This window comes from Roseburia sp. OF03-24 (genome assembly GCF_003463035.1).
GTDB lineage: Bacteria > Bacillota > Clostridia > Lachnospirales > Lachnospiraceae > Roseburia > Roseburia rectibacter.
Map to the genome: position 1 here is coordinate 17,769 of NZ_QSCK01000018.1, position 57,671 is coordinate 75,439.

Annotated in this window: 44 protein-coding genes and 1 riboswitch (1 of these 45 only partly in view); of the genes, 35 read left to right on the forward strand and 9 right to left on the reverse strand. The window is 43.3% G+C overall.

What is annotated here, in order from left to right; genetic code table 11:
- Positions 1-640: fibronectin type III domain-containing protein (locus DXA60_RS19255; protein WP_243006852.1), on the forward strand; the 640-nt coding region annotated here is incomplete at its 5' end.
- A 135-nt stretch (positions 641-775) separates the two neighbouring features.
- Here the strand turns inward: DXA60_RS19255 and DXA60_RS10575 are convergent.
- The 4 genes from DXA60_RS10575 to DXA60_RS10590 all read right to left on the reverse strand — a co-directional run bounded on the left by DXA60_RS10575 (position 776) and on the right by DXA60_RS10590 (position 5,247).
- Positions 776-1,519 carry an amino acid ABC transporter ATP-binding protein gene (locus tag DXA60_RS10575; RefSeq protein WP_117921170.1) on the reverse strand — a complete coding sequence of 248 codons (744 nt, stop codon included), beginning with the start codon at positions 1,517-1,519 and terminating at the stop codon, positions 776-778.
- 9 nt (positions 1,520-1,528) lie between these two features.
- On the reverse strand, positions 1,529-2,221 hold the full coding sequence (locus DXA60_RS10580) for an amino acid ABC transporter permease (protein WP_015559376.1): 693 nt from the start codon (positions 2,219-2,221) through the stop codon (positions 1,529-1,531).
- A gap of 80 nt (positions 2,222-2,301) precedes the next feature.
- Positions 2,302-3,138, reverse strand: a complete 837-nt coding sequence (locus DXA60_RS10585; protein WP_117921171.1) for an amino acid ABC transporter substrate-binding protein — start codon at positions 3,136-3,138, stop codon at positions 2,302-2,304.
- A gap of 177 nt (positions 3,139-3,315) precedes the next feature.
- Positions 3,316-5,247 (reverse strand): EAL domain-containing protein, encoded by a 1,932-nt coding sequence (locus tag DXA60_RS10590; protein ID WP_243006853.1) that lies wholly within the window; start codon positions 5,245-5,247, stop codon positions 3,316-3,318.
- Positions 5,248-5,586: 339 nt separating this feature from the next.
- On the opposite strand from DXA60_RS10590, the gene DXA60_RS10595 reads away from it, so the two are divergent.
- The 8 genes from DXA60_RS10595 (at position 5,587) to DXA60_RS10630 (ending at position 18,163) form a co-directional block, all read left to right on the forward strand.
- Positions 5,587-7,641, forward strand: coding sequence for a glycosyl hydrolase 53 family protein (locus tag DXA60_RS10595; RefSeq protein WP_117921212.1), 2,055 nt, complete (start codon positions 5,587-5,589; stop codon positions 7,639-7,641).
- Positions 7,642-7,925: 284 nt separating this feature from the next.
- A complete protein-coding gene (locus DXA60_RS10600; protein ID WP_117921172.1) occupies positions 7,926-10,043 on the forward strand; it encodes a methyl-accepting chemotaxis protein in 2,118 nt (705 codons plus the stop codon).
- Positions 10,044-10,073: 30 nt separating this feature from the next.
- Positions 10,074-11,195 carry a lysozyme inhibitor LprI family protein gene (locus DXA60_RS10605; protein WP_117921173.1) on the forward strand — a complete coding sequence of 374 codons (1,122 nt, stop codon included), beginning with the start codon at positions 10,074-10,076 and terminating at the stop codon, positions 11,193-11,195.
- A gap of 39 nt (positions 11,196-11,234) precedes the next feature.
- Positions 11,235-11,609 carry an MmcQ/YjbR family DNA-binding protein gene (locus DXA60_RS10610; protein ID WP_006856791.1) on the forward strand — a complete coding sequence of 125 codons (375 nt, stop codon included), beginning with the start codon at positions 11,235-11,237 and terminating at the stop codon, positions 11,607-11,609.
- 222 nt (positions 11,610-11,831) lie between these two features.
- The gene (locus tag DXA60_RS10615) at positions 11,832-12,776 is read left to right on the forward strand and encodes an ROK family protein (protein ID WP_117921174.1); all 945 of its coding nucleotides are present in this window, start codon (positions 11,832-11,834) and stop codon (positions 12,774-12,776) included.
- A 185-nt stretch (positions 12,777-12,961) separates the two neighbouring features.
- Complete coding sequence (locus DXA60_RS10620) at positions 12,962-14,047, forward strand: GntR family transcriptional regulator (protein WP_044998942.1); 1,086 nt, start codon at positions 12,962-12,964, stop codon at positions 14,045-14,047.
- Positions 14,048-14,093: 46 nt separating this feature from the next.
- Positions 14,094-15,383 carry a glycoside hydrolase family 125 protein gene (locus DXA60_RS10625; RefSeq protein ID WP_022112290.1) on the forward strand — a complete coding sequence of 430 codons (1,290 nt, stop codon included), beginning with the start codon at positions 14,094-14,096 and terminating at the stop codon, positions 15,381-15,383.
- A 104-nt stretch (positions 15,384-15,487) separates the two neighbouring features.
- Positions 15,488-18,163 (forward strand): alpha-mannosidase, encoded by a 2,676-nt coding sequence (locus DXA60_RS10630; RefSeq protein ID WP_117921175.1) that lies wholly within the window; start codon positions 15,488-15,490, stop codon positions 18,161-18,163.
- A gap of 226 nt (positions 18,164-18,389) precedes the next feature.
- Here the strand turns inward: DXA60_RS10630 and DXA60_RS10635 are convergent, their stop codons facing one another.
- On the reverse strand, positions 18,390-19,424 hold the full coding sequence (locus tag DXA60_RS10635; RefSeq protein ID WP_117921176.1) for a LacI family DNA-binding transcriptional regulator: 1,035 nt from the start codon (positions 19,422-19,424) through the stop codon (positions 18,390-18,392).
- A gap of 318 nt (positions 19,425-19,742) precedes the next feature.
- Here DXA60_RS10635 and DXA60_RS10640 point away from each other — a divergent pair, with 318 nt between their 5' ends.
- The 18 genes from DXA60_RS10640 (at position 19,743) to DXA60_RS10725 (ending at position 45,851) form a co-directional block, all read left to right on the forward strand.
- A complete protein-coding gene (locus DXA60_RS10640) occupies positions 19,743-20,699 on the forward strand; it encodes an ABC transporter permease (RefSeq protein WP_117921177.1) in 957 nt (318 codons plus the stop codon).
- 11 nt (positions 20,700-20,710) lie between these two features.
- On the forward strand, positions 20,711-21,628 hold the full coding sequence (locus tag DXA60_RS10645; protein ID WP_117921178.1) for a carbohydrate ABC transporter permease: 918 nt from the start codon (positions 20,711-20,713) through the stop codon (positions 21,626-21,628).
- A gap of 79 nt (positions 21,629-21,707) precedes the next feature.
- Positions 21,708-23,195 carry an ABC transporter substrate-binding protein gene (locus DXA60_RS10650; protein ID WP_117921179.1) on the forward strand — a complete coding sequence of 496 codons (1,488 nt, stop codon included), beginning with the start codon at positions 21,708-21,710 and terminating at the stop codon, positions 23,193-23,195.
- 116 nt (positions 23,196-23,311) lie between these two features.
- Positions 23,312-24,292, forward strand: a complete 981-nt coding sequence (locus DXA60_RS10655) for a glycoside hydrolase family 130 protein (protein ID WP_117921180.1) — start codon at positions 23,312-23,314, stop codon at positions 24,290-24,292.
- Positions 24,293-24,313: 21 nt separating this feature from the next.
- Positions 24,314-27,403, forward strand: a complete 3,090-nt coding sequence (locus DXA60_RS10660) for an alpha-mannosidase (RefSeq protein ID WP_117921181.1) — start codon at positions 24,314-24,316, stop codon at positions 27,401-27,403.
- A 73-nt stretch (positions 27,404-27,476) separates the two neighbouring features.
- The gene (locus DXA60_RS10665) at positions 27,477-28,769 is read left to right on the forward strand and encodes an MFS transporter (protein WP_117921182.1); all 1,293 of its coding nucleotides are present in this window, start codon (positions 27,477-27,479) and stop codon (positions 28,767-28,769) included.
- 10 nt (positions 28,770-28,779) lie between these two features.
- A complete protein-coding gene (locus DXA60_RS10670) occupies positions 28,780-30,975 on the forward strand; it encodes a glycoside hydrolase family 3 protein (protein WP_117921183.1) in 2,196 nt (731 codons plus the stop codon).
- 31 nt (positions 30,976-31,006) lie between these two features.
- Positions 31,007-32,848, forward strand: coding sequence for a glycoside hydrolase family 20 zincin-like fold domain-containing protein (locus DXA60_RS10675; protein ID WP_117921184.1), 1,842 nt, complete (start codon positions 31,007-31,009; stop codon positions 32,846-32,848).
- 209 nt (positions 32,849-33,057) lie between these two features.
- Positions 33,058-33,606, forward strand: coding sequence for a stage V sporulation protein T (gene spoVT, locus DXA60_RS10680; protein ID WP_117921185.1), 549 nt, complete (start codon positions 33,058-33,060; stop codon positions 33,604-33,606).
- A 133-nt stretch (positions 33,607-33,739) separates the two neighbouring features.
- Positions 33,740-34,798: a metallophosphoesterase family protein gene (locus DXA60_RS10685; protein ID WP_148399334.1), complete on the forward strand. Its 1,059-nt coding sequence runs from the start codon at positions 33,740-33,742 to the stop codon at positions 34,796-34,798.
- Entirely contained in the window at positions 34,789-36,468 is a 1,680-nt protein-coding gene (locus DXA60_RS10690) for an ATP-binding protein (RefSeq protein WP_117921187.1), read from the forward strand. Before DXA60_RS10685 ends, DXA60_RS10690 begins: the two co-directional genes overlap by 10 nt.
- Before the next feature lie 13 nt (positions 36,469-36,481).
- Positions 36,482-38,803: a transglycosylase domain-containing protein gene (locus tag DXA60_RS10695; RefSeq protein WP_117921188.1), complete on the forward strand. Its 2,322-nt coding sequence runs from the start codon at positions 36,482-36,484 to the stop codon at positions 38,801-38,803.
- Positions 38,804-39,029: 226 nt separating this feature from the next.
- Complete coding sequence (locus DXA60_RS10700) at positions 39,030-40,409, forward strand: ABC transporter substrate-binding protein (RefSeq protein WP_117921189.1); 1,380 nt, start codon at positions 39,030-39,032, stop codon at positions 40,407-40,409.
- A gap of 75 nt (positions 40,410-40,484) precedes the next feature.
- The gene (locus DXA60_RS10705) at positions 40,485-41,360 is read left to right on the forward strand and encodes a carbohydrate ABC transporter permease (protein ID WP_117921190.1); all 876 of its coding nucleotides are present in this window, start codon (positions 40,485-40,487) and stop codon (positions 41,358-41,360) included.
- 10 nt (positions 41,361-41,370) lie between these two features.
- Positions 41,371-42,204: a carbohydrate ABC transporter permease gene (locus tag DXA60_RS10710; protein WP_330414646.1), complete on the forward strand. Its 834-nt coding sequence runs from the start codon at positions 41,371-41,373 to the stop codon at positions 42,202-42,204.
- 47 nt (positions 42,205-42,251) lie between these two features.
- Positions 42,252-44,018 (forward strand): sensor histidine kinase, encoded by a 1,767-nt coding sequence (locus DXA60_RS10715; protein ID WP_117921192.1) that lies wholly within the window; start codon positions 42,252-42,254, stop codon positions 44,016-44,018.
- Between the two features lie 40 nt (positions 44,019-44,058).
- A complete protein-coding gene (locus tag DXA60_RS10720; protein ID WP_117921193.1) occupies positions 44,059-44,820 on the forward strand; it encodes a response regulator transcription factor in 762 nt (253 codons plus the stop codon).
- A 92-nt stretch (positions 44,821-44,912) separates the two neighbouring features.
- Complete coding sequence (locus DXA60_RS10725; protein ID WP_117921194.1) at positions 44,913-45,851, forward strand: ROK family glucokinase; 939 nt, start codon at positions 44,913-44,915, stop codon at positions 45,849-45,851.
- Here DXA60_RS10725 and DXA60_RS10730 read toward each other — a convergent pair.
- Positions 45,848-46,720 (reverse strand): AraC family transcriptional regulator, encoded by an 873-nt coding sequence (locus DXA60_RS10730; RefSeq protein WP_117921195.1) that lies wholly within the window; start codon positions 46,718-46,720, stop codon positions 45,848-45,850. The two genes, DXA60_RS10725 and DXA60_RS10730, sit on opposite strands and share 4 nt — an antisense overlap.
- A 189-nt stretch (positions 46,721-46,909) precedes the next feature.
- Between DXA60_RS10730 and DXA60_RS10735 the strand changes: the two genes are divergently transcribed.
- Genes DXA60_RS10735 through DXA60_RS10750 form a run of 4 tightly spaced genes read left to right on the forward strand, consistent with a single transcriptional unit; the run spans position 46,910 to position 51,767 of the window.
- Positions 46,910-47,866, forward strand: a complete 957-nt coding sequence (locus DXA60_RS10735) for an ABC transporter permease (protein ID WP_117921196.1) — start codon at positions 46,910-46,912, stop codon at positions 47,864-47,866.
- Between the two features lie 12 nt (positions 47,867-47,878).
- Positions 47,879-48,757 carry a carbohydrate ABC transporter permease gene (locus DXA60_RS10740; protein ID WP_117921213.1) on the forward strand — a complete coding sequence of 293 codons (879 nt, stop codon included), beginning with the start codon at positions 47,879-47,881 and terminating at the stop codon, positions 48,755-48,757.
- Between the two features lie 25 nt (positions 48,758-48,782).
- On the forward strand, positions 48,783-50,435 hold the full coding sequence (locus DXA60_RS10745) for a sugar ABC transporter substrate-binding protein (protein ID WP_117921197.1): 1,653 nt from the start codon (positions 48,783-48,785) through the stop codon (positions 50,433-50,435).
- 12 nt (positions 50,436-50,447) lie between these two features.
- Positions 50,448-51,767, forward strand: a complete 1,320-nt coding sequence (locus DXA60_RS10750) for a glycoside hydrolase family 30 protein (RefSeq protein ID WP_117921198.1) — start codon at positions 50,448-50,450, stop codon at positions 51,765-51,767.
- Positions 51,768-51,827: 60 nt separating this feature from the next.
- Here the strand turns inward: DXA60_RS10750 and DXA60_RS19920 are convergent, their stop codons facing one another.
- Positions 51,828-52,118: a helix-turn-helix transcriptional regulator gene (locus tag DXA60_RS19920; protein WP_117921199.1), complete on the reverse strand. Its 291-nt coding sequence runs from the start codon at positions 52,116-52,118 to the stop codon at positions 51,828-51,830.
- On the reverse strand, positions 52,051-52,629 hold the full coding sequence (locus DXA60_RS10760) for a cupin domain-containing protein (RefSeq protein WP_117921200.1): 579 nt from the start codon (positions 52,627-52,629) through the stop codon (positions 52,051-52,053). Before DXA60_RS10760 ends, DXA60_RS19920 begins: the two co-directional genes overlap by 68 nt.
- 123 nt (positions 52,630-52,752) lie before the next feature.
- On the opposite strand from DXA60_RS10760, the gene DXA60_RS10765 reads away from it, so the two are divergent.
- Positions 52,753-53,382 (forward strand): sugar O-acetyltransferase, encoded by a 630-nt coding sequence (locus tag DXA60_RS10765; RefSeq protein WP_117921214.1) that lies wholly within the window; start codon positions 52,753-52,755, stop codon positions 53,380-53,382.
- A 125-nt stretch (positions 53,383-53,507) separates the two neighbouring features.
- Here the strand turns inward: DXA60_RS10765 and thiT are convergent, their stop codons facing one another.
- Entirely contained in the window at positions 53,508-54,191 is a 684-nt protein-coding gene (gene thiT / locus DXA60_RS10770) for an energy-coupled thiamine transporter ThiT (protein ID WP_117921201.1), read from the reverse strand.
- 406 nt (positions 54,192-54,597) lie between these two features.
- Positions 54,598-54,718, reverse strand: a riboswitch (TPP riboswitch).
- Between the two features lie 112 nt (positions 54,719-54,830).
- Between thiT and DXA60_RS10775 the strand changes: the two genes are divergently transcribed.
- From DXA60_RS10775 to DXA60_RS10785, 3 genes are all read left to right on the forward strand, one after another.
- The gene (locus DXA60_RS10775) at positions 54,831-55,904 is read left to right on the forward strand and encodes an ABC transporter substrate-binding protein (RefSeq protein WP_186899265.1); all 1,074 of its coding nucleotides are present in this window, start codon (positions 54,831-54,833) and stop codon (positions 55,902-55,904) included.
- 18 nt (positions 55,905-55,922) lie between these two features.
- The gene (cysG, locus tag DXA60_RS10780; RefSeq protein WP_117921203.1) at positions 55,923-57,293 is read left to right on the forward strand and encodes a siroheme synthase CysG; all 1,371 of its coding nucleotides are present in this window, start codon (positions 55,923-55,925) and stop codon (positions 57,291-57,293) included.
- 272 nt (positions 57,294-57,565) lie between these two features.
- Positions 57,566-57,671, forward strand: the 5' portion of a protein-coding gene (locus DXA60_RS10785) for a nucleotidyltransferase family protein (protein WP_243006854.1). The gene runs 188 nt beyond the window's last position; only the first 106 of its 294 coding nucleotides appear in the window; its start codon is at positions 57,566-57,568; its stop codon lies off the right edge, out of view.

Consider the following 57,671-nt stretch of genomic DNA (forward strand, 5'->3'; position numbering starts at 1 on the left):
AAAACCGGGAGATACGGAGAAACCGGGAGATACAGAAAAACCGGGAGATACAGAGAAACCGGGTAATACAGATAAAACGACAGTTGCACAGGTTTCCGGCTTCAAACAGTCCGGGGCAACGAAGACTTCCATCCGCTTAACATGGAAAAAAGTAAAGAAAGCAGATGGTTATCAGGTATACCGTTATAACAAATCAACGAAAAAATATCAGAAGGTTGCAACGGTAAAAACTAATACCTATACGGATAAAAAGCTCAAAACAGCAACGGTTTATCAGTATAAAGTGCGTGCATACAGGAAAAGCGGTAAAAAGACGGTAACCGGAAAGTACTCCAATGTGATTAAGGCTGCGACCAGTCCGCAGAAGGTGACTGCGGTTAAGGCAAAACGTGTGAAGTCCAAGGTAAAATTAACCTGGAAGAAGGTAAAAGGTGCAGATGGATACGAGATCTACCGTGCAACATCCAAAAAAGGAAAATATCAAAAGATAAAGACGCTGAAAAAGGGCACTATTGTTTCTTACACAGACGGCAAAGCGAAGAAAGGAAAAACATATTACTATAAAGTAAGAGCCGTAAAAAATGCCGGAAAAACATCGGTGAAAGGAACTGCTTCAAATGCAGTGCGCTGTGGAAAATAAAAAGATTTATCATAATAATGATTATCTGGAGCGTAGATAAGGCTGACAGTAAAAAATCCGTGCGGATCAAAACTGATCCTGCACGGATTTTTTACTTATTCATGACAACAGGTTTCCTGTGAGGCGGTCTATTGTTTAGTTCAACATATTTAAGAACTGTGTAATTCTTGGAATATTACTCTGTTCAAGCTCAGCGTAAGTTCCTTCTTTTAAGATTTTTCCCTCATCAAAAAAGACGACTTTATCTGCGACTTCTCTGGCGAAAGACATCTTGTGTGTGATGATCACGATGGTCTGCTTTTCGTCGACTAATCTGCGGATGATATTTAAAACCTCCACTTCAAGTTCCGGGTCTAACGCACTGGTAGGTTCATCAAAAAGCAGAAGTTCCGGTTTCATCGCGAGTGCCCTTGCAATGGCAATACGCTGCTGCTGACCGCCGGAGAGCTGCCCCGGATAAGCATCGCGCTTATCGGAGAGTCCGACTTTCTCTAAAAGGGAAAGTGCTTCTTTTTCACATTCTGCGCGGGCTTTTTTTAAGACAGTGATAGGACCTTCCATAATATTTTCCAGCACAGTTTTGTGAGGAAAAAGCTGAAAATTCTGAAATACCATACCGGTCTTCATACGGATATTGCGAATCTCGTTACTGCTGTATTTTACTTTCTGTCCTTCATGAAAGGTCATAGAGGAACCGTTTACATTCACGGTTCCGCTGTCCGGGATCTCAAGCAGATTGATACAGCGTAACAGTGTTGTCTTACCGGAACCGGATGGCCCGATCAGGACGGTGGTTTTATTTTTCGGAATCTCTAAGGAGACGCCTTTTAAGACCTGATTATTGTCAAATGATTTATAAATGTTATCTAAAGAATACATATGATACCTCTACTTTCCGACACGCAGTTTTTTCTCAATCCATTTCTGCAGTCCGGTCAACAGCGTACAGAAAAGAAGGTAAATGAGTGCAACTTCGATATAGATCCAAAGGTATTCGAGTGAGCTTGCTGCGGCTTCCTGTGCTTTACGGAACATCTCACCGATCATGATCGTAGATGCAAGGGAAGTATCCTTGACAAGACCGATAAAGGTGTTAAAAAGCGGTGGTATGGATACGGTAGCAGCCTGCGGAATGATGATACGGCGGAATGTCTGCTGATAACTCATTCCGAGAGAATAGCCTGCCTCCCACTGACCTTTATTGATGGAAAGGATTGCCGCACGGATCGTCTCTGCGGAGTAGGCACCTACATTTAAGGAGAGTGCCGAGATACAGGCAACCCACTTGTTGATGCCAAGGGGATTGCAGATACCCCAGTACATGATAAATAACTGTACAAGCAGTGGTGTTCCGCGGAATACCCAGATATAGATTCCGGCGATCTGTTTTAATACCGGTATTTTGTTGATAATAAAAAGTGCACACAGCACGGCAATGATGACACCGATCGCAAAGGATACCAGTGTCAGTGGAATCGTGTAAAGCAGGCCCTGTCTTAGCATTGGCCAGAATGCATTTTTCATCAGTTCCGCTTGTCTTGCTGTAATAATACCCGCTGTCAGGTATGCATATGATCCCATGAGTTTTCTCCTGTAACGATAGTAATTCATGACAATAGAACGATATAGTACATTCTATTGCCATGTTTAAATTCTATATATTAAGGCTGAGATACGTCTAAGCCAAAGTATTTCTCAGAAATTTCTTTGACTGTTCCATCTGCGATTAATGCGTCAATGGCGGTGTTAATTTTCTCAACTAATTCATCATTGCCTTTTTTCAACATTACGGCACTTGCATTTACGTCATCTGATTCAGCAACAATCTTTGTGGATTCGTCGCCGCCCTTCTGCTGTTTCCAGTAAGCATAGGTCAGCTCATCATTGATAGCACAATCAGCTTCGCCACTTAAAACACATTCCATGGCAAGTGCGAATTTATCCTGCCCGACGATTTCAGCACCATAGCTTTTGGCAATTTCATTGAAGTTTGAGGTAAGTCCTTCTGCGGCTTTTTTGCCGTTCACATCTTCAAAAGAAGTGATATCGGTGTTGTCAGCAGCAACAATGAGAACCGGTCTTGTATAAATATACGGTGTAGAAAAGTCATATTTTTCTTTACGCTCGTCGGTAATGGTTACCTGATTCATAACTGCATCAAAATTACCGGCATCAAGTGCAGCAGTGATGGAATCCCACTCTGTTTCAACAAATTCAACATCATATCCCATTTTTTCACCGATCGCATTTGCCATATCAACTTCAAAACCGGTTAAAGTACCGTTTTCATCATGGTATGTATATGGAGCATAAGTTCCTTCCATGCCGACGGTCAGTACAGGTTTTGTGGCAGAATCATCAGATGCTTCTGTTGTACTTTCTGCATTGCCAGTTGTATTATCTGCGGAAGTATCTGCTGCGCTGTTGTCAGAACCGCATGCTGCCATTCCTGTGGCTAAAACGGCTGTCAGTAAAATTGAAATCACTTTTTTCTTCATAAAACTTGTCCCTTTCTTTTTTTCATAATCTCCATCTTCTTCTTAATTCATACTATTCTGATATGATTTAGAACAGATTATACTTTTATCAGATAATGATGTCAAGTGATTTGCAAAGAAAACATTTTTGTTTGTAAAAAAATACGGTAACAACCATGCTATACAGGAGAAATGAAGTTATTCCTGTATCGGAGAAAGAAAGTTTTTCAGTTCTTCAATCGGGATCGGTTTTGAAAATTTGAATCCCTGCAGATAGTCTGCATGACTGTTTACACAAATTTCTTCCTGTTCGTCTGTTTCCACGCCCTCATAGAGTACTTTATATCCGAGTTTTTCAAAAGCAGTGGAAAAGTAGTTCAGGATAAACTGGGAATTTTCATCCTTATTTGCCATCAGAAGAAGGCTGCGGTCAAATTTTACAACATCAAGTTTTAAGCTAAGAATCCGGTCAAAATTAGAATATCCGGTTCCGAAGTCATCAAGGTAAGTACATACACCGAGCGATTTAAACTGCATGACACGGTCAAGCACAAGTTCGTATTCTGTGTCGTTGCGGCTCTCGGTGAGTTCTACTGCGATCGTATGAAAATCAACACCGTTTCTCTCTACGATTTCGCAGAACTCTTTCATAAAATTCTTATTGGAGAGCTCTGAAATAGAGAGATTTACGGAAACACGGGAAAGGTGGTAACCTTCATCCTGAAATTCCCGGATCGCACGGCAGGTCTTATTTAAAATGATCATGCTTAATTTGTGGATATAGCCATTCTTTTCAGCGAGCGGAATAAACCGGTTTGGATATACCATGCCGGTGTCCTTTAGTTTCAGACGCATCAGTGCTTCTGCGGTGTCATAATTGCCGGCATTTACGTTGCGGACCGGCTGGCAGTATACAAGAACTCTTTCGTCATCAAGGGAACCGTTTTCTGCAATATCTTTTAACTGCGCCGAGAGATATTTCATATCATGAAAACTTTTATAATCGGCGGTGTCGCAGGAGCGGAAATTATTTAGTTCCATCGGTTCTGCAAAGAAGTTAAAAAGTTCGTAAAACTGCTCTAAGTTTTCACAGAAATCCAGATGATTGAACATAACGATCTTATAAGGCAGTTTATAAGTTTCAAAATGGCGTTTAAAGTCATTCTGGATCATATCCTGTGCGATTTTATCTGCATTCCGGATGTCACTGACATCAATTGCAAGAACAAAAAAATCTGTAGATGGGTGGAAGAGGAGTCCGTTTTTAAAGTAGCCGTTCCAGAAGTTGAAAAAAAGTTTGCCAAGCTCATCCGGCATCACATATTCGGAATCAGTGTCGAAACGGAGACACATATAATAAGTAGAAATTTGAATTGACGCCTGCTGGTTTAAATATTCGTTTAGGGAATCAGCATTCAGGGCCCCTGTCTTGATACTGTAAGAACTTCCATGTACCATATAAAGGATTACCATGATCGGCAGGAGAAAGGTGATGGCAAGGAAGGTATTGCTGCCAAAATGGTTTTCTGCACAGACGAGAAAAACACAGATGAACTGTACGATCACGAGCATATGGAATAAACTTGTTGGAATGCGTTTATGATAGTAAAGTAACAGGAAAAAAATAAACGCCATATAAATCCCGTAAGCAATCGTAAACGGTTTTAAATAAAGGTTATCATGCCATGCACCTGAGCTGTCGCGGTAGAAACTGTAACCCAATACAGGTGACAGTGCATCCACAATGGCAAAAATGATATATAAGGAATATAGGAAAATATTCATGATATGTCCTGTTTTTCCCGGAATACCAATCAAAATCTTTAAATAAGCCGCATACAGACAAAAAATGAGCAGCAGGCTTGAATGATATATTGCACGCAGAATACATAAAGTGGTATCACTGTCGAAATACAGTACAGTATAGTAAAAGCAGGAATTGCTGAAGGCTGCAATCAGCAAAAGCGCGATGCAGGTGCGAAAAAGCAGAAAAAGTCTGCTGCGGCGGATAAATGTCTCCCGGAGAAGCAGTAAAAGTAATATACATAAGATCACGAGAATCATATCTACAGCGGGAGTGTACCCGTTGATCAAAAAAGCGTTGGATAATATTTTTGGTTGCAGATTCATAATTTCATTCCCCTGTAATCAGATTAAAAGTAATTTAGCCGAACAAAAATTATACCATAATATGGGAAAAATGTCACGGGAGCGCACATGTTAATGTTGACCAAAATGACAGTATGAATGTCATAAAAATGTCACAAAAATGCATGCTCAGGTTGACGTTAAGACAGCAAAGTTATAAAATAGAAAAGCGCAACCGATTGCGCTATATTGGAGAGAAAGAATGTTGCTGAAGCAGTCAGCCGCAGGTACCTTAAGAATATAGAGAAATCGTGGAAAAAAGAGCAAATTTATGGAGGGGAGTGTGAAAAAATTTTTTCACACACAGAAAAGGTGAACATTATGAAAAAACAGGTTTACAGAAAACTACTGGCGGCATGTGTCAGCGTAAGTCTTGGAACTGTTCTTCTGGCAGGATGTGGGGATTCTGCCGGAACGACAGGGACAAAGACAGAAGTACAGGAGAACAATACATCGGAAGATGTGGTTGAGCCGGTGGGAGAAGTTACAACATTCACGCTGCCGGACGGACCGGAGGAGTCTGATATTTTTGTGCAACCGGTTGCGGATATTTCGGATGACTTTATCCGGGGAATGGATGCATCCGCAGTTCTTTCTGTGGAAAACAGCGGGGCTGTGTATTATGGCTACGATGGAAAAGAGCAGGATGTGTTTGAGACACTTGCACAGTCCGGAGTCAATTATATCCGCCTGCGTGTATGGAATGATCCGTATGACGAGAACGGCAATGGCTATGGCGGCGGAAACAATGATCTGACGACTGCCATGAAACTTGGTGTGCGTGCAGCCAGATACGGAATGAAGGTCTGCATTGATTTTCACTATTCAGATTTCTGGGCAGATCCGAAAAGACAGCATGCACCGAAGGCATGGAAAGGTATGACAGTCGATGAAAAGAGTGATGCACTCTATGATTATACGACAGAGAGCCTTGGAAAGCTGTTAGATGCCGGTGTGGATGTCGGGATGGTGCAGATCGGAAATGAGATCAATAACGGTATGTCCGGGGAAACAGATGTGGATGCCGTGATGCAGCTTTTAAATTCCGGAAGTAAGGCAGTGAGAGAAGTGGCAGAGTCTTATGGAAAAGACATTAAAGTTGCCGTACATTATACGAACATTGAGGATAATGACCAGATCGATACGATGGCAGCAAATTTAAAAGATGCCGGTGTGGACTATGATATGTTTGGTCTTTCCTTCTATCCGTTCTGGGACGGAACCAATGAAAATATGCAGAACGCAGCAAAACTGATCGAGGATAAGTACGGAAAAGAAGTATATATTGCAGAGACTTCTTACTGTTATACATCTGAGGATGGAGACGGTTTTAGCAACAGCCTGAAAGGAACCGATGACCTGACAGACGGTTACGGTGCAACGGTACAGAGTCAGGCAACAGTGATCCGTGATATCTGTGCAGCCGCAAATGAGGCCGGAGTGGAAGGTGTCTTTTACTGGGAAGGCACATGGATCCCTGTCGGATCAGCCGATGCGGATAATTCCGCTCTGTGGGAGAAATACGGAAGCGGCTGGGCAAGCAGTTATTCGGCTGAGTATGACCCGGATGATGCAGGGTTATACTATGGAGGCTGTTCCTGGGACAATCAGGCAATGTTTGATTTTACCGGACACCCACTGGCTTCTTTGAATGTATTTAAGTATTTAAAATATGGCGCAACAGCGCCGCTTGCAGTTGACTATATCCCGGATGTTTACGTCTCCTGCAATGTAGGCGAAGATCTGGTTCTGCCGGAGAGTATTGATGTTGTATACAATGACCGTTCACAGAATAAAAAACAATCTGTAAGCTGGAATGAGACACAGATGAAGGCAATCGATACCACGAAAGCCGGCAGTTATGAGATCGAAGGGGCATTGGAAGATGGAACCACTGTTACCGCACATGTGGAAGTGGAAATGATAAATTATGCGGTCAATCCAGGTTTTGAAGATAAAAACCGTTCAATGTGGAAAGTCTCTTATGAAGGGGAAGCCGATCCGACTGATTATCAGGTAAAAGCGGATGATGCACATTCCGGTGAGACCGCATTTCACTTCTGGTCCGGGGATTCGGATATGGAATTTTCCATTGAGCAGGAAGTGACCGGTCTGGAGAATGGAACGTATCAGTTGTCTGTATTTTCACAGGGCGGAGATATGTCATCGGATGCGTCCATGGAACTGTATGCAGTGACTGCAGATGGCGGGCAGACGGCTCCGTTTATGCTGACCACCTACAATGACTGGCAGAATCCGACGATTAGGGAGATTAAGGTTACGGATGGAACGGTTAAGATCGGGGTACGGTTTCAGTGTAACGTGGGCAGCTGGGGAACAGTGGATGATTTCACACTGAACCGGATTTCGGACTGATGATTATGAATAAAAAGCATGTTTGTTTCAGGATGAATATTCTGTGGCAGGCGTGCTTTTTATTTAGGAGCGCTTAATATGATACAGTGGTGGCAGCAGATTTTGCCGATTTGGAATGCGAAGCATCGGCAAAATCCGTTACTGGAACGAGGTACGAGTGAACAGTAACACGTTAAAATCAGGTTCGGACAGATTTCTGGCATAATTTCTAGATATTCCCATTTATTTGTGATACACTGGAACAAAAGCGTATCGTAAATTTTTTACAGAGAGGATAAAAAGTTATGCAGGATTATGATGAGAGTTTTTTTATTGCGAAAGCAAACAAGAGGGCGAGTATCACGTGGTTTGTACTTTTGCTGATAGCGTCCGTGTTTTACGGAATAAAAGTCGGCAGGGGACAGTTAAAGGAAGCGTATTTTACAGGATTTTTTGTTGCAGGCTGGCTGTCGTATCTTGGCGGCAGGATCTTACTGAGATTTAAGCATGCTGACAGTCTGCGGTATAAATGGGTGGTAGGACTTGGCTACCTGATATTTTATGCGGTAATCGCCTGGACGTCATTGGATAAAGTTTCCTATGTATTTATTTTACCGCTGGTATGTATTCTGATCCTTTATAAAGATCCGAAGTTTATCCGTACGATGATGGTTATCACATTGTTTGTACTGATTTCAAGTAACCTGTATAAAGGTCTGGCAAAAGGAATGATGGATTTCGTTGCAAGCGAGGAATGTGTCCTGCAGTTTGCAATTGTGATCTGCTGTTATGGATGTACCAATATGGCAATCGCCCATCTGGTACAATCGGATGGTGCATTGACGGCTTCTATCAAATCTAATCTGGCGCGCGTCGTACAGACTGTGGAGCAGGTCAAAGAGGCGAGCAATGAGATCGTGGACGGTGTAACGGTTGTGAGGGAACTTGCAGATGAGAACCGCACCGGCGCTAATGATGTCATGAATGATATGAAAAATCTTGCGGATAACAATGGAGTGCTCAATGATAAAACACTTTCCTCTGTTGAGATGACCAATGTGATCGATACGCAGGTAAAAAATGTTGCCGGTCTCATGGAGCAGGTGGTACAGCTCATCGGGGCATCGGTGGATCATGCCAATATCAGCGCGGAAGAGCTGGTTGAGGTGGTGGAGATCACCAATAAGATGGCGACACTTTCCAAAGAAGTAGAGCAGGTGCTTGAGGACTTTAAGGCTGAGTTTAAGAATGTAAAAGAAGAGACCAGTACGATTGAAGGTATCACTTCAAAGACAAATTTACTTGCTTTAAATGCATCCATCGAGGCAGCGAGAGCCGGAGAAGCCGGCAAGGGATTTGCGGTAGTTGCCAATGAGATCCGCGAGCTGAGCAGTGGAACACAGGCTTCCTCCAACAGTATTATGGAAGCATTGTCAAGACTCGAAGCAATTTCCGAGAAGATGATGAAGTCCATCTCAGAGACCGTGGAACTGATCCAGGTCAATATTGAAAAAGTATCGAATGTCAACCAGAGTGTGACAAATATTACAAACGATGCGACAAGCCTTGGCGAAAACATCAAGGTCGTAGACAGCGCAGTTAAAGAAGTGGAGACATCCAACCAGACACTGACGGATAATATGCATCAGGTCGGCGAAGTCATGGAAGTCATGACGCAGAGCATCAATGGTGCGGAACTGACAACCAGGACGATGCTGAGCAAATACGAGGCAAGTGCCAAGAGTGCACTGGATATTGAGAGTGTTGTCGGCAAACTTATGGAGGAGCTGGGCATCGGCGGATTCATGGGGGTACAGGATGTAAAACCTGGCATGAAGATCACGATTGCATTAAATGATGACAGCAGTAAAAAAGAGTATGCAGGCGAAGTTGCGGACTGCAGTGGCAAAGATCTCTTTGTAACCGCAGAAAGTGGAGTGAAAGACTTTGTTGACAAGAAGAATAAACATGAGTTATGTAAACTGCATATTGTAGTTGACAATGTCTTGTATTACTGGGATGACATAGAGATCCATCCGGTCAGACAGGGTGAAAAAGGTCAGTATAAACTGCATATTGAATCCAATCCGAAGGTATATAACCGAAGAAAATATCCTCGTATGCCGATCTCTAATGCATGTACCATCCGCTTAGAGGGAACAGATAAAACATATTCCGGAAAAATGGTAAATATCAGTGCAAACGGTTTTGCATTTTCTGTGCGGGACAACGTTTTTGCAAGCCAGAAAGGCAGAAATGTCCAGCTGGATGTGAAAGATTTTGCAGTGATCGGAAATAAGCCGCTGACCGGCTGCGTGATCCGAAGCTCCAACAATGAGGGGGAATTCATCGTTGGATGCAGAATGCCGGAGGACAGCGAGCCAATTAAAGAATATGTAAGCAGGAATTACAATGGGAATTAGAAAAGAAAAGTAGATAAAGGGGCAATTCAGTTGAAGAGAAAAGCGGCATTATCTATTATAACTGCAGCATTCCTGATCGGTGTGGCAGCATGTGGAAATGGAAATATAAACAGTTTAGGTGCAGCGGCATCGAATGAAAACAGTGCATTACAGCAGTCTGACGCTGCGGAAAACAGTACCCGGAAAACATCAGCTACAGAGGAAAATGCAGATACGGAAGATGTATCCACAGAGAATAATGCAGACAGTAATACAGACACAGAGGAGAGTGCCCAAAACGGCACAGGAACAGAAAACACCGAGGGGCTTACATTTGCGGATCTTGCAGAATATCAGTTCGAGTTTTGCAGTGGCGCGGGTGGATGGGCTACGGATTTTACCATTGATTCCGACGGTCATTTCAGTGGTGAATATCATGATTCCGATATGGGAGTTACCGGGGACGGCTATGAAAACGGAACCGTGTATATAAGCGTGTTCGATGGACATTTTAAAGATCTGACACCGGTGAATGACCATTGTTACCGGATGACACTTGCTGATATTTCCTATCAGGAAAATGAATTTGGCAGGGAAGAGATCAAAGATGGAACAAAGTATGTTTATTCAGATGCATATGGACTGACTGGTACAGATACTTTTCTGGTCTATATGGAGGGAACACCGGTCAGCGAAATTTCGGAAGATGCATATTCCTGGCTTTCCATGGCAAACAAAAGTGATACAGAGCTTACGATGGTGGCACTTGTAAATGAGGGACAGGAAGAGGGAATCTATTCTTATAAGAAACTGTCCCCATTAGAGGATGCACAGACAACTTTTGAGAGTTATACGTCAAGTTATGAATACTGGACGGATGAGATCGATAAAGCGGAGTCACAGAGTGAGATAAACGATGATTCCCAAAAAAGATATGAGGTCATGGATGAGTGTCTGAATTATATCTGGAATCTCATAAAGAATGATACGGATGAGAACGCGTATCAGAAAATACTTGAAGAACAGCGGACCTGGATCGCAGATAAAGAAGCAAAAGCAAAGGCTGCTTCGGATGAGTATGGGGATGGAAGTGCTGGAACAGCAGCTTATTATGATAAGTCAGCAGAACTTACCATGACACGCTGTGAGGAATTGATCGAATATCTCAAGTAATGAAAGATAAGAGAAAAACAGAAGTAAGAGGCGAAAATCATGACGGCAGAAGATATCAAAGCATATTGTCTCAGTAAGCATAAGGCATGTGAAGCATACCCGTTTGGGAAAGTGCCGGTCTGCTACAAACTGAATGATAAAATATTTGCGCAGTTATATCCGGATGAGGGAAACTATAAAATTACATTAAAATGCACAGCGGATGCCGCACAGTTTTACCGGATGGTCTACCCGGATAAGATCATGGAAGGATATCATTGTTCGAAGGTTCAGAAACCTTACTGGAACACGATCTATCTGGATGATTTCCCGGAGAAGGAACTTTATAATATGATAGATTTTGCGTATGATACCGTGCTGCACGGTTTCAGCAAAAAAGTACAGAAACAGATATTGGAAGAGGCAGGGAAATAGTACCTGCTTCTGACAGAAAAACATCTGCTTTTTCCGCATCAAACGGAGAAAGCAGATGTTTTTTTTTCGTTGGGAACATGGTGAGCAGTAATTTTCCGTTGCGTGCAAGTCTTGTCTTTACAAATACACAACAAAATGATATATTCGATTTGGATATGATATATTAATAAATATAAATAATATGCAAATGATATATAAATGACATATAAAAAGGAGGAAAAAATGAAACTGGGGATCGATATGGGCGGTATGTCCATCAAAATGGGGCTGGTAAATGAGGAAAATGAGATTATTGGGAGAATCACAATTCCAACCGATCTGACGGTGCCGTATCAGATGCTGGTGGAACGCATGGCAGATGCCGTACAACAGATGCTTGAAAATGCAGGCATGACATTGGAACAGTGTGATGGGATCGGAATTGGAAGTCCGGGAACGATCGACGCAAAGCGGGGAGTAATCCTGTATTCTAATAATTTTGGCTGGGAAAATGTACCAATCGTAGAAGAACTGAAAAAACATCTGGATGTGGGAATTGAAATTGCCAATGATGCGGACGCTGCGGCACTGGGAGAAGTATATGCCGGTGCGGCAGAAGGTGCAGAAAATGCAGTTCTTCTGACACTTGGAACGGGTGTGGGCAGTGGAGTGATCCTGGATAAAAAGATTTTTCGCGGTGGGATGCCGGGAGGCTGTGAGTTAGGACATTTGTCTATACGCCATGATGGCGTTCGCTGTACCTGTGGAAGAAAAGGCTGCCTGGAAGCATATGCCTCTGCGTCTGCACTTCTTCGGATCGCACGGGAAAAGGCAGCAGAGCACCCGGAATCTGTCATGAATGAGATGTGTAAAAATGACCTGGAACAGATGAATGGTAAGATTCCGTTTGACGCCGCAAAAGCCGGAGATGAAGCTGGCATGGAAGTTATAAAAGAATATGAGGGTTACCTCGCATGCGGAATTGCAAATGTGATAAATACGTTCCGGCCGGAAAAGGTGATCCTTGGCGGAGGAGTTGCTGCGCAGAAAGAAAATCTGACCGCACCGCTTAAGGATCTGGTGAAAGATATGTGTTTCGGTGGCAGTCATGGATATATTGCCGACATCGTGACCTCTGCACTTGGAAATGATGCCGGGATCATTGGAGCAGCAAATCTGGTAGTGTAAAATTGGTTATTGTTCACAGGCAGGCATTTTCTGAACTGAAAATGCTGTATGATACAGTGGTGGCAGCAGATTTTGCCGATTTGGAATGCGAAGCATCGGCAAAATCCGTTACTGGAACGGGGTACGAGTGAACAGTAACTAAAATTGCGGTGCGAAGTGTCACAGAAAGATTAACGGAGGCGGCAATGGGAAAAACAATTATGTATGAGCGGATCTATGCGGATCTGCTTGCAAAAATACAGAATGGAGATTACCAGCCGGGAGACCGGCTGCCATCGGAGAAAGAGTCAGCAGAGCTTTATGGGGTAAGCCGTATTACAGCGAAAAAGGCGATGGATATGCTGGCAAAGGAAAAAAAGATCAGCAGAGAGCCGGGAAGAGGTTCTTTTGTGTGCAGTCCGGCTGCTGCTGTGGAGATGAAAAAGGAGAGCCGGGGGACTGCCAATCAGCGGATCGGTGTAATATTCGATGGGTTTGGAAGCGATTTTGGCACACGGCTTTTGCAGGGGATTGAGAGCGAATGTGACAGGAGACAGTCAGATCTTTTGTTTAAGTGTACTTATGGAAGTATCGAAAAGGAAAAACAGGCGATCGACGCAGCAATCCGTGCGGGAGTAAAAGGTATTCTGCTTCTTTGTGCACAGGGGGATAATTATAACAGTAAGGTGTTAGAACTGGCACTGAACGGGTATCCGCTGGTGCTTATGGACCGGAGGATGCAGGGCATTTCAATCCCGTGTGTCAGAACAGATAATTATGAAGCGGCGAACGAAGTTACCAAAATACTTATCGCAATGGGGCATAAAAAAATCTGTTTTCTGACGCATGCGTCCGTTACGACGACAACGATCCATGAGCGCTACGAAGGATTTGCCCATTGTATGCTCAAATATGAAGACGCCAATGGGACATTTGCAAAACTTGAAAAATATAACCACATTCCAGAGGATATTGAAAAAGAATGCCGGGAATTTGATTATGCGCAGATTGCAGAGATCCTGGAAAAAAACAGGGAATGTACGGCATATATTGCCGCTGAATACCGGATCGGGGTGCTTTTTTCGAAATATTTAAAAGAGCATGGGATTTCAAAAAAGATTGCTGTATTTGATGGCATTGATGAGATCTATGAGCAGGATGATTTTATCCATGTGCGGCAGAATGAATTTGCGATGGGACAGCAGGCAGTCACACTTTTGGAGGAAATTACAACCGGAAAGAAACAGAACGAGGATATTATAATTCCCTATCAGATATCGGGGATTCTATAAAGCAGGAGATTCGTGTGAAAAAGACAGTACAAGAAGGGAGATTAAGATGAAAATAAAAGAGAATTATGCAGCGATCGAGCGTACGGTTGCTCTTGTAAAAGAAAAATTTGGTGCAGACAGCAAGATCGCGGTCATGTTTGAAAAGTGCATTTCGAATACGCTTCAGACAACGATTAAAATAAAAGAAAATGATACAGTATTTGTGATCACGGGGGATATTCCTGCTATGTGGCTGCGTGATTCGGCATGTCAGCTCCGCCCGTTTTTATTGTTTGCAAAGGAAGAACCGGAACTTGTGGAACTGGTATGCGGGCTGATCAAAAAACAAATGCAGTGCATTCTTTTAGATCCATATGCCAATGCATTTAATGAAAATGGCGACGGACAGTGCTGGGATCATGACAAGACGGATATGAAACCGGAGCTGTGGGAACGGAAATATGAGATCGATTCCTTATGCTATCCGGTACAGCTTTCCTATCTGCTCTGGAAGAATACAGGATGTACGGAGCAGTTTACCGGAGAATGGTTAGAAGCCGCAAAAGCCGTGATCCGCGTATTCCGAACGGAACAGGATCATGAAAATGCTTCCCCATATACATTTGAAAGAGAAAACTGCAGTTTTACCGATACTCTCTCAAGGGACGGAAAAGGTGCTCTGGTAAAAAGCAACGTCGGACTGATCTGGTCGGGGTTCCGTCCGAGTGATGATGCCTGTGTATATGGATATCTGATCCCGTCAAATATGTTAGCTTCCGTCATCCTTGGAAATATAGCAGAGATTGCCCGTGAAATCTACCATGATGAGAAACTGGCAGAAGAGGCAGATGCTTTTTCAAAGGAAGTGAGAAGTGCGATCGAGACACTTGCTATCCTTCCGGCACAGAAAACGGAATACTACGCATATGAGGTAGATGGTTTCGGCCAGTATCTTGTAATGGATGATGCAAATCTGCCAAGCCTTCTTGCGATGCCATACTATGGCTATTGCGACAATAAAAATGAGAGATACCAGAACACCAGAAAAGTGATCTTAAGTGACCAGAACCCATATTATTTCAGCGGAGAGTGCGCGGAGGGAATCGGAAGCCCACACACATACACGCGTTTCATCTGGCCAATGGCACTGGCAATGCAGGGACTTACCTCTGATTCCAAGGAGGAAAAATTAAAAATGCTTGAGATGATCGCAGACTGTGATGCGGAGACCAATCTGGTACATGAGTCATTTCATGTGGATCACCCGGAAGAATTTACACGTCCGTGGTTTTCATGGGCAAATTCCGTATTCTGTGAACTGGTACTGGACTATTGCGGACAGAAAGTAACCCTTTGATTTAAAAAGATATCTGTGCCTGTGCATAAATATGGGATATCAATGGAAACAGGCAGAAGCAGAGATTTTTATAATGTCCTAAATGGGCAGGAATGGAGAGCACTATGAAAAAGGCGCATATTATTTCTCATACACACTGGGACAGAGAATGGTATCTTCCATATGAAAAACATCATATGCTTTATATTGAAATGATGGATACACTGATCGATACTATGGAGAAAGATCAAGAATATAAATATTTTCATCTGGATGGACAGACCATCATGCTGGAAGATTATCTTCAGGTACGCCCCGAAAACCGTGCACGTCTGCAGAAATTGATCGGGGATGGCAGGATTGCAATTGGTCCATGGTATGTATTGCAGGATGAATTTCTGACAAGCAGTGAGTCGAATGTCAGAAACTTACAGATGGGTTATAAACTTGCACAGGAATTTGGCGGAAAGTGGACAAAAACAGGATACTTTCCGGATTCCTTTGGAAATGTGGGGCAGGCACCGCAGCTTTTAAAGAAGGCGGGCATTGACACGGCAGTATTCGGAAGAGGTGTAAAACCGACCGGATTTAATAATCAGACGGCCGACGCCTATGAGTCTGCCTATTCTGAGATGAACTGGCAGTCAGCAGACGGTTCTGCGGTGCTTGGCATTTTATTTGCAAACTGGTACAACAACGGCGCAGAAGTGCCGGTGGAAGAAGAAAAGTCAAAAGTGTACTGGGATAAAAAACTTGCAGATGCTGTGCGTTATGCCAGTACGGACCAGCTTTTATTCATGAATGGCTGTGATCATCAGCCGGTACAGACGGATCTGTCAGCTGCCATCCGCACGGCAAATGCGCTGTACCCGGATGTGGATTTCGTACATTCTGATTTCGCCGGTTATGTGGAGCAGATAAAAAAGGAACTGCCGGACGATCTGAACATGATCACGGGCGAACTGCGCAGCCAGAAGACGGATGGATGGTATACGTTAGCGAACACAGCATCCTCCCGCATTTATATCAAACAGTGGAATGTCCGCTGTGAGATGCTGTTTGAGAAAGTGGCAGAACCGCTCGCTGCGATTGCGGCAAAAGAGGGGATGGAATATCCGCAGGATCTGTTTACTTATGGATGGAAACTTCTGATGCAGAATCATCCGCACGACAGTATCTGCGGATGCAGCGTGGATGATGTACATCGTGAGATGATAACCCGTTTTGAAAAGACAGAACAGGTGGCACTGCACATTATTTCCATGTGTATGGACTATCTGAAAGGAAAGATCAATACCAGTGCAGTGAAGGAAGGAAACATTCCATTTGTCGTGGTCAATACGACCGGCTGGGACCGCACAGGTGTTGTGGAGATGGAGTTAGAAACCGATCGCATGTATTTCAGTGAGGCACCGTTAGCCGAAGTGATAGCACGCATGCATGAAAAGAAACTCCCGGAATACCGCGTACTTGACAAAGACGGGAGAGAGATCCCGGCGGTTGTCACTGAAATTGCAAATCATTTTAACTATGATCTGCCAAAAGATAAATTCCGCCAGCCATATATTGCAAAGCGCGTAAAGATTACCATGGAGGCAGCCGGTGTGCCGGCATTTGGATGGGACACTTATGTGCTGGCAGAGGCAGAAGATATCAATACGGCTAATTCACTGATCACTACAGAGAATACAATGGAAAATGAGTTTTTAAAGGCACACTTTGAACCGGACGGTTCTGTGGAACTGACCGATAAAAAGACAGGTCATGTATACAAGGATCTTGGTATCTTTGAGGACTGCGGGGATATCGGAAACGAATATATTTTCTTTGCCCCGGTAAATGACATACCGGTGACTACAAAAGGGACGAAAGCAGAGATTACGGTGGCAGAAGATAATGCATGCCAGGCCGTGATCCGTGTAAAACATACGATGATGCTCCCGGATGCAGCCGATAAAACGCTGGCAGGAGAGATTGAGGATCTTGTAGAGTTTAAATATCGCAAGGCATCCCGTGGCAGTCATTTGGTTCCATTTGAGATCGTGGCAGAGTATACCTTAGAGAAGAACGGAAAAGGACTGAAAGTAAAGACCACTTTCAATAACCAGATCAAAGATCATCGTCTGCGCGTCCTTTTTGAGACGGGATTAAAGACAGATTTCCATTACGCAGATTCTGTGTTTGAGGTGGCAAAGCGCCCGAACGTACCGGCAGACACATGGGAAAATCCGTGCAATGCCCAGCATCAGCAGTGTTTTGTCAATGTGCATGAGGATGCATATGGACTTACTATCGCCAATAAAGGTCTTGCAGAGTATGAGATTTTGCGTGACGGAAAAAATACGATTGCGGTAACACTTCACCGTGGTGTACGTGAACTGGGAGACTGGGGTGTATTTTTAACACCGGAAGCACAGTGCCTGGGCGAAAAGACCACGGAATATGAGATCATCCCACATGGCATGGGAGAGGAACTTTATCATTCCTACGAGGAGGCATACCAGTTCCAGACAGACTGGCAGACCGCGGGAATGGAAAGACAGACGGGAACCCTGCCACAAACATACCGGTTTGTAGAAAAGAAACATTTACAGGCAGTTCCGACCGCACTGAAACACAGTATGCTTACCGGGGATGTCATTCTGCGTTTCTGCAACCTTTCAGATGAAGAGACGACGGTGACTGTCTCACAGCCTGAGATTTTTACCTATGATCTGTTAGAAAAAGACCGGTTACAGAAAGAAGAGAATGAAATCGTGTTAGGAAAACATGAGATACGTACGATCGGATGGAGAGGATAGTTGGCTTCGACTGCTACCTTTTTTCTACATCCATTACCCTGAAACTGGGTAAAAAAATAGCCATTTGGAATTTAATCCAGATGGCTTATATTTTCCGTCGTTTCTGCTTTATATATCTCCTAATATTAAAAGTGGCTATGCTTTTAGTATAGCCACAATGAAGAATCACCAAAGGCGATTTTTACACTTTTACGACCTCCACGTTTTTTCTGGCGGATATCTATTGTCAATTCATGCGCCCAGATGGAAGCAACATATCCGAATAGATGATCTCATACCGGATATAGGAAGTCTCCGGCGGGGCATCCGGGTAATTCATGCGAAATTCGATCTGCATCGCAAGGCGTTTCCCAAGAAGGTTATTCTTTACATTTACGGTGGTAACTCTGTTGATCACATTCGTATACTCTTTGCTGCAGTCAAAGCCGGTCAGCAGGATATCGTTATGGAAATGATGTGGGTTTTCCTCTAAATACATTTCCACATAATGTGCCACATAATCACTGACACACACAATCGCATCGACATCTGGATCGAGACTGTCTAAAAAGTTGAAAATACAGTCTCCATAATGCCCGATTCCGATCGAATCGGTAAAACAAAGATCTTCTATCAGCGGAAAGTTATGTTTTTTGAGACTTTCCAAAAAGCCCAGATACCGGTCGGTGTTCGTTTGCGCATAATTGATATCCCCGATGAAAGAGATACGTTTGCAGCCTTTTTCAAATAAATGATCTACGATCTGTTGTTCTGTGTATTTCCCTTCAATTAATAAAAGATCTCCGGTCAGCGTTTTCAGTTCGATCTCCGGTACGGTATCTAAAAATACTTTTGGTATTTCAAGTTCATTGATTAATGTTAAAAGATGCTTATCATATACGTTTAAAACAATGATTCCCTGTACGGTATCATCTTTCAGCACATCTGGCAGTTCGTATTCAGAAGTGCATGAGGTTGGAACATAAGTGTACATGAGATTGATGTTGGATAAAGAAAGTTCCTGTGCCATACGGTGAATGATGTTTGTCCAAAAAATAGAGGAATCCGGGCGCGAAACAACCAAAGAAACAGTTTTTGCCTTTGGAACCTCTGTGAAATGTGGTTCAGAGGGAAGTTTGTCGTATCCAAGTTCGTGTGCTTTTGCTATGATTTTTTCCTTCATTTCATCAGAAACACCCGGACGGTGGTTAAATGTTTTCCAGACGGTAACACGGGAGGTCCCAAGGGCGTCTGCAATATCCTGCATCGTTACTTTCGACATAAGAAACTCCTTTCTTTTCTTGTATCGTTCTTATCATATCACAAATATCGTGCATGAACAAAAGATATTAAAAATGTTAACTAATAATGTAAACTTTAATTTACATTATTAACATTTAAATAATTACAATAATATGTTAACAAAAGATAACAAAAAAGTCAATTATATTGTAAATAATAACTAAAAAAAGCTATAAAATGTTATGCACAACGGAAAAAGCAACAAGAAAGTAGGATATTATATTGACAATACATGTGAAAAATGATAACTTATAAATGCAACAAATGATAACACAATAACAACGAGGGAGATGATAAAATGGCTGGCAAGAAAAAGACCAATATAAAGAAAAAAAGGTGGACGAAAGATGATACAGAACTGACGATCCTTGCGCTGCCGACAGCGGTGTGGTTTCTCATCTTCAGTTACCTGCCAATGTTTGGAATCATTATAGCATTTAAGAATTACAAACTGTCAGCGGGACACGGATTTATTTACAGCCTGTTTCACAGTGAATGGTGCGGGTTTGATAACTTCAAATTCTTTATACAGTCCAATGCATTTACGATGCTGCTTCGGAACACCATTCTATATAATATCGTATTTATTATTTTAGGACTGGTAATCCCGGTTACACTTGCGATCATAATCAGCCAGATCTACAGCAAGTTTAAATCAAAAGTTTACCAGACACTTATGTTTTTCCCACATTTCATGTCATGGGTAGTTGCAAGTTATTTTGTATTTGCATTTTTATCTCCAGACAAAGGAATTTTAAACCAGATCATTACACATTTTGGAGGGCAGAGCATCCAGTGGTATTCCAATCCAAAATACTGGCCATTGATCTTAGTTGTCATGAATCTCTGGAAAACAGTCGGATACAGCATGGTCGTTTATCTGGCAAGTATTACAGGAATTGATGGAAGTCTGTACGAGGCGGCTGTGATTGATGGAGCGACAAAATTCCAGCAGGCAAGATATATTACGATCCCGTCTATTAAGCCGATCGTGATCATGATGTTTATTTTAAATGTTGGAAAAATCTTCTACTCCGATTTTGGTTTGTTCTATCAGGTGACACAGGGCATCCCGAACTCGCTTTATAAAGTTGCTTCCACATTTGATACTTATATTTACAATGCACTGCAGACAAATGTTGCGATTGGAAAGACAGCAGCAGCCGGATTCTTCCAGTCGATCGCATGCTGCATTACGATTTTACTTGCAAACTATATTGTCTCAAAGATTGACAGCGACAGCGCGATCATTTAAGAGGTGTTGATATGACAAAACAAAAAGAAGAAGTTAGCAAATTAAACCGGATCAAACCGGCAACCAATATTATTTTTAACCTGATATTCCTGATCCTTGGACTTGCATGTATCACTCCGGTGATCCTGGTATTCATTATTTCCATTACAAAAGAGAGTGAACTTGTGACACATGGATATTCCTTTTTTCCGAAAGCATTTTCACTGAGCGCATATTCCTATCTGTGGAATGAGCGTGCAAGCATTGGAAATGCCCTTCTGATATCGGTTCTTGTCACGGTATTAGGAACACTGATCGGACTTGCACTGACTACGATGATGGGATATGTCTTATCGAGAAATGAGTATAAACTGAAAGGATTTTTTACCTGGGTCGTATTTATACCGATGATCTTTAACGGTGGTATGGTTGCAAACTATGTGGTAGTTGCCAATATTTTAAACCTCAGGAATACGGTCTGGTGCCTGATATTACCGCTGGCTGTGTCCTCGTTTAATATCATTATAGCCAAGACGTTTTTTAAATCGACGATCCCGGATTCCATCGTGGAATCAGCAAAGATCGACGGGGCTTCCGAGTTTACGATCTTTTTGAAGATTATTGTGCCAATTTCAAAACCGGTATTTGCAACCATTGGACTGTTCTTAAGTTTTGGATATTGGAATGACTGGTTCCAGTCATCCTTATACGTCAGCGAGAAGAAACTGACGTCATTACAGGCATTACTGAACAATATGATCCAGAATATCCAGTACATTGCAAATAACCCGAGTGCGGGACTGTCATTGCAGCAGTATAAAAATTCAATGCCGACAGAGTCCATCCGTATGGCGATCGCGGTGCTTGTAGTTATTCCGATCGCATGTGTATATCCGTTTTTCCAGAGATATTTTATTTCCGGTCTTACGGTAGGAGCTGTTAAAGGATGATCAGGTGAAACGGATGCGATAGCATCTGAAGATAAAGAAACAGAACAAATAATTTTATTTCAAACATGGAGGGTAAAGTATGAAGAAAAGAGTTTTAAGAATGATGGCAACAGGTCTTGTTGGATGCATGTTGGTGGGAACAGCAGCAGGATGTGGAAATTCAGGTACATCCAATACGTCGAGTTCATCTGGTGCATCCGATTCTGGCACCGCGAAAGACGAAAAAAGTTCTGACGATATCGTGACATTAAAATGGATTCAGATCGGCGGAGGCCAGCCGGATAACTATGATGCATGGCAGGAACACATTAATGAGTATCTTGCAGACAAGATCGGTGTAAATATCGATGTGGAGATTATCTCCTGGGGCGACTGGGAAAAGAGAAGAAGTACCATTATCAATACGGGAGAGGACTACGATATCATTTTCTCAAATGATGTGGTATATGAGAGTGATGTGAGACTGGGCGCTTATTATGATATCACAGATCTGATTGAAAAAGACTGTCCGGATGTCAAGAGCCTGATCCCGGAGGACTACTGGGAGGCAGTGAGCGTAGATGGAAAGATTTATGGTATCCCGACTTATAAAGACAGTTCGACAACACAGTATTTTGTATGGGATCAGGATCTGTGTGACCAGTTAGGACTTGATGTGAGCAATCTGACGGAACTCGATCAGTTGACTGATGCATTTGATACGATCTATAAAGAAACCAATCAGCCGGTAACTTACCGTGCATCTGATGCGCCATGCCAGTTTGTTACTACCGTTTATGATAATCTTGCACTTGGACTTCCGGCACTCGGCGTTGCATATGATGATTCATCCAAAAAGGTTGTAGCTACCTATGAGCAGGAAGATGTAATGAATGACCTGAAGTTATATCATGAATGGTTCCAGAAAGGCTACATTAATCAGGATGCTGCAACGTTAGGTGAACTTCCAACTTATCAGGCATTTAACATTGCACAGGGATGGAGCCAGGCAGCACAGACTACATGGGGACCGAACATGGGTGTCAATGCGACAGCCGTTCAGTGGAGAAAGACAGTAGTATCCAGAGGATCTGTACAGGGATCAATTAACTGTATCTCTGCAAACAGCAAACATCCAGAGGAAGCATTAAAATTCTTAAACCTTGTAAATTCTGATACTTATGTAAGAGATGCATTATATTATGGACTTGAGGGCGACAACTTCAACTATACAGATGACAAGAAAGTTGAAAAAACAGATAAGCAGTGGCTGATGGCAGGTTATAGCCAGGGAACATTCTTCAATGTAAGTCTGTTAGCTGACCAGGAGACGAATCAGTGGGATGAAGTAAAAGAGTTGAACGAAAAAGCAGAGGCTTCACCGGTTATCGCAGTTTCTATTGACACAACAGAGTTTGAAGATGAACTTGCAAACTGTACAGAGATCTACAACAGATATAAGAGTGAGATCAACACAGGTGCAGTTGATCCGGAAACGGCTGTCCCGGAAATGATGAGTGAGATGCGTGCAGCAGGATTTGATGATATCGTTGAGAAAGTACAGGCTCAGATCGACGCAGCAAACTAATATCTTGCAAAGAGATACAGCAGGAAATAAAAAACCAAAATGAGATGATAGAGGGCTGATACATAAAAATAAAAGAATTGAAATTTATGTATCAGCCCTTTTACAAAGGAGCAGGTATGAGTAAAATAATTGGAAAGTCATTGCCAAATATTCCATGGCAGGAAAAACCGGAAGGGTATACGATGCCAGTATGGCGTTACACAGAAAACCCAATCATTGGAAGAAATGGAAATAAAGTTTCGAACAGTGTGTTTAATAGTGCAGTTGTTCCGTTTGAGGACGGATTTGCAGGCGTATTCCGCTGTGACAGCAGGTCGATCAGCATGGATATTTTTGTTGGAAGAAGCAAAGATGGTATCCATTGGGATATCGAGGATACACCAATCCAGTTTGAGGGAGAGGATGAGGAGATCTTAAAAAGAGAGTACCGCTACGATCCAAGAGTCTGCTTTATCGAGGACAGATATTACATCACATGGTGCAACGGATACCACGGTCCAACCATCGGTGTTGCCTATACATTTGATTTTAAAAAGTTTGTGCAGTTAGAAAATGCCTATGTGCCGTGTAACCGGAACGGTGTTCTGTTCCCGGAAAAGATAAATGGCATGTATGCAATGTTAAACAGACCAAGCGATAACGGACATACACCGTTTGGCGATATTTTTGTAAGTTTCAGTAAAGATATGGAGTTCTGGGGCAGACACAGACATGTGATGAGCCCGATCCCAGGAGATGAATCTGCATGGCAGTGTACCAAAGTTGGACCGGGTCCGATTCCGATCAAGACGGATGAGGGATGGCTTCTGATCTATCATGGTGTAATTACAACCTGCAATGGTTTTGTATACCGTATGGGTGCAGCACTTTTAGATTTAGAACAGCCATGGAAAGTGCTGGCGCGCTCAAAAGAATATATTTTAGCACCGCATGAATATTATGAGTGTGTCGGGGATGTCCCGAATGTTGTTTTCCCTTGTGCAGCACTTGCAGATGCTGATACGGGAAGAATCACGATTTATTATGGATGCGCGGATACGGTGACAGGAATGGCGTTTACAACAGTTGATGAAATTTTGGATTATATCAGAAAGTAGACAGGAGCGAGAGGTGCCGGAATGGATTTCTTAGACAAAAGAGTCGGTGTAATTTGCAACGAACTTAAGAAATTAAAAGTAAAACAGGTATTTCCACTGACACAGTGGGAGTACAAGGAAGGAAACTTTATTCACCCGGAGGATGCATTAAAAGACGAGGCAGCCTGGGAAAACTTTGACTGCAAGACCATGCACTGGTATGGCAAGGACCGTCATTACTGGTTCCACACGACCTATACCGTTCCGGAGGAGCTGGATGGCAAAAGCATATGGATCCGCGTTTCCTCACAGATCGACGAGTGGGATGACGGAAGAAATCCGCAGTTTATCGTGTTTGTGAACGGGGAGGTTTATCAGGGTATCGATATGAACCACAGGGAGTGCCTGATCACGAGAAGCGGAAAGGCAGGAGAGACACTGACCATCGACCTGCAGGCATATACCGGGATCATGCATGAGGAATTTGCGCTCCGCACACAGATCGAGGAGATCGATGCAGAGATCGAAAAACTCTATTATGACCTGTGGGTTCCGCTTGCAGCGTTTTCCCGCATGGAGGCAGATGATAAAAACCGCAAGGATATTGAGTATGTGCTCAATGAGACGATCAATCTGCTGGATTTAAGAACCCCGTATTCCGAAGACTTTTACCGGAGTATGCGGGAAGCATCTGCTTATATCCGGAAAGCATTGTATGAAGATATGGCAGGGTATGAGGATGTGATCGCAACCTGTATCGGACATACGCATATCGATGTTGCGTGGTGGTGGACTGTGGCACAGACAAGAGAAAAAGTCGGACGCAGCTTTGCAACTGTGTTAAAGCTGATGGACGAGTACCCGAATTATAAGTTCATGTCCAGCCAGCCGCAGTTATATGCATTTTTAAAGGAGCGCTATCCGGAATTATACGAGAAAGCAAAACAGCGCATCAAAGAGAAACGCTGGGAGCCGGAAGGCGGTATGTGGGTCGAGGCAGATTGCAACCTGACATCGGGAGAATCCCTCGTCCGTCAGTTTATGCATGGCAAACGCTTTTTTAAAGAGGAATTTGGCGTGGACAACCGTATCCTCTGGCTGCCGGATGTGTTCGGTTATTCCGGGGCACTGCCGCAGATCATGAAAAAATGCGGAATCGATTATTTTATGACAACCAAACTGGCATGGAACCAGTTCAATAAAGTGCCTTACGATACGATGATGTGGCGCGGAATCGATGGAACAGAGGTGCTGACACACCTGATCACGACCCTTGGCGTGAGCCAGCCGATCAAAGATTACTTTACGACCTATAATGGCATGCTGCACCCGGATGCGATCATGGGAGGATGGATGCGTTACCAGAATAAGGACATCAATAACGATATCTTAGTCTCCTACGGTTACGGCGATGGCGGCGGCGGTCCGACCAGGGAAATGCTTGAGACTTCGATCCGCATGGAAAAGGGAATCAAAGGGATTCCGAAAGTACGCCAGGAATTTTCACGCACCTATTTTGAAGAACTTGAGGAGCGCGTGAAAGGTGACAGACGCCTGCCGGTATGGGAAGGTGAATTTTACTTTGAGTACCATCGCGGAACTTATACCTCCATGGCGAGAAATAAACGTAGCAACCGTAAGGCAGAACTTGGTCTGATGGATCTGGAACTGTTGTCCGTTTTAGCACAGGCACAGGCAGCGTATCCGGCAGAAGAACTCGACCGCATGTGGAAAAAAGTCCTGATCAACCAGTTCCATGATATTCTGCCTGGATCTGCGATCCATGAAGTATATGAGGTGACAAAGGAAGAATACGCTGCACTTCAGAAAGAGATCAAAGCACTGGAAGAGGAACGTCTCCATGCACTCGTGGGAGATGGCGAAGGCATCACTATTTTCAATACAACCGGACACGACCGCAGTGATATCGTAGAACTTGGGGAGATCCATGCGGAAGCGTTAAAGGATGCAGAGGGCGTGATCTATCCGGTACAGAAGACTGCAGAAGGTGCAGTGGTCTATGTAGAGCATCTGCCGTCAAAAGGATATAAGACATTTGCGGCTGTATCCAGTGAAATTGAGCAGAAAACACCGTTTGTCCTTGTGGATGACCATACGTTTGAGACACCGTTTTATACGATCCATCTGGATGCGGAGGGACGTTTTGACCGCATCTACGATAAGGAAAACGACAGGGAAGTACTGCAGGATGGCAAAAAAGGCAATCAGTTCCGCATGTACGAGGATAAGCCGATGTGCTTTGATAACTGGGATGTGGATATTTACTATACCGAAAAGTACTGGGATGTCAATGATGTGATTTCTATGGAATGGACAGAGTGCGGTCCGGTGCGTGCAACGTTAGAGATGGAGCGGAAAGAAAGCAATTCTGTGATCCACCAGAAGATCCATTTCTATGCAGACAGCAGAAGAATCGAATTTGAGACTTATGTGGACTGGAAAGAGCATCAGACATTGTTAAAGGTACATTTCCCGGTCAATGTACATACCGATGAAGCAACATTTGATGTACAGTTTGGTAATCTGACACGCAAAGTGCATACCAATACGAGCTGGGATAAAGCACGTTTTGAGAGCTGCGGACAGAAATGGATCGATCTCTCGGAAGGTCACTACGGAGTCAGCATGTTAAATGACTGCAAATATGGACATTCCGTGAAGGATTCTGATATGGCACTGACACTGATTAAATCCGGCATCGAACCGAATCCGGTGGCAGATCAGGAAGAGCACTATTTTACCTATGCAATCTATCCGCATGCGGAAAAATGGCAGGAAGCAAAGACCGTGGAGCAGGCATATGACCTGAACCAGCCGGCTATTGCAGTGGCAGGAGGAAAGCCGGGAAGCCTGTTGTCAAAAGCATCTGTGGACAGGTCCAACGTTGTATTAGAGACGATCAAGTGTGCAGAGTCTGGTCATGGCATCATTATCCGTATGTATGAGAGCGAAAATGCACTCACAAAGACAAATCTTGTAGTTGAGGGGAACTACAACAAAGCGTTTGCCTGCAATCTGCTCGAGGAGGAAGAAGCAGAATTAGAGTTGAAAGACGGAGTGGTTTGTGTACAACTGAAACCGTATGAAGTTGTTACTGTAAAACTCGTTTAAAATCATATAGAGGCATTCAGATTCCGAAGGGAGTTCGGTGGGATGCCTCTCTTTTTATAGGGAGATTTACGTTATGACCAATAAATTAAGCCATATTTTTGAGTGTTCCGATCATATTACGGAAAAACAGTATCGGACCAGCAGGGCACTTTTTATCCTCGATGGATGCGCTTCCACACAGATTTTTGCAGTTACTTCCGGCGCATTTTTATCGGGACTTGCCTATCTTGTGGGTGCGGGGACGGCACTGACCGGGATCATAGCTGCACTGCCGACGCTGATGAATACCATCCAGATTTTTTCCTCTGTCGTCTATGAGAACCGCGCAGGCAGCAAACGGATCACGGTAGAGTTTGCACTCATCCAGCGCTTATGCCTGCTCATGATGCTGTTTGTTCCGACATTGATGTTAGGAGCGAGAATCTCGGTGGCAGTGATCGCGGTGCTGTATTCCTGTGCACATTTCTGTGGGGCATTTATCAACACCGGGGCAAATAACTGGCTGATCAGCCTGGTGAAAAAAGAACGGTTGGGAAGATATCTCGGACTGAAGGATTCAATGACTTTAGTTGCGTCCACAGGCGGTTCCCTGATCTTAAGTAAAATTTTAGATGCCTACCGTTTCGCGGATCAGGAGATTCTGGGATTCCGGATCATCGGCATTTTATGTATCGGTATCTGCGTGGTCGACATTACCTGTCTCACGCTGATCCGGGAACCGGAAAATGTGAAACATGTGGAGCCACTGAACATAAGGAAAGCAATACAGATGCCGCTCACAGACCAGAATTACCGCAATATATTGATTTTCTTCCTGCTGTGGAGTGTGGCGTCTAATTTTGCCAGTCCGTTTTTTTCTATTTATATGTTAGAGAATCTGGGGCTGTCCTATTTTTATATCACCGTCATGAATATGGTTGCATCGGTGGCGCGGATCGCGGCTGCAAATCTGTGGGGGAAGGCAGCAGACAGTTATTCGTGGAGGCTTGTCACGCTGGGGTCCATTTTTATGCTGGGAGTTGCATATATCGGCTGGGGACTGCTGACGAAAGAAAACTGTATCTACTGGCTTCCGGTCGTACAGGCTGTGAGCGGGGTTGCCTGGGGCGGCATCAATATTGCGACTTTTCGGATGCAGTTTGCCTTTGCACCGTTAGAACACCGTGTCAGCTATGTCAGCTTCTGCTCAACAATGGTTGGGTTTGTAGGATTTTTTTCATCCATGCTCGGCTCGACATTTGTGGCATTAGCAAAGGATATCAGGATTTTAAACATTCCGGTAGATAACATACAGATGGTGTTTATTTTGTCTGCATTCGGAATTATTGCAAGTGCATTATACAGCCGAAAAATAAAGGAGAAATGACAGGACAGATATGGAGAGAGATAGCAGAAAGCGGGCAGAGGCGCTGCTTGCGCAGATGACCGCAACAGAAAAAGTGGGACAGTTAAACCAGCATTTATATGGTTTTCGGATCTACCATGTAGAAGATGGAAAAATTATTTTTACGCAGGAATTAAAGGATGAAGTAAAAAAGTGGGGCGGGATCGGCACGATCTATGGTCTTTACCGTGCAGATCCATGGTCGGAAAAAAATTATGAGACAGGGCTTGCCGGGGGACTTTCCATGCAGGCATATAATCAGTTACAGAAATATGTGATCGAACACAGCCGCCTTGGAATTCCATTTTTACTGAGCAGTGAATGTCCACATGGACATCAGGCGTTAGACGGATATCTGCTCCCGGTCAATCTGGCAGTAGGTGCATCGTTTGACCCGGCATTGTATGAGCGGGCAGGGCAGGTGTGCGGCAGGCAGTTAAAGCAGATGGGCGTGGATTTTGCACTGGTTTCGGCACTGGATATTTTAAGAGACCCAAGATGGGGGCGCAGTGAGGAGTGTTATGGGGAGGATCCATATTTATCGGCAGAGCTCGCGCGGGCGATCGTAACAGGAATCCAGAAAGAGGGCGTTGCAGTGGTTGCAAAACACTTTTGTGCACAGGGGGAGACGACCGGAGGGGTCAATGCCAGCGCAGCGAGGATCGGAGAGAGGGAACTGTGGGAGATCCATTTACAGGCGGCGAAGGCATGTTGTGAGGCGGGCGTAAAAGGCATTATGGCTGCATACAACGAGATCGATGGAAAATTCTGCCATGCCAACAGACATCTGCTGCAGGATATTCTGCGGGAACAATTGGGGTTTGACGGGGTCGTGATGGCGGATGGCATCGCCATCGACCAGTTAGACATTATGACGGGGGATAATATCAGGTCGGCAGCACTTGCACTGAAAGCAGGTGTGGATATCAGTCTGTGGGATGAAGGTTATACAAAGTTAGAGGAGGCGTTAAAACAGGGATTTATCACGGAAAAGGAACTCGATCAGGCGGTCCTTCGAGTGCTCACTTTGAAATTTGAGCAGGGACTGATGGATAAACCTTATATTGATGAAAACGGGAACCGTACCGCCTCTTACAGCGAAAATGGTGCTGTTTCATTTCCGACAGAGGCATATCAGGAGTCGGAAAAACTGGCGCGCGAGTCGGTAGTGTTGTTGAAGAATGAAAATGTACTGCCGATTGGGAGAGCAGAAAAAATAGCCCTGATCGGTCCAAATGCGGATGATATTTACCGGCAGATCGGTGATTATTCACCTCCAATGGACAGGGCAGGATATGAGACGTTAAAGAGCGGCATGGAAAAAGAATTTGGTGCAGACCGGGTTCGCTGTTATAATGGACATGAGGTCGGGACGGCTGTTTCTCTTGCGGAAAATGCGGATATTATCGTGCTGGCATTAGGCGGATCATCGAGTCGTTTTAAAGGGGCGCTGTTCGATGAAAACGGTGCGGCAAAAGTACAGGGAGTACTTGAGATGGACTGTGGGGAGGGCATGGATACCGCCAGATTACAGCTCCCCGGGAACCAGAACGAACTGTTTACGGCTGTCTGTGCGCTGAAAAAACCGGTGATCTCCGTAGTCATTGCCGGGCGGCCTTATGCAATCCCTGAAATTGCGCAGGATTCAGATGCACTGTTATATGCTTTTTATCCGGGACCGATGGGAGGAAAAGCAATCGCGGAGTTGTTGTCTGGAAAATATGCACCGTCCGGCAGGCTGCCGGTGTCCCTTCCGCGAAACTGCGGACAGCTTCCGGTGTACTATAACCATACGGTGTCCTATCCGGCAATGCACTATTGTGATATGGAACAGGGAGTTTTGTATACATTTGGGGAAGGAATGGGATATTCCCACATGGAGTATGTGGATATCTGTCTTAAAAAGCAGCAGGATGTGTGGATTATTTCAGGAATTGTAAAGAATAAAGGAAATATAGATGATACGGCAGTGCTGCAATGCTACCGGAAAGTGTTGTCCGGTGAACTTGTGCCAAGAGAGCGGGAACTGGTTGCATTTTCCAGAATAAAAGTGGAAAAAGGAAGTCAGAAGGCATTTGAAATCGTTATGGATGCGGATAAATTCCGGTATTTTAATGAGAGTGGTGCAAAGATTTATAAGAGTAAAATACTTTTAATGGATAGTGGAAAAATAATTTTTGAAGAATAGGAAGAAATTCTGACAGCAGGAGGAGAAAATTATGTATTTATTACCAAAGCCAAAAACAATCAAAGAACAGGACGGACAGATGCTGCTTTGCCACAGCACACATATTGTGATGACAAAAGAGGTGGCAGAGACAGAGATGCATGCAGCAAAAAGACTGCAGGAGGCGATCAGGCAGGAAACGGGGCTTATCCTGCCGTTTTCCGTAGGGGAAGTAAGGGAGGGGGATCTCTCTCTTGGGATCGCAAAAACATTACCAGAGCAGACATATGAGATCACGATCGACGAAAAAGGCGGACAGATTTCAGGCGGCGACGGGGCTGGCGTGCTTTACGGTGTGGAGACCTTCTGCCAGATCGTACAGCAGTGTGGCGGGATACTGCCCTGTGTACAGATTCAGGATGCCCCGGATATGCCAAACCGTGGTTATTATTTTGACCAGACAAGGGGACGTGTGTTAAAACTGGAAGAACTCAAAAAAATTGCAGACAGGATGTGCCGCTATAAATTAAACCAGCTTCAGCTTTATGTGGAACATACCTATCTGTTCCGTGACTTTTCGGAAATGTGGAGGGATCAGACTCCGCTTACGGCAGAGGAGATCCGCGAACTTGACAGTTATTGCCGGGAACGTCATATTGAACTGGTTCCGTCGCTGGCAAGTTTTGGACATCTGTGCACACTGCTCTCCACAAAAACATATGGGGATCTCTGCGAGATGGAGGATTCCTGGAAGGAGCCGTTTTCCTTCTGGAACCGGATGCGGTATCATACGATCAATGTCTCCGATGAGCGTTCCCTTCCTCTGATCAAAAAGATGATCGCAGAATATATGCAGTTGTTTTCTTCCAACAAATTTAATATCTGTGCGGATGAGACATTCTGCCTTGGCAAATATAAATCGAAAAAACTTGCCGAAGAGCGTGGCGTCCATCGGCTTTATATTGACTATGTCAAAGAGCTTGCACAATTTCTGGTGGAAAATGGAAAAATCCCAATGTTCTGGGGCGATATCATCTGGAATTCGCCGGAACTGATGAAGGAACTGCCGGAGAGCATGATCTGCCTGAACTGGGGATACGCACCGGAACAGAGGGAAGATGAGACGAGGGCGATCGCACAGACGGGTGCAGTGCAGTATCTGTGTCCGGGTGTATGCGGCTGGAACCAGTGGGCAAACTTAATAGAAAATTCTTATAAAAATATTACAAGAATGTGCGGTTATGCGGCAAAATATCATGGCATCGGTGTGTTGAACACAGACTGGGGAGATTTTGGACACGTTAATGATCCGGCATTTTCTGTTCCGGGGATGATCTACGGTGCTGTATTTTCCTGGAATGGGGAGAAGATACCATTTGCAGAGTTAAACCGTATGATCTCACGGATCGAGTATGGGGATACTACCGGAAATTATGTTTCCCATCTGGCAGAAATCTGCGGACAGTCGGTATTTCAGTGGAGAGAAGCTGTCATGTATTATGAGAACCGGTGCTTAAAGCATGAACTCGAAGAGGGCGAAGATCTGTTCCGCGGTGTGGATCAGGCGGGTGTAGATGCTGCAGCAGATGCCCTGCGTGATATATACAAAAAACTTTTGGAGAGCACGCAGGCGATGCCGGAAACGAAAAAACAGATGCAGCTTTTATCCGTGACATTGCAGGGGATCGGTATCTGGAATGCCGTAGGACTCCTGACAGAAAGCATGGAAAAAACGGGAAGTTTTGATATGCAGAAAGGTCTGGAACTGGCAGAAAAGTTAGAATGCTGGTTTATGGCTTATAAAGAAAACTGGAGAGCCACCAGCAAAGAAGGCGATCTGCATCATATTGCAGAGATCGTGTTCTGGTATGCAGACTGGATGCGCAGAAAATGATAAAAAAGTATAAATTCTATCAGGTGATAACTGATTAATCATCAGGACTTTTCACGGGAAATTTATGATATAGCATATTGTCTGCTGCCGGAATCATAAGCAAATGAGAGGATACAAGAATAAATCTCAATATTTTCCACATACTAACTCCAAAGCTGATATATAAGAAAGAGCTGCTTTATCAAAATATAGCATTGGAGGATAACAACGTGAAAGCAACAGGAATTGTTCGCCGGATAGATGATTTAGGACGTATCGTAGTGCCAAAAGAGATCAGAAGAACTTTAAGGATCCGCGAGGGAGATCCGCTTGAGATATTTACAGACCGTGAGGGGGAGATCATCCTGAAAAAATATTCACCGATCGGTGAACTCGGACAGTTTGCAGGGGAGTACGCGGAGAGCCTGGCACAGACCACGGGATATCTTGTACTTGTGACAGACTGTGACCATGTGATCGCGGCATCCGGAAGCGGGAAAAAAGAATTTGAGGGAAAGCCGGTCAGCAGACAGTTAGAGGAAGCCATCAGTGAGAGAAAGAACTATCAGGCATCTGCAGGGGATGCAGAATTTATGAAAGTGACGCTGGATGATGCCGGGGAATATACGGAGCAGGCATTAAGCACGATCATCTGTGAGGGAGATGCGATCGGTGCAGTGGTCATCTGTAATAAGGATGAAAAAAAGAAAATGAGTGATACCGAAGGAAAACTGGCTGCTGCGGCAGCATCATTTTTGGGAAGACAGATGGAACAGTAAAAAAGAAGATCAAAGATAAGAAGAGGCGGCGGGGTTTCTAATAAGAAAATTCCGCTGCTTCTTTTCACTATTGGAAAAACAGAAAAAATCATATACAATAGACACTGTAAATGAGACAGAAATGGAGCAGCTTATGAAATTCATACATGTTTCGGATGTACATCTTGGGATAAAACCGGATGTGGGAAAACCGTGGAGTGAAAAAAGAGCGCAGGATATCTGGGATTCGTTTGCAGAAGTGATCGATGCAGCAGTGGAGCTAAAGCCGGATTTTTTGCTGATATCAGGGGATTTATTCCATGCGCAGCCTTTGAAAAGAGAGCTTAGGGAAGTTAATTATCTTTTTAGCAGGATACCACAGACGAAAATCATTCTGATGGCGGGCAATCACGATTATCTTCGAACGAAATCCTATTATCTGACAATGGAATGGGAGGAAAATGTTTATTTTTTCCGTCAGGAAGAACCCGGTCATTTTGATTTTGATGAGGAAAATGTCAGCATTTATGGATTAAGTTACTGGCATAGAGAGATCGGGGATGCTATTTATGATTCGGTCATCCCGGAGGATAGATCAAGGATCAATCTCCTTTTAGTACATGGCGGAGACAAACAGCATATCCCATACAATCCCAAACTTATCTTGGAAAATGGGTTTGATTATATTGCTGCCGGGCATATCCATAAGGGAGAACAGCAGATTCCGGGGAGGGCAGTGATGGCGGGAAGTCTGGAGCCGACGGATAAAAATGATGTCGGGCCGCATGGATACTGGCTGGGGACGATCGACAAAGAGCATACGGATATTCATTTTCATCCGGTGAAAAAGTGTGAATACTGTCATGAAATTTATCCGGTTACGGCAAAAACAACGGATCTTGAACTTGGGGATTGGGTGAGAAACCTGCTGGAGGAAAGACCCGGATATCAGTATTTTCGTTTATTTCTGCGGGGAAAAATTTTGCCGGATATAGAATTTGATACAGAAAAACTTGAAACGTTTGACCGGGTTGTTGATGTGACAGAGCAGCTTTTGCCGGATTATGATTATGATAAATTAAAAGAAAACTATAAAGGTACCCTTTTGGGGAATTACATAAAAGAAATGGAAAAAAGACCACAGGATGTGGTCACAAAAAAAGCGTTGGAATATGGAGTCAACGCATTATTGGGATATAAGATATGCAGATAAAAGAAGCGATCATTGGTCAGTTTGGAAAATTGCAGAACAGGCAGATCTCATTTGAACCAGGGATCAATGTGATCTATGGAGAAAATGAGGCGGGAAAAACGACACTGCATGATTTTTTGCTTGCAATGTTTTTTGGAATGGAAAAGGGGCGTGGAAGAAATACATTAAACAGCATTTATAAAAAGCACGAACCCTGGCATGCCCCTTCGTACTATAGTGGTGCCCTGCGATTTCTTGTGGATGAAAAACCATTTTATTTAGAGCGTAATTTTTATTATAAGGATAAAAAAGATATTTTGAAAAATGAGGCAGATGGAGAAGAACTGTCGGTAGTTTACGGGGATCTGTCAATGCTGCTTGGTGGAATAGATAAGGAAACGTTTGGAAACACTTATGATATACCGCAGACAGGTGCAGTGACAGGAAAGGAACTGGCAGATATTTTGTCTGAGTATCTATCGAATGCTGCTGAGGGCGGTGGTGCCAATATTCAGGTTCAGAAGGCTAAAGCAGCACTTACAGCGCGGAAAAAAGAACTGGCGCAGAAAGTAAGAATAATTCATGAACAGAAAAATGAGGATATCAGGCAGCTCATTGTGGAAAAAGATCTTTTAGAACGGGATGCACGTGGATTACATGCCAATATTGCGGATGCAGAGAGAGAGATCAATCAGTTGAAACGTGTGCGCGTGGAAGAAATTGGTGAAAAGCGAAAGAGATTATCTGAGCAGAAAAGGCAGCAGGCAGACCGCAGAGAGAGACAGGAAAATGCACCGCACAAAAGAGAAATTGATGGGGCAATGCAACCGGAAAAAGAGCATCCGGACCGTATGGCAGGGATCGGAATCTGTGCTTCGGCACTGCTTGTCAATATAGCAGTACATTATGTTACTTCGTATCCGTCTCGTCTTTTTTTTATTTTGCAGGCAGTCTTTTTTGCAGGTATGATTCTTTGCGGACTTTATGTGGGAATCCGTTATGCGGTGGAACAGGCAAAAAAAGAGGCATATATGTCAGCACAAAAGAGCGATATAGAGGGTGTGACGCAGGAAACATATGCAGATGCCGGGCTAAGGCAGGCAGAGCGTATGCTCCTCAGTCTCAAAGAGTCTTTGTCTGAAAAAGAGACAAGACGTTATAATATCATGCAGGATATGGAAGAGGCGAAGCAGCCGGGAGAGCAGGAACGGGAGTTGTTAGAAGATATCCGCGCATTAGAACTTGCAGCGGCAGAAATTGACCGCCTTTCAAGCGAATACTATGAGGAAAGCCTCGATGAACTTGGCAGTGCCGTCTCAAAATGGATGTCACAGCTTACAGCGGGAAAATATGATCATGCCATTGTAAAAGAAGATGGAAAACTTTTTATTTTAGCAGATGGAAAAGAAGTCATGCCGGAGGCGTTAAGCCATGGAACGTTAGAACAGATTTATCTGGCATTTCGTCTTGCTGTCGGAGAAGTCGTGACAAAAGAGGAGCCTATGCCTGTCATTTTTGATGAAGCATTTGGAATGTATGACGAGAAACGTCTGATGCAGACACTTTGTGCACTTGATGGGATTGTCAGGAGAGAGCAGGGGAGACAGATTTTGATTTTTACCTGTCAGAATCGTGAGATGGAATTAATGGAACGGGCAGGGATTACATATCATAAAATTGTTTTGAAATAGAGGTGATGCAGTTATGACAGCCAGAAAAAGGAAAAAGAAGAAATACCGTATGTTCTGGTTTTTGGCAAAGATGCAGCTTGTTCTGCTTCTTGCAGTGATCGTGGGAGCATGCTGGTATTATTTTGGCGGTTACGCAGAAGAAGTAAAGGACTTAAAGACGCAGGCGGTGGAACTGGTGCGTTATTCCAATAAAGAAACATTTAAAGCTAACCAGACCAGTATTGTTTATGCTTCCGATGAAAGCGTGATCTCTACACTAAAAGGTGGAAAAGATTCTTATTATCTTTCGATCACAGATATTCCAAGTAATGTGATATGTGCAATTGTCAGCATAGAGGATAAAAAATTTTTCCGGCATAATGGAATTGATTACCGGGCGCTTGTACGTGCGGTAAAGGCGATGATCGAAAATGGAGAGGCGACGCAGGGCGGCAGTACGATCACAATGCAGCTTGCAAGAAATATTTTCTTAAGCCAGGAAAAAACATGGCAGAGAAAAGTTGAGGAAATGTATATTGCAAGAGAACTTGAAAAGAAATATACAAAGGACGAAATTCTCGAATTTTATCTTAATAATATTTACTTTGGAAACGGATATTATGGGATTCAGTCAGCAAGCCGCGGGTATTTTAACCGGGATGTGCAGGATCTTGATCTGTCAGAGCAGGCATTTTTATGTGCTATTCCCAATAATCCGACGCTTTATGATCCTGTTACGAATATCACAAACACCTACAAAAGAAGAAACCGTATTTTAAAAAATATGCTTGATGATGGAAAAATATCCCAGACTTCATATGATAAGGCGTTAGGTCAGGTAATCGCATTAGACCGCCCGGAGGCACTGGCAAAAAATGATTATGTAGAGACTTACACTTATTACTGTGCAGCAAGAGCACTAATGGAAAATGAAGATTTCCATTTTCAATATCAGTTTTCTTCGGAAGATGAAAAAGCAAAATATGATGAAGCATATGAGACGCTTTATAATGAATGCCAGAAAAAATTGTATACTGCCGGATACCGGATCTACACATCATTTGACCTGAATTTACAGCAGGAACTGCAGGACTCTGTAAATGATGCGCTTGCTGGTTTTACGGAGGTCAATGATGAGGGTGTATATGCGTTGCAGTCTGCAGCGGTCTGCATTGACAATGACAATGGTTATGTCAGGGCGATCGTGGGTGGAAGAAGCCAGGATTTTTCCGGGTATACGTTAAACCGTGCATTTCAGAGTTACAGACAGCCGGGGAGTGCCATTAAGCCGCTCACGGTCTATACACCTTCTTTTGAACGCGGTTATACGCCGGATTCGGTAGTTAAAGATGAGCCGATCGAGGACGGTCCAAGAAATGCAAACGGATCTTATTTAGGACAGATCACAGTACGGACTGCAGTGGAAAAGTCTGTCAATACGATCGCATGGAAATTATATGAGGAGCTGACACCGGAAGTAGGTCTTTCTTATCTTGAAAACATGAATTTTGCAAAACTTGATGCCAATGATTACAGACCGGCAACGGCGCTTGGCGGATTTACAAATGGTGTGTCTGCGCTAGAGATGGCATCCGGTTACGCAGCGATTGAAAATGATGGAAATTACCGGACACCGACCTGTATCGTTAAGATATTAGATGCGGATGGCAATGAAGTTTATGCATCTGAACAGACGGAGGAGACTGTGTATAAACAGAACGCAGCGCGCATGATGACAGATGTTTTAAAAGGTGTTATCACAAGCGGAACGGCACATGGACTCGGACTTGGCAGTATGCCATCAGCTGGAAAAACAGGTACATCCAACGATCAGAAAGATGGATGGTTCGTAGGCTATACGAGATATTATACAACCAGCGTGTGGGTGGGGTATGATATGCCCAAAAAACTTGACAAACTCATGGGATCAACTTATCCGGGTACGATCTGGCAGAAGTTTATGTTAAAGGCGCATGAAGGGCTTTCTCCGATGGAGTTTCTGCCATATGCGCAGGTGTCGGATGAGGTTCATGTATTCCGTCAGGAAGATACGGAAGAAAATCCGGATCAGAACGTGGATGAAAATGCCGGGCAGGAGCAGCAGGCGGATGACCAGCAGCCACAAGACCAACAGCCACAGGAGCAGCAACCACAGGATCAACAGCAGCAACAGGAACAGCAGCAACAACAAGACCAGCAGCAACAGGAGCAGCAACAGGAACAACAGCAACAACAAGACCAGCAGTCACAGGAACAGCAACCGCAGAATCAACAGCAGCAACAACAACAGCAGGAGCAACCAAATCAGCAGTCACAGGAACAGCGGCCACAGGAACAGCAGCAACAGAATCAGTAGCAGACAGATATAACAGTCCTGACAGAATATTGTGAGGTCAGAAATACCCCTTGGAATTGGCAGGTATCCGGAAGCCTGGATACGTATCAAAGATCCATAAGGGGTATTTTTTTGTAAATGCTAAAAATAGTGCACCATTTTAAAAATCAGGTATCTGTTTTATACCCTATGCGGATGGTAACATAAAAGCATCTTAAGAAACGAACCAAATGGGAGGGTTTTAATCATGAAGAAAAAAATTGTTACATCAATTCTTGCAGCAGCAATGTTAGTTTCCATGGCAGCCGGATGTGGAAACAACACAGCAGACACCAGTACAGGTACAGATAATTCCGCAGGAACAAAGACAGAGAGTCAGGCAGCGGGAACGGAAAACAAATCAGATGCAGCAGATACAGCCGATTCCGGAGAAGCAGTTACTTTAAGATTATTCTCCAATCTGCCGGATCGAAAGAACGGACAGGGACTTGTAGAGCAGACGATCATTGATGAGTACATGGCTGAAAATCCAAATGTAACGATTGAGGTTGAGGCACTTGATGAAGAGTCTTACAAGACAAAATTTAAAGCATATGCGATGAACGGCATGCCGGACGTTGTAAGCATCTGGGGACAGCCATCTTTCTTAGATGAAGTCCTTGATTCCGGTGTTCTTGCTGAGTTAAATGAGAGTGACTATTCTGATTATGGATTTGTATCCGGTTCACTGGATGGATTTAAGAAGGACGGAAAATTATACGGACTTCCAAGAAATACAGACATCATGGTTTTCTATTACAACCAGAAAATGTTTGAGGACAATGGCTGGGAAGTACCGACCACTTATGATGAACTGCTTGACCTTGGTAATAAGATCAATGCAGCAGGAATCGTTCCGGTAGCAATGGATGGTGGTGACGGCTGGGTACTTGCATGTTACATGCAGGATCTGATGGTACGTTTAGAGCAGACACCGGCAGCAAAAGTTTCCGATGCGATCGCAAATGCAAACTTCCAGGATGAACTGTTCACCAATGCAGCACAGTTATTGCAGGATACTGCAGCTTCCGGATTATTCCAGACAGGATTTGATTCCCAGGATTATGGTACGGCACAGAACCTGTTTACAAACGGTCAGGCAGCAATGTTTTACATGGGAAGCTGGGAAACATCTATGGCATTAAATGAGGATATTCCAGAGGATGTCCGTGAAAATATCAGAGCATTTGTAATGCCATCCGTAGACGGTGGAAAAGGAACACAGACAGACTTAGCAGCATGGAACGGCGGTGGATATGCAATTTCTTCTGAATCAGAGCAGAAAGAAGAGGCTGTTAAATTCTTAAATTATATGTATCAGCCGGATAAATTATCCAAATACGGCTGGGAAGATGGTGTCGGACTTTCAGCACAGGATCAGAGTGCTTATTTAACAGGCAGCGAGACAGAACTTCAGCTTCAGATCATGGATCTGTTAAAGAACGCAACCAATATTTCCGGAACACCGATCAACGACTGTGGTTCCTCCACATTTAAGACAATGATCGAGACAGATATCCAGAGCCTGTCAAACGGAACACAAAGCGTCAGCGATTTTCTTGCAACATTGGAAAAAGCTTGTGAATAATCAATGAAAAAGGGGCTGCTGCAATGTGAGCTGAAAGTGGTAACTGCAGCAGCCTTTTTATAAAAAGGAGCCAATATGAAAAATTTGTACAGTAATAAAATGGTGATTTTCAGTCTGATCCTGCCGGGTATCCTTGTATTTTTATTCGCAATTTTAGCACCGATCTGTTTAAGTGTTTATTATGGTTTTACGGATTATTCCGGTATGGGGACAGCAAAATTCATTGGGATGAAAAATTACATAGACCTGATGCACGACAAATCATTTGGCAGGTCATTACTTAACTCATTGCTGCTTGCAATCGGATTTATCTGCATCCAGCACCCGATCGCAATCGTGGTAGCAGCAGTACTTGATAAACTGCAGGGAAAAGCAGAAGGATTTTTCCGCTGCGTATATTTTATACCGAACGTTATTTCCGTGGCAGTCATTGCCTATCTTTGGAAATTTATATACAATCCGGATTTCGGACTGCTCAACAATATTTTAAAAATTTTTGGCTATCAGGGAAAAGTCAATTGGTTTTCTCAGGAAAACGCGATATGGTCAGTGCTGATCGTACTGATCTGGCATGGATTTGGATGGGGCATGCTCATTTATTACACTGGAATTAAAAATATCGATCCGGTGCTCTACGAGGCAGCATCCATCGATGGTGCAGACTGGAAAACAACATTTTTCAAGATCACACTGCCGCTCATGAAACCGGTCATCCAGATCAATGTGACAATGGCGATCATTTCCGCATTAAAACAGATGGAGACGGTTTATCTATTGACAAACGGCGGACCTGGCGATTCTACGCAGTTTGCAGCTAACTATCTGTATCAGCAGGCATTTAAGTCATTCCGGTATGGATATGGTAATGCCATCGGTGTTGTATTCATCATCATATGTATTCTTGTAACTGTTGGGCTTAATACGATTTTCCGTGACAAGAATACGGATTAGGAGGTGCATGATGAAAGTTAGTCAGAAAATAGGCAAGGTACTGCTCTGGGCCATTTTAATATTTGTGGCAGTCATTCAGATATTCCCTTTGATATGGCTTTTGGATTTTTCACTTGCGAGCAGTACGGAGATGTTTACGAACGGTCTTTTGATCATTCCGGAAAAAATACAGTGGGGAAATTATGTAACAGCATTTGTAGACGGACATTTCCTGCTCTACTTAAAAAACAGTATTGTGATCAACACTCTTGCAGTATTGCTGGTAATCATCATTTCCATTATGGCTGCATATGCGATCCGCAGAATGCGCTGGAAACTGAGCGGATTTGTAAAAACACTTTTACTGCTCGGTATGATGATCCCGATCCATGCGACACTGCTTCCGAACTATAAGATTTATAACGCAGTCGGACTTACCGATACGATCTGGGCGCTTCTGATCCCATATGTGGCTTTTTCGCTGCCGCAGGGACTGTTCTTAATGACCGGGTTTATTGATTCAATCCCGTGGGAGTTAGAGGAAGCAGCAGTCATGGATGGCTGCAGCATTTACCGTATCGTGTTCCAGATCATTACGCCGATGTTAAAACCATCGATCGCAACCGTTGCGATCATGACGTTTTTAAATAACTGGAATGAATTTATCATGGCAAGTACTTATTTAAGCAAACCTACATGGAAGACACTTCCGTTCTCCGTATTAGAGTTTACCGGACAGTATTCTTCAAATTATGCGGTACAGTTTGCAGTAATGGCACTTACCGCGGCACCGGCAGTTATTGTTTACATTATTTTAAATAAACACATCACAAAAGGTGTTGCAATGGGAGCTGTAAAAGGCTGATATGCAGACGCAAATGAAGATTATCATGTGGAAGGAATGAGTGTGATATGAGACAGAAAATTCGAAATATGAATATCCGGAAAAAACTGGTATTTTACAGTTACCTCATTATCACACCCATCCTCCTTCTGATCAGCAGTATCATGTTTGTCAGAAATTACAGAAAAAATGTAAAAGAGGAACAGGAGCAGTACCTAAAAAGTGTCGAAAATCTTTCCGAAGGGATTGACACTATGTTAAATGGTCTGTCAGAACTCGGAACATATATCTGTATCAATCAGGATATTCTGGATATTCTCGCAGAACAGGATTCCGGGAAATTAAACATGGATTCCCAGTTATGGGTCCATGAGGCACCGATGCGTACCATTGAGGATATGATCGCATTGAGCGGACAGATCAAGACACTGGCAATTTATCCGGAAAACGGAGTCAGACCATATCTGCGTTGTATGGATGCAACGGCATATCTTGATGATATTGGAACAGTACGGTTACAGGATACCTATCAGACGGCACTAAAAAAACGCGGAAAAATGTTTTTCCGGTCTGTCGGAAAAGGAAGCAGCGATACTTATCAGGCAAACCGTACTGAAAAAATCGTCATGTACCGGGAAATCTATAACCTTTCAAAAACAAAACCGTTAGGTTATCTGGTGGTCGGTGCAGATAAACAAAAATATACGCAGTTATGCGAAAATTCCCTGCCGATCAAGTCGGCAGGGCTTGTTGTAGTCAATGAAGAAGGAGTGGAACTGTTGCGGGCCGGAAATATTGATGAAGATGCTCTGCGTGATGTCATGGAAGAAAAATGTACGCCTGAAAATGTGGAAGATCATTTTATTTATACGTATAAAAGTAAAGAAACCGGAACAACCGTCTATGAGATGATCCATAAAGATGATGTGAGAAGTCAGATTTGGGATATTGCAGCAGGGCCGCTCGCACTGCTTGCCGGTTTCTTTTTAGGGCTGTATCCGATCCTTGCCCTGGTTTCTGATATTGTATCAAAACCATTAAAGAAACTCTGCAAAGCAATGGAGTCCTTTGAGCAGGGGGATTTCTCACAGAAAGTGGAAGTGATGACCGGAGACGAAGTCGGAGAGGCGGCAGCCTGCTTTAACCAGATGGTTGAAGCAATCCATGAGCTGATCAATACCAATTATGTTATGGCATTAAAAGAAAAGGAAAGTGAATTAAATGCCCTGCAGGCACAGATCAATCCGCATTTTCTTTATAATACTTTAGATTCGCTGTACTGGCAGGCAGTGAATGAAGGAGATGAAGGGATTGCGGATGACATTATAGCGTTGTCAAATCTGTTTCGTCTGGTGCTTGGTCAGGGAAGAGGAATCATCAGTGTTGAAAATGAAAAATCATTGGTCGAGCAGTATCTGCATCTTCAGAAAATGCGTTTTTCCGATAATCTGGAATACAAAGTTGAGATGTCAGATGAAATCCTGGAACGAAAAATACCAAAGCTGATCTTACAGCCGTTTGTGGAAAATGCAGTGGTACATGGATACGAAAAGACCGGAGAACGCTGTCTGGTCAGTGTGATGGGATGGCATGAGGACAACTGGCTTATATTTAAGATCAGTGACGACGGAACCGGTATGACAGAGACACAGTTAAAGGAAATCTGGGAAGTACCGGATGAAAAGCGCTATGCAGGCCAGAGGATCGGGCGTTATGCGATCCGCAATGTAAAAGAAAGATTGGATCTGATGTATCATTCAAATTTTGTATTGGAAATTGAGAGCAAACAGGGAAAAGGAACCTGTGTGACGATAAAGATTCCATGGAATATCTGATTCCACAGTGAGAAAAATACGAAAGAACGGAGGTTTTGTAATGGGAATTAAATTACTGATCGCAGATGATGAAGATGTTGTGAGAAATGGCATTACAAAATATATCCAGCTTCATACCGACCGCTATGAAAAAATTTATGGTGCAAAAAACGGACAGGAAGCACTGGACTTTATTTTTCGTTACCGACCGGACATTATGCTGCTTGATGTACAGATGCCAGTGATGAATGGCATAGAAGTCATGCAGGCGGCACACCGCGGGGGAATTTTGCCAAACACGATTATTTTAAGCGGTTATGATGAATTTCGTTATGCGCAGCAGGCGGTGCGGTTCGGGGCGCGTGAGTATATGTTAAAGCCGAGCCGTTCTTCTGATATTTTAAAAAAGATCAATGAACTGGCGGATGATGTATTTGGACCGGAAAATGAGGAACCGCCTGTGATCATCCAGAAAAACCAGCTGGTAGAACTGGCAAAAGAATATATGGATGAACATTATTTTGAAAACCTGTCGTTAAACGATATTGCAGGAAAAATCGGAATCAGTCCGGCATACCTTTCGAGCCTGTTTTCACAGCAGGCGGGTATCACGCTGATCGATTATCTGAATGAGGTGCGGATCGACCATGCCTGTGTCTATCTGGAACAGAATTTTTTCAAAACTTATGAGATCGCTTACAAGGTGGGATTCCGGGATGAAAAGTACTTTTCCAAGGTATTCCGCAAGGTCATGGAGATGTCTCCGTCGGAATATAAAAAGAGGAGTAAATATGGATACAAGAAACCCTTGATGAAGGCTTGACATACAAAATTGGAAACGTTATCATTAGCTTAATATGAGCAAAAACAATAGCGTGGCAGGCGTTTTGCTGCGAAAATACTGGAGGATTGAAAATGAAAAAGTATGCATTTGGAATTGATGTTGGGGGAACTACCTGTAAGATTGGATTTTTTGAGACAAGCGGAAAGCTGATCGATAAATGGGAGATCAAGACCAATACTGAAAATAACGGAGCAGCGATCTTGTCTGATATTGCACAGGCAGTGGATAATAAACTGGCGCAGGAAGGCATCAGTAAAGATGATGTACAGGGTGTTGGAATCGGTGTTCCGGGACCGGTTAAGAGTAATGGTGTGGTAAACCGCTGTGTAAACTTAGGCTGGGGCATTGTTAACGTTGAGGAAGAGCTCGGAAATCTGACAGGTCTGAAAGTCAAAGCAGGAAATGATGCGAACGTTGCAGCTTTAGGAGAGATGTGGCAGGGTGCAGCAAAAGGCTGTAAAGACGTTATCATGGTAACACTTGGAACCGGTGTCGGCGGCGGTATCATCGTAGATGGAAAAGTCGTTGCAGGATTTAATGGTGCAGGCGGTGAGATCGGACATATCACCGTAAATCATGATGAGATCGAGGCATGTACCTGTGGACAGTACGGCTGCTTAGAGCAGTATACTTCCGCAACCGGTATCGTTCGTGTGGCAAAGAGAAAACTTGCTAAGACCAACGATGAGACAAGCCTTAGAAACTTCCCGGAACTGACTGCAAAAGATGTGTTTGATGAGGCTAAGAGCGGAGATGCAGTGGCACTTGGTTTAGTGGATGAAGTCTGCGGAATCTTAGGATCTACCTTATCTAATATTGCATGTGTGGTTAATCCGGAAGTTGTTGTTATCGGTGGCGGTGTTTCCAAAGCAGGAAATATTCTGATCGAGAGCATCCAGAAACATTTTGTGGAGACATCCTTCCATGCCTGCCGCAATACAAAGTTTGTAATTGCAGGACTTGGTAATGATGCCGGAATGTATGGATGTGTGCAGATGCTGTTGGACTAATCAGTTTCCAGATCTGAAGTTGTATAGCTTTTCCGGTATTCCCCCGGAGTCGTATGGAACTGTTCATAAAACATGCGGCGAAATAATTTATAATTGGTAAAACCATGACGTTCTAACAGCTCCTTTAGAGGAATATCTGTGGATGTCAGGTCGTGATAGATATGGGATAGCCTTATTTCATTTAAGTATTGAAAGTAGGTGACTCCCATATTTTTTTTGAAAAAATGACAGAAATATTCTTCCTGAAAACAGGCTATGTTTGCAATTTGAGAGAGAGAGATAGGTTCATTATAATGTTCCCTTGTATAAGTCAGAATCGGATCTAAGCGTCTGAAGTTTTTTACATCTTTTTTGACACTGGAGCTTTCCACCTCTCTGGCAAAATTGTGATAGAGAAGATAGAGCATTTCAAAGAGCAGACTGTTAAAACGCAGCAGACCACCTCTGGGCTTGATCTGGTAGACAATCTGCATCTGCTTTACGACCTCGATCAACTGGAGCTGCTTGGTTTTCTGAATTGGATTGGTCGTGTGACAGTCGAAACCAAATACATAGGAATCTACATTCGGAATATACTTCTGTAAAAATTGGTAAGGAAACTGCAGCAAAAGGGCGTGGTTTCCGTTGATTGATTTTGTCGAATGGGGAAGACGTGAATCAATCAGGTAAATATCACCGGGCAATAACACGGTGGTCTGGTGGTTCATGGTAACATTTACTTCGCCGTCAATAATGTACATCATTTCTATGGCAGTATGCCAGTGCGTGGCAACAAAACTGCTCTTATCATTAAATTCCCAGAAAAAAATATCAAAACCGTCAGTGATACGGTCCTGTTCGAAAATCGGATCATTTTTTGAGTCTGACATGAGTTTTTCTCCTTTTTTGTGCAGTAACACGATTAAAATACTGCCTACTATGTTCAGTATAATGGATACTATGAAAAAAAGCAATATTGACCTATTACAAGACAGAATAGGCGCTTGTTAGAGTATTATGCGAATGGTAAGATAATTACTGTAATTAGTACAGACCAAACAAAAACAGGGAGTGGAACTATGGGAAAAAAGAAAGAAAATATACCAAAATTGACCTGTAAAGAAAAAAGAAAGGCGTATGCGCATGATTTTAAAAAGCAGCTTCCATTGCAGGTTATGGTCATACCGGGAATTATCTTTATGATCATTTTCTGTTATTGGCCAATTTATGGGCTGACCATTGCATTTAAGAGTTATACAGTTGTCGATACGATCAATTCGGCAAGATGGGTTGGTCTTGAAAATTTTAAGATCGTGGCGACGGATAAATATTTCTGGCAGTCGGTTGTGAATACACTTGGAATCAGTTTTTTAAAACTTTTGATCGGATTTACAACACCGATCATGCTCTCCATCATGATTTATGAACTGCGGGATGGCCCATTTAAAAGAGTGATCCAGACGATCTCCTATCTGCCACATTTCCTTTCCTGGATCGTGCTGGGTGGTATGCTGATCAACTGGCTGTCAACGACAGGACTTTTAAACCAGATCCTTATGGCGTTTGGAATGGTAGGTACACCGAAAAATTTCCTGCTGGATTCCGGGAAATACTGGTGGATCGCATCCTTATCCGACACCTGGAAAGAGGCAGGATGGGGAACGGTGCTCTACCTTGCAACGATGGCGGGAATCGACCCGACCTATTATGAGGCGGCAAAGATGGATGGTGCCGGAAGAATGCGCCAGATTTTCAGTATTACACTGCCGCTTATGAAAACGATCATCAGTCTTAATTTTATTCTGACTGTGAGTGGGCTTTTAAAATCCAATTTGGATCAGACATTAGTTCTTATGAATTCACAAAACCAGGTAAGAGCAGAAGTCATTGATTCTTATGTTTATCGGATGGGTATGACACAGGGAGATTTTTCCTATGCGACTGCGGTAGGACTTGGCGTATCGGTCGTATCTGTGATCTTACTTGTGACAGCGAATAAGATTACCGGGAAGATTAATGAAGAATCAGTATTGTAAATGGAGGCATATATGGGAAAAACAAAACGATACACAGGAGACAGGATATTTGATTTTGTGAATACGGCAATTATTCTGATACTTACAGTTTTGATACTGGTGCCGCTGTTGAATGTGGTTGCGTCTTCTTTTGCGGGAAGTACGGCATTAGCGGAGGGAGGATTTATCTTCTTTCCAAAAGAGTGGTCATTAGACAATTACAGAGCAGTGTTTAAGGACACTTCCATCTGGCAGGCATTTTTGATTTCAGTTGCAAAAACAGTGCTCGGTGTGGTCACGCATGTATTTTTCTGTGCGATGGTCGCATTTGCACTCAGCAAGCGGGATTTGCGGGGACGAAAACTGTACACGGTAATGGGAATCATCACGATGTTTTTTTCGGGCGGCATGATTCCAACTTACCTGTTGATGAAACAGCTCGGACTTTTAAATAATTTTATGGTGTACATACTGCCACAGCTTTTCAGCTATTATGACGTTGTCATTCTGATGAACTTTTTCAGACAGGTTCCGGCATCATTGGAAGAATCTGCAAAAATTGATGGCGCCGGTGTATGGAGAATTTTTCTTACGATCGCAATGCCATTATCAAAACCGGCACTTGCAACGATCGCACTTTTTAATGGCGTATACCAGTGGAATGATTTTATGACTGCGAAATTATATATGACAGATAAAAGCCTGTACCCAGTACAGATGAAGATTTATGAGATCATTGTACAGCAGCAGGCACAGAGCATGAACAGTATCGGAAATGTTGCACTTTCCACGACATCGAAAGGAATACAACTTGCAACAATTGTAGTTACAACAGTACCGATCATTATTATTTATCCGCTCTTACAGAAACATTTTGTATCAGGAATGATGCTTGGAGCGGTCAAAGAATAATTGTAGTAGAAAAGGAGAGAGGAACATGAAAAAATCAATGTGGAAAAAAGGAATGGCAGCTGTATTTGCAGCGGCGCTTGCAGTGGGGACACTTGCAGGCTGTGGCGGGGGATCAAAACAGACAGATGCAGGACTGACACAGACCGGCGAGGACGGAGTTGTAGAAGGTGGACGTTATACGCTAGATGAAAACACACCGGCATGGAAATCAGACACCAAAGAAAATACAAAACTGACCTGGTATGTGAATGCAGAATGGTGGAACACCGACTGGGGAAACGATGTGGTGACAAAAAAGATCAAGGATGACTTAAAACTGGATGTGGAATTTTTAGTCGGTGATGATACGAAACTGAATACATTTTTTGCCGGTGGGGATATGCCGGATATTATTACCGTTTTTGACAGCAACTCAAGTGTGGCACAGAAGGCAGATACCTGGGCATATGCACTGCAGGATCTTGCAGATAATTATGATCCATATTTTTACAAGGTGGCATCGGATCAGACCTTAAGCTGGTTCTCGATGGATGACGGCAAGACCTATGGATATCCTGATTATTCCAATACACAGGAGGATTATGATGGTGGCGATATTTTCGCAAAAACAGCATTTGTGATCCGGAATGATGTGTATGAGGCGCTCGGTAAGCCATCTATGGGAACACAGGAAGAGTTTCTTAATGTACTTGGAGAAATTAAAGAGAAATACCCGGATCTGATTCCACTTGGTTTTAACAACTTTGAGACAGACGGAACAAGTTCTCTTGGCGATGTATTACAGGATTTCTTAGGGGTTCCGATCGCAAATGATGACAATACATTCTATGATAGAAATATGGATGAGGATTATCTGTCGTGGATTAAAACATTCAATGAGGCATATCGTGATGGTTATATCAGCGATGACAGTTTTACGGATGACAACACTGCATGGCAGGAAAAAGAAAGTATTGGTAAATATGCCTGCATTATGATGGATGGTACGGTGCAGCAGTCTGGTTTCCTTACCACGTTTGCAAGCTCAGATCCGGATGCAGCTTATATTGCAATCGACGGACCGCAGAGTACAAAAGGCAATGCACCGAAACTTAATCAGGCAGGAATCAGTGGATGGATGATCACATATGTTTCTAAGACCTGCAAGGATCCTGCAAAAGCAATCCAGATATATACCTACCTTTTAGATGATGACGGTCAGATTCTTACTAATTACGGCATTGAGGGAGAGACATATGAGATCAATGCAGACGGTAAATATGAACTGACAGAAGCAGCAAAAGAATTGCGTGACAGTGATAACGACCGCTTTAAAAAGGAGATGCGTCTCGGTGAGTTTATCCCATTCGGACATGACCGCTATAAAGCATTGAGCGATGATGCATACCCGGATGCAGTAAAACAGATGCAGGAGTGGGGCATTGGAAAATTATATCCGCATTTTATCCTTGAAAATACTGATCCGGATACCGGAAGCAATGAGGCGCGTGCATACAGTGCGATTAAAACTAACTGGGCGACCACTTTAGTTGGTATGATCCGAGCAAATGATGATGCAGAGTTTGACAGTATTTTAGAGGCACACAAACAATTCCGTGCAGATAATGACTGGGATGCGATTGTAAAAGAACGCAATGAAAAAATGCAGAAGAATGCAGAAAAATTAAATACAAAATAGGAGAGACGGATCATGAAATATTACACAAGTGGGAGAAATTTCACATTTAAAGAGGCGGAGAAAGAATTTCAGACAGACGCAAAATGTGAGATGAATCTGATCAAAGCATACCCGAAAATCACCTATCAGGAGATTCTTGGCATGGGTGGAGCGCTGACAGAATCGGCAGCCTATACCTATGCGCAGATGAGTCCGGAAAAGCAGAAAGAGCTTCTTGACCTGTATTTTGGAAAAAACGGAAACCGTTATAATTTCGGGCGTGTGCATATTCAGAGCTGCGATTTTGCACTTGGAAACTATGCATATGTGGAAGATGAAACAGACAAAGAACTAAAGACATTTTCCATTGAGCGTGACAAAGAGTATATTTTGCCGCTGATCCATGCGGCAAAAGAGCAGGAGGAAGAATTGACATTGCTCGCCTCCCCATGGAGTCCGCCTGCGTTTATGAAAACAAACGGTGAAATGAATCATGGCGGAAAATTAAAGAAAGAGTATTACGGCATGTGGGCGGATATGGTAGCGCACTATGTGACAGAATATAAAAAACAGGGCGTTCATATCAGCAGGCTTACAGTACAGAATGAGCCGAATGCGTCACAGACATGGGATTCCTGTCTGTTTACCGGAAAAGAAGAACAGGAATACGTATGTGGCTATTTAAGACCGGCATTAGATGCTGCCGGACATACCGAAGTAAAGATTAATATCTGGGATCACAACAAGGAGCGCGTCTTAGACCGTGCGATGGAGAGCATGTCCACAGAAGAATCAAGAAATGCGATTGATGGAATCGGATTTCACTGGTATACCGGAGATCATTTTGAAGCACTGCAGGAAGTGAGAAACCGTTTCCCGGAAAAAGAGCTGATCTTTACCGAGGGATGCGTGGAATATTCAAGGTTTGCAGCAGACAGCCAGGTGGCTCATGCAGAAATGTACGCGCATGATATATTAGGAAATTTCAATGCAGGAATGAACGCTTATTTAGACTGGAATATCTACTTAGATGAGCAGGGTGGACCGAATCATGTGAAAAATTATTGTGATGCTCCGGTTATGTGTGATACAAAAAATGATACGATCGATGTTAAATTATCTTACTATTATATCGGACATTTCAGCCGTTTTATCAAACGCGGAGCAAAGAGGATGCTGATTTCCCGTTTTACATCACAGGTAGAAGCAGCCGGATTTGTCAACCCAGATGGAGGTAAAGTGGCAGTTCTGTTGAACAGAATGGATGAAGTGCAGAAGTTTACATTTGGTGACGGAAGCAAAGTGTGTGAGATGGAGATGGAGCCGCACACGATCATGACGATATGCTGGTAGCCGCAAAAGACTTCCTCCCTTGTTTTTGGGGCAAAATCCGAGGCCTAAATGGTTTACACATTATCTATTCTGGCTTCGGAATTTCCCTGGTGTGGTATGGTAATACTTATGAAAAAGTTCACAAAAATAACTGGTATTTGAAAACCCACACATATATGCTATTTCGGTAACGGACATTGACGTGTTCCGGAGAAGAAAAATAGATTTTTCTAAACGATAACGGTTTAGATATATCATAGGGGAAGTATTTAAATACCTTTGAAATAGAGAAGTGCATTTTGTTTTACAGCAGTTTCCGGCAGAGGAAATATCTTTCAGCAGAAGTTTTTCCGGATAGTTTTTTTTGCACATATCCGATCATCGCAGTCAGAGCCAGTATATCCTCTGTATTTTTATCGTAGTCTGGGAAGAAGTTCATATTTTCAGAAAGCAGCCGGAAAATATGAACAGACTTTTCCAGAATAATAAATGGTTGAATCTTAGTTATATTATTTTCATAGAGAATTTTAAGATCATGAAGAATAGTGTTTTGCCATTGAATAGACGGATTCAATTTCTGATAAGGGAAATGGCTGTTTTGTATCAGAGAATCTAAATAATTTTGTATAAAATAAGTATTTACAGAAAGAAGCTGTGGAGAGAGCAGAATACAGATAAAGAGACACTCTGCATGGGTATCGGAATAACCATAATGGAAGCAGCGGCTGTTGACGAAAATTCCCTCTCCGGTCTGTAATAAAATTTTCTGCCCATTGATATCATAAGCCATTTGTCCATCCAAAATCACAATAAATTCAAGATCGTCATGCCAGTGGCTGACAGCACGAAAATCAGGATAGCTTGACAGCTGTCCTTTTTTGATATATGCAGGGAAGTCCGGATTGTTATATTATTATGGCTGATTCTGGTATGAAAATCAATGGAAATTGTTTATTACAGAAAATATAAATGGTTAAAAAATTTAACAGAAACGGAGAAGAAAAAAATGGACATGAAAAAAAGAAGAGATATGCAGCTTGCCTATATTTCAGATGAGGCTGTTATGGAGGAACAGGTAAAATGCAGAAAAATCCTGCAAAAACTTAACTTTGCAGATCGTTCCGATTTTGATGAAATTGCAAAAACTGTAAAAGAACTTTTGGGAAAATCAGATGGTGCATGGATCAATCCGCCTTTTTATTGTGATTATGGTTCACATATCGAGGTAGGTAAAAATTTCTTTGCAAATTATAACTGTACGATTATAGATGTGGCAAAGGTAAAAATAGGTGATAACTGTCAGATGGCGCCGAATGTAGCTATTTATACGGCGGGGCACCCAATTTATCCTGATACCCGCAATTCTGCTTTTGAATATGGAAAAGAAGTTACCATCGGGGACAATGTCTGGTTGGGAGGAAATACAGTCGTCTGTCCGGGAGTACATATTGGAGATAATGTGGTAATTGGTGCAGGAAGTGTTGTTACAAAAGATATCCCGGACTGGTCGATCGCCGCGGGAAATCCATGCCGTGTTATCCGTAAAATAACAGAAGAGGATAAAAGAAAATTGTTTCATGACGAAGAGATTGATGATGAAGCATGGGAGATGATATGTGCGCAGAAGGAAAAATAAAATGACGGTGCGGGAGCATAACTTTCGTTGATAAAAGAAAAAGCCTGCGTGTACGAAATGTGTATATATTGCATTTCGTACACGCAGGCAAAAAAGTAGTTGTTGTGGAACAAAATAAAACAATGTTACGATTCCACGGCATTCTGTTTTACGCGTGCCATTGCTTTTGCAACCGGCGGGATACTGATGATGATTAAGGTAATGACTGCCTCCGGTACTAAGTAAGAAGCCTGATATCCCAATGAATAAAGTACCGGGTTCATACCTTCTGGTGCATAGGATGCGAAAAATACAACACCTGAGATCGTAGCGAATATAAAGCGTCCGATCACACCGACGATATATCCGATCTGAAGTCCCCATTTTTTCTTATTGAAAAATCCTGCAAGACCAAGTGCACCAAATGCAAGCGGGTAGTCAAGCAGCATTTGTGGAATGGTATAAAAAATCGGTTCGGTGACAAACTGTACCAGACCGTATGCCACGGCTGTCATGATCCCGACATAAGGACCGTACCAGTATGCGATCAAAACAATAAAAAGCATGGAAAGTAATGTGACAGAGCCGCCCATCGGCATTTCAAACAGTTTGATCATGGAACATACCACGGCAAGTGCGATGGCAACGGCAGAGTAAACGAGCTGTTTGGTTGTTAAGGCTGCCTTGCGGCTTGCATTTTTCTGACGCACAAACGCTGCAACGATGAGCAGTAATGCGATGATTACGACGACGATTACGATTCCGGTCACAGTAAGGTGTACGGAGCCGTCTCCCCAGGCGCCTTCCGGTGTAGCAAAAAAGTTATTCATAAATCCTCCTTGTTTGATTCTGGTATCAAAAGGTGGTTTTCAATTTTTGGCTGTCAAGTTGCACAAAGTCGGATCTATTTTGTTCCGTTGTCCGAAAATAAGAAAAACTAAGTATGCCTGATTTAGATTTTCCAGGAGTGACGTGTACGTCTTAAACGTCCCGTCCATGGGACGTTAAGACTTTTGCTGCCATCCATGGCAGCAAAACACTATGCATTAACAGGCATACTAAGATTTTCTAATTTTCTCCCAAAGTCACAAAACGAGTCCCAACTTTGTGCAATTTGACAATCGCTAAGTTGTGAGCCACCTTTTGACACCAGAATCCTAATTCATGATAATAGAATGTTCGCGGAGCGTACATTCTATTGTATACAAACACGGGGGATTGTTTCTTACCAGAATAAAGTAAATGAAAACGCTTTCTTACGCCGGTATTATCCGGGTCAAGTAATAAGGGTCGATGAAATCATCTCTCAGCACGTTGTAGATACCATGTGGTATAAATAGCACCCCTAGCATTTGTATGGAACGTTTCACACTATAGCAATTAATGATGAAAAAGTCAAATGTTGACAAAAAAAGCAACAAAAAATATAATGTCAAAAATGTAGAAACAACTTGCGGAGGATGAAAGACATGAAAAAAATTTATCAGAAACTGGCACTGACAGGCGTGCTTGCAGCACTGCTTCTTTCAGCTGGCTGCGGGGGAGCAAAGGAAACTTCCGCAAATGAAACGGCAGGGGATGTGCAGGCTGTTGGGCAGAAAACAGAAAGCACAGCGGATGCAGAGCAGACGGAATTGTATACAGAGACATTGGAAGCAGATACCGGGGCATTAGAAACAAATATTGAGGCGCAGACACAGGGTTATACGTTCACCGATGATCTTGGACGTGAGGTGACAGTGAAATCTGCAGATCGTGTGGCAGCGCTGATCGGTAGTTTCACAGATGTATGGATGTTAGCAGGCGGAAATGTTGTTGCAGCAGCAAATGATTCCTGGGAGAGCCTTGGTTTAGAACTTGATGAGAGTGTGGTAAATCTTGGAAGCATTTTGGAGCCGGATGTCGAGCAGCTCATTGCAGCGGAGCCGGATCTTGTGATCGCAAGTGCAAATACGGATGCGGATGTTGCATTGGAGGAAACACTGACAAAGGCAGGAATTACCGTTGCCTATTTTGACGTCGCGAATTTTGATGATTATTTAAACATGCTTTCCATCTGTACACAGATTACCGGCAGAGATGATCTCTATCAGAAAAATGGTCTGGATGTGCAGAAAGAAGTGGAAGAAATGAAGCAGAGAGCGGACGGCAGTAATCCGACTGTATTATTCCTTCGGGCAGCATCAAGCAATGTAAAGGCAAAGGGCAGTGACGGAAATGTCTGCGGAGAAATGTTAGCAGACCTTGGCTGTGTGAATATTGCAGACAGTGACGAGAGTCTGTTGGATGATCTTAGCATGGAGGCGATCATTGCGGCTGATCCGCAGTATATTTTTGTGACGATTCAGGGAAATGACAGTGATGCCGCTATGAAAAATGTAGAAGAACTTCTGACCTCTAATCCGGCATGGGCATCTTTGACTGCCGTGAAAAACGATCATTATTATATCCTTGATAAGCGCTTATTTAACTTAAAACCGAATGCAAAATGGGGAGAGGCTTATAAGCAGCTGGCAGATATTTTATACCCGGAGATGAAGTAAGAAAGGTTCGGTTTGAAAATGGCATATTTTCCGTTTTTTATTGATATAGAAAATAAAAAAGGTCTGATCGTGGGCGGCGGCAGGATTGCAGCACACAAGGCAGAAAAGATGAAGCCGTTCGGTGCAAAGATTATCATAATAGCACCTGATATCATGGAAAAATTAAAACAGGATCCGGTATTTTTGTGCGAGGAGCGTGCATTTGTGCCGGAAGACATCGAGGGCTGTGCATTTGTCATTGCGGCAACCGATGACAGAGAATTAAACCACAGGATCAGTGCATTGTGTCAGGAAAAAGGGATTTTAATCAATGTGGTGGATGACAAAGATTACTGCGTTTTTCTATTTCCATCCCTTGTGAAAGAGGGAAAACTGACCGCTGGAATCTCCACTGCAGGAGCCAGCCCGCAGATTGCGGCAGAATTAAGAAGCCACATAGCGAGAGAACTGCCGAATCAGATGGAAGAGATCCTTGATTATTTAGAATCGATCCGTGAACCTGCAAAAAAATTGATTGCAGATGACAAGATCAGAGCAAGATTTTTAAAAGAGACGGCACAGCTTTGCATGGATGAAAACCGTGTGCCGGATGAGAAAGAAACGATGCAGCGGATCAGAGATTATTGCCAGAGTGCGGAACAGACTGGATTGGAAAAAATTGTTAGTCTAGGCATGGTAACGCTCGTCGGTGCGGGCTGCGGTGCGTATGACCTGATCACACTGCGCGGTTTAAATGCAATACGGAGAGCCGAGGTGCTTGTCTATGACGATCTGATCGATACGCGTCTGTTAGACCACGCTTCGGAGAGCTGTGAAAGAATTTATGTCGGGAAACGGATCGGTGTACATAGCAGGGAACAGGAAGAAATCAATGCGATCCTGATCGAACATGCGAAGAAAGGCAAACGCGTGGTGCGCTTAAAAGGCGGAGATCCGTTTGTTTTCGGCAGAGGCAGTGAGGAAATGGAAGCGTTAAAGGCGAGAGGAATCCCGGTGACAGAAGTGCCGGGAATCACATCTGCCATTGCGGTTCCGGCGGCAGCAGGAATCCCGGTAACACACCGTGGAAAAAGCCGCAGTTTTCATGTGGTGACGGCACATACGAAAGGTACTGCCGACAGTCTGCCGGAAGGATTAAAAGAACTTGTGGCAGTGGAAGGTACGCTTGTATTTCTGATGGGAATGCACCAGCTTTCAAAACTGGCCGGACGGCTGATGGAGTATGGAAAATCTCCGGAAACACCGGCAGCAGTGGTGCAGGGAAATTTTGATGGAAAAACGGTAAGTGTGCGAGGAACACTTTTTGATATTGGAGAAAAAGTAAAAGAATCCGGGATGCAGTCTCCGGCGGTTATTGTGATCGGGGAGACGGCAGGAATGGAGTTGTAATTAAAAAAAAGAGGAAGCATACTGCAGTGAATGGATCACATTTAAAGCAGAGTGTGCTTCCTCTTTGTATATTATCTGATTAGATGGAAACAACATGAACTGTGTTTCCGTGATCTCGTGCCAGATGTTGTGATCTTTCAGGCAGGTGTAAATTTCCTGTTTGTTCATGTCGGGTTCCTTTTTTGTGAATGTATTTGTTCATATTAAACCATAAATACACGTCAAAGGCAATCGTTGCTATTGCCGGCAACGTCTGCTAAAATGATTTCAATATGAGAAAAAGGCAGGTAGTATTTGTGAGGGCAGAAGAAGTAATACAGGCGGTTGCAGAACTTTGCAGGCATTTTTCGGCGGTGGAGGTGATCTTATTTGGCTCCA

Coding starts and splice junctions, on each gene's coding strand:
- DXA60_RS10575 (WP_117921170.1), bottom strand. CDS start 1,519: ATGTATTCTTTAGATAACATTTATAAATCATTTGACAATAATCAGGTC.
- DXA60_RS10580 (WP_015559376.1), bottom strand. CDS start 2,221: ATGGGATCATATGCATACCTGACAGCGGGTATTATTACAGCAAGACAA.
- DXA60_RS10585 (WP_117921171.1), bottom strand. CDS start 3,138: ATGAAGAAAAAAGTGATTTCAATTTTACTGACAGCCGTTTTAGCCACA.
- DXA60_RS10590 (WP_243006853.1), bottom strand. CDS start 5,247: ATGAATCTGCAACCAAAAATATTATCCAACGCTTTTTTGATCAACGGG.
- DXA60_RS10595 (WP_117921212.1), top strand. CDS start 5,587: ATGAAAAAACAGGTTTACAGAAAACTACTGGCGGCATGTGTCAGCGTA.
- DXA60_RS10600 (WP_117921172.1), top strand. CDS start 7,926: ATGCAGGATTATGATGAGAGTTTTTTTATTGCGAAAGCAAACAAGAGG.
- DXA60_RS10610 (WP_006856791.1), top strand. CDS start 11,235: ATGACGGCAGAAGATATCAAAGCATATTGTCTCAGTAAGCATAAGGCA.
- DXA60_RS10615 (WP_117921174.1), top strand. CDS start 11,832: ATGAAACTGGGGATCGATATGGGCGGTATGTCCATCAAAATGGGGCTG.
- DXA60_RS10620 (WP_044998942.1), top strand. CDS start 12,962: ATGGGAAAAACAATTATGTATGAGCGGATCTATGCGGATCTGCTTGCA.
- DXA60_RS10625 (WP_022112290.1), top strand. CDS start 14,094: ATGAAAATAAAAGAGAATTATGCAGCGATCGAGCGTACGGTTGCTCTT.
- DXA60_RS10630 (WP_117921175.1), top strand. CDS start 15,488: ATGAAAAAGGCGCATATTATTTCTCATACACACTGGGACAGAGAATGG.
- DXA60_RS10635 (WP_117921176.1), bottom strand. CDS start 19,424: ATGTCGAAAGTAACGATGCAGGATATTGCAGACGCCCTTGGGACCTCC.
- DXA60_RS10640 (WP_117921177.1), top strand. CDS start 19,743: ATGGCTGGCAAGAAAAAGACCAATATAAAGAAAAAAAGGTGGACGAAA.
- DXA60_RS10645 (WP_117921178.1), top strand. CDS start 20,711: ATGACAAAACAAAAAGAAGAAGTTAGCAAATTAAACCGGATCAAACCG.
- DXA60_RS10650 (WP_117921179.1), top strand. CDS start 21,708: ATGAAGAAAAGAGTTTTAAGAATGATGGCAACAGGTCTTGTTGGATGC.
- DXA60_RS10655 (WP_117921180.1), top strand. CDS start 23,312: ATGAGTAAAATAATTGGAAAGTCATTGCCAAATATTCCATGGCAGGAA.
- DXA60_RS10660 (WP_117921181.1), top strand. CDS start 24,314: ATGGATTTCTTAGACAAAAGAGTCGGTGTAATTTGCAACGAACTTAAG.
- DXA60_RS10665 (WP_117921182.1), top strand. CDS start 27,477: ATGACCAATAAATTAAGCCATATTTTTGAGTGTTCCGATCATATTACG.
- DXA60_RS10670 (WP_117921183.1), top strand. CDS start 28,780: ATGGAGAGAGATAGCAGAAAGCGGGCAGAGGCGCTGCTTGCGCAGATG.
- DXA60_RS10675 (WP_117921184.1), top strand. CDS start 31,007: ATGTATTTATTACCAAAGCCAAAAACAATCAAAGAACAGGACGGACAG.
- DXA60_RS10685 (WP_148399334.1), top strand. CDS start 33,740: ATGAAATTCATACATGTTTCGGATGTACATCTTGGGATAAAACCGGAT.
- DXA60_RS10690 (WP_117921187.1), top strand. CDS start 34,789: ATGCAGATAAAAGAAGCGATCATTGGTCAGTTTGGAAAATTGCAGAAC.
- DXA60_RS10695 (WP_117921188.1), top strand. CDS start 36,482: ATGACAGCCAGAAAAAGGAAAAAGAAGAAATACCGTATGTTCTGGTTT.
- DXA60_RS10700 (WP_117921189.1), top strand. CDS start 39,030: ATGAAGAAAAAAATTGTTACATCAATTCTTGCAGCAGCAATGTTAGTT.
- DXA60_RS10705 (WP_117921190.1), top strand. CDS start 40,485: ATGAAAAATTTGTACAGTAATAAAATGGTGATTTTCAGTCTGATCCTG.
- DXA60_RS10710 (WP_330414646.1), top strand. CDS start 41,371: ATGAAAGTTAGTCAGAAAATAGGCAAGGTACTGCTCTGGGCCATTTTA.
- DXA60_RS10715 (WP_117921192.1), top strand. CDS start 42,252: ATGAGACAGAAAATTCGAAATATGAATATCCGGAAAAAACTGGTATTT.
- DXA60_RS10720 (WP_117921193.1), top strand. CDS start 44,059: ATGGGAATTAAATTACTGATCGCAGATGATGAAGATGTTGTGAGAAAT.
- DXA60_RS10725 (WP_117921194.1), top strand. CDS start 44,913: ATGAAAAAGTATGCATTTGGAATTGATGTTGGGGGAACTACCTGTAAG.
- DXA60_RS10730 (WP_117921195.1), bottom strand. CDS start 46,720: ATGTCAGACTCAAAAAATGATCCGATTTTCGAACAGGACCGTATCACT.
- DXA60_RS10735 (WP_117921196.1), top strand. CDS start 46,910: ATGGGAAAAAAGAAAGAAAATATACCAAAATTGACCTGTAAAGAAAAA.
- DXA60_RS10740 (WP_117921213.1), top strand. CDS start 47,879: ATGGGAAAAACAAAACGATACACAGGAGACAGGATATTTGATTTTGTG.
- DXA60_RS10745 (WP_117921197.1), top strand. CDS start 48,783: ATGAAAAAATCAATGTGGAAAAAAGGAATGGCAGCTGTATTTGCAGCG.
- DXA60_RS10750 (WP_117921198.1), top strand. CDS start 50,448: ATGAAATATTACACAAGTGGGAGAAATTTCACATTTAAAGAGGCGGAG.
- DXA60_RS19920 (WP_117921199.1), bottom strand. CDS start 52,118: ATGTGCAAAAAAAACTATCCGGAAAAACTTCTGCTGAAAGATATTTCC.
- DXA60_RS10765 (WP_117921214.1), top strand. CDS start 52,753: ATGGACATGAAAAAAAGAAGAGATATGCAGCTTGCCTATATTTCAGAT.
- thiT (WP_117921201.1), bottom strand. CDS start 54,191: ATGAATAACTTTTTTGCTACACCGGAAGGCGCCTGGGGAGACGGCTCC.
- DXA60_RS10775 (WP_186899265.1), top strand. CDS start 54,831: ATGAAAAAAATTTATCAGAAACTGGCACTGACAGGCGTGCTTGCAGCA.
- cysG (WP_117921203.1), top strand. CDS start 55,923: ATGGCATATTTTCCGTTTTTTATTGATATAGAAAATAAAAAAGGTCTG.